Annotated in this window: 53 protein-coding genes, 4 tRNA genes and 1 pseudogene (1 of these 58 cut by a window edge); 28 read left to right on the forward strand and 30 right to left on the reverse strand. The window is 71.1% G+C overall.

Translation table 11 applies throughout. The features are described from left to right. Positions 1-109, forward strand: a pseudogene (locus tag E2L08_RS09055) (IS5/IS1182 family transposase); the annotation flags it as partial. A gap of 310 nt (positions 110-419) precedes the next feature. Here the strand turns inward: E2L08_RS09055 and E2L08_RS09060 are convergent. The 3 genes from E2L08_RS09060 to pyrC all read right to left on the reverse strand — a co-directional run bounded on the left by E2L08_RS09060 (position 420) and on the right by pyrC (position 3,406). Beyond that, positions 420-494 (reverse strand) — tRNA-Glu (locus tag E2L08_RS09060). Positions 495-564: 70 nt separating this feature from the next. After that, positions 565-2,376: a single-stranded-DNA-specific exonuclease RecJ gene (recJ, locus tag E2L08_RS09065; protein WP_133396760.1), complete on the reverse strand. Its 1,812-nt coding sequence runs from the start codon at positions 2,374-2,376 to the stop codon at positions 565-567. Then, entirely contained in the window at positions 2,369-3,406 is a 1,038-nt protein-coding gene (pyrC, locus tag E2L08_RS09070; RefSeq protein ID WP_133396761.1) for a dihydroorotase, read from the reverse strand. The genes recJ and pyrC overlap by 8 nt, the downstream gene beginning before the upstream one ends. Before the next feature lie 156 nt (positions 3,407-3,562). On the opposite strand from pyrC, the gene E2L08_RS17260 reads away from it, so the two are divergent. Genes E2L08_RS17260 through E2L08_RS09085 form a run of 3 tightly spaced genes read left to right on the forward strand, consistent with a single transcriptional unit; the run spans position 3,563 to position 8,818 of the window. Then, the gene (locus E2L08_RS17260) at positions 3,563-5,791 is read left to right on the forward strand and encodes a glycosyltransferase family 2 protein (protein ID WP_240758179.1); all 2,229 of its coding nucleotides are present in this window, start codon (positions 3,563-3,565) and stop codon (positions 5,789-5,791) included. Positions 5,792-5,843: 52 nt separating this feature from the next. Beyond that, positions 5,844-7,418, forward strand: coding sequence for a class I SAM-dependent methyltransferase (locus E2L08_RS09080; protein ID WP_133396762.1), 1,575 nt, complete (start codon positions 5,844-5,846; stop codon positions 7,416-7,418). Continuing rightward, entirely contained in the window at positions 7,415-8,818 is a 1,404-nt protein-coding gene (locus tag E2L08_RS09085; protein ID WP_133396763.1) for a hypothetical protein, read from the forward strand. The genes E2L08_RS09080 and E2L08_RS09085 overlap by 4 nt, the downstream gene beginning before the upstream one ends. 93 nt (positions 8,819-8,911) lie before the next feature. Here E2L08_RS09085 and E2L08_RS09090 read toward each other — a convergent pair whose 3' ends face one another. Then, complete coding sequence (locus E2L08_RS09090) at positions 8,912-9,889, reverse strand: phosphoadenosine phosphosulfate reductase (RefSeq protein ID WP_133396764.1); 978 nt, start codon at positions 9,887-9,889, stop codon at positions 8,912-8,914. Between the two features lie 221 nt (positions 9,890-10,110). Between E2L08_RS09090 and E2L08_RS09095 the strand changes: the two genes are divergently transcribed. The 6 genes from E2L08_RS09095 to E2L08_RS09120 are packed head-to-tail and all read left to right on the forward strand — an operon-like array spanning position 10,111 to position 16,385. Continuing rightward, a complete protein-coding gene (locus E2L08_RS09095; RefSeq protein ID WP_133396765.1) occupies positions 10,111-11,040 on the forward strand; it encodes a hypothetical protein in 930 nt (309 codons plus the stop codon). Next, the gene (locus E2L08_RS09100; RefSeq protein WP_240758180.1) at positions 11,037-12,098 is read left to right on the forward strand and encodes a glycosyltransferase family 2 protein; all 1,062 of its coding nucleotides are present in this window, start codon (positions 11,037-11,039) and stop codon (positions 12,096-12,098) included. Before E2L08_RS09095 ends, E2L08_RS09100 begins: the two co-directional genes overlap by 4 nt. Positions 12,099-12,149: 51 nt before the next feature. Next, positions 12,150-13,061, forward strand: coding sequence for an AAA family ATPase (locus E2L08_RS09105; RefSeq protein WP_133396893.1), 912 nt, complete (start codon positions 12,150-12,152; stop codon positions 13,059-13,061). Positions 13,062-13,104: 43 nt separating this feature from the next. After that, the gene (locus E2L08_RS09110; protein WP_133396766.1) at positions 13,105-14,364 is read left to right on the forward strand and encodes a vWA domain-containing protein; all 1,260 of its coding nucleotides are present in this window, start codon (positions 13,105-13,107) and stop codon (positions 14,362-14,364) included. Between the two features lie 51 nt (positions 14,365-14,415). Beyond that, positions 14,416-15,393, forward strand: coding sequence for an XdhC family protein (locus E2L08_RS09115; protein WP_133396767.1), 978 nt, complete (start codon positions 14,416-14,418; stop codon positions 15,391-15,393). Then, a complete protein-coding gene (locus E2L08_RS09120) occupies positions 15,393-16,385 on the forward strand; it encodes a molybdopterin-binding protein (protein WP_133396768.1) in 993 nt (330 codons plus the stop codon). Before E2L08_RS09115 ends, E2L08_RS09120 begins: the two co-directional genes overlap by 1 nt. Before the next feature lie 412 nt (positions 16,386-16,797). Here E2L08_RS09120 and infC read toward each other — a convergent pair whose 3' ends face one another. Continuing rightward, entirely contained in the window at positions 16,798-17,349 is a 552-nt protein-coding gene (gene infC, locus E2L08_RS09125) for a translation initiation factor IF-3 (RefSeq protein WP_133396769.1), read from the reverse strand. A gap of 134 nt (positions 17,350-17,483) precedes the next feature. Here infC and E2L08_RS09130 point away from each other — a divergent pair, with 134 nt between their 5' ends. Further along, a complete protein-coding gene (locus E2L08_RS09130) occupies positions 17,484-18,296 on the forward strand; it encodes an ICP22 family protein (RefSeq protein ID WP_133396770.1) in 813 nt (270 codons plus the stop codon). Between the two features lie 666 nt (positions 18,297-18,962). On the opposite strand, the gene E2L08_RS09135 is transcribed toward E2L08_RS09130, so the two are convergent. The 6 genes from E2L08_RS09135 to cysG all read right to left on the reverse strand — a co-directional run bounded on the left by E2L08_RS09135 (position 18,963) and on the right by cysG (position 24,486). Beyond that, on the reverse strand, positions 18,963-19,838 hold the full coding sequence (locus tag E2L08_RS09135; RefSeq protein WP_168771104.1) for a ferredoxin--NADP reductase: 876 nt from the start codon (positions 19,836-19,838) through the stop codon (positions 18,963-18,965). Positions 19,839-19,908: 70 nt separating this feature from the next. After that, complete coding sequence (locus tag E2L08_RS09140; protein WP_133396771.1) at positions 19,909-20,325, reverse strand: DUF934 domain-containing protein; 417 nt, start codon at positions 20,323-20,325, stop codon at positions 19,909-19,911. Next, complete coding sequence (locus E2L08_RS09145) at positions 20,322-21,083, reverse strand: phosphoadenylyl-sulfate reductase (RefSeq protein ID WP_133396772.1); 762 nt, start codon at positions 21,081-21,083, stop codon at positions 20,322-20,324. Before E2L08_RS09145 ends, E2L08_RS09140 begins: the two co-directional genes overlap by 4 nt. After that, the gene (locus tag E2L08_RS09150; RefSeq protein WP_133396773.1) at positions 21,073-22,749 is read right to left on the reverse strand and encodes a nitrite/sulfite reductase; all 1,677 of its coding nucleotides are present in this window, start codon (positions 22,747-22,749) and stop codon (positions 21,073-21,075) included. Before E2L08_RS09150 ends, E2L08_RS09145 begins: the two co-directional genes overlap by 11 nt. 22 nt (positions 22,750-22,771) lie before the next feature. Next, the gene (locus E2L08_RS09155; RefSeq protein ID WP_133396774.1) at positions 22,772-23,071 is read right to left on the reverse strand and encodes a DUF2849 domain-containing protein; all 300 of its coding nucleotides are present in this window, start codon (positions 23,069-23,071) and stop codon (positions 22,772-22,774) included. After that, positions 23,071-24,486 carry a siroheme synthase CysG gene (gene cysG, locus E2L08_RS09160; protein ID WP_133396775.1) on the reverse strand — a complete coding sequence of 472 codons (1,416 nt, stop codon included), beginning with the start codon at positions 24,484-24,486 and terminating at the stop codon, positions 23,071-23,073. Before cysG ends, E2L08_RS09155 begins: the two co-directional genes overlap by 1 nt. Positions 24,487-24,624: 138 nt before the next feature. Between cysG and E2L08_RS09165 the strand changes: the two genes are divergently transcribed. Further along, positions 24,625-25,086, forward strand: a complete 462-nt coding sequence (locus tag E2L08_RS09165; protein ID WP_133396776.1) for an Lrp/AsnC family transcriptional regulator — start codon at positions 24,625-24,627, stop codon at positions 25,084-25,086. A gap of 72 nt (positions 25,087-25,158) precedes the next feature. On the opposite strand, the gene E2L08_RS09170 is transcribed toward E2L08_RS09165, so the two are convergent. The 3 genes from E2L08_RS09170 to E2L08_RS09180 are packed head-to-tail and all read right to left on the reverse strand — an operon-like array spanning position 25,159 to position 28,982. Beyond that, the gene (locus E2L08_RS09170; protein ID WP_133396777.1) at positions 25,159-26,283 is read right to left on the reverse strand and encodes a carboxylate-amine ligase; all 1,125 of its coding nucleotides are present in this window, start codon (positions 26,281-26,283) and stop codon (positions 25,159-25,161) included. Between the two features lie 39 nt (positions 26,284-26,322). Further along, the gene (locus E2L08_RS09175) at positions 26,323-27,480 is read right to left on the reverse strand and encodes a glycosyltransferase (RefSeq protein WP_133396895.1); all 1,158 of its coding nucleotides are present in this window, start codon (positions 27,478-27,480) and stop codon (positions 26,323-26,325) included. Beyond that, complete coding sequence (locus tag E2L08_RS09180; RefSeq protein WP_133396778.1) at positions 27,480-28,982, reverse strand: CoA-acylating methylmalonate-semialdehyde dehydrogenase; 1,503 nt, start codon at positions 28,980-28,982, stop codon at positions 27,480-27,482. The genes E2L08_RS09175 and E2L08_RS09180 overlap by 1 nt, the downstream gene beginning before the upstream one ends. Positions 28,983-29,099: 117 nt before the next feature. Between E2L08_RS09180 and E2L08_RS09185 the strand changes: the two genes are divergently transcribed. The 9 genes from E2L08_RS09185 to E2L08_RS09225 all read left to right on the forward strand — a co-directional run bounded on the left by E2L08_RS09185 (position 29,100) and on the right by E2L08_RS09225 (position 33,609). Further along, positions 29,100-29,978, forward strand: coding sequence for a LysR family transcriptional regulator (locus E2L08_RS09185; RefSeq protein ID WP_133396779.1), 879 nt, complete (start codon positions 29,100-29,102; stop codon positions 29,976-29,978). An 81-nt stretch (positions 29,979-30,059) separates the two neighbouring features. Then, the gene (locus tag E2L08_RS09190) at positions 30,060-30,494 is read left to right on the forward strand and encodes a CBS domain-containing protein (protein WP_133396896.1); all 435 of its coding nucleotides are present in this window, start codon (positions 30,060-30,062) and stop codon (positions 30,492-30,494) included. Between the two features lie 85 nt (positions 30,495-30,579). After that, on the forward strand, positions 30,580-31,071 hold the full coding sequence (gene coaD / locus E2L08_RS09195) for a pantetheine-phosphate adenylyltransferase (RefSeq protein WP_133396780.1): 492 nt from the start codon (positions 30,580-30,582) through the stop codon (positions 31,069-31,071). A gap of 69 nt (positions 31,072-31,140) precedes the next feature. Beyond that, positions 31,141-32,067 (forward strand): Gfo/Idh/MocA family protein, encoded by a 927-nt coding sequence (locus tag E2L08_RS09200; protein ID WP_133396781.1) that lies wholly within the window; start codon positions 31,141-31,143, stop codon positions 32,065-32,067. 51 nt (positions 32,068-32,118) lie between these two features. Then, a tRNA-Val gene (locus E2L08_RS09205) sits at positions 32,119-32,194 on the forward strand. 157 nt (positions 32,195-32,351) lie between these two features. Beyond that, positions 32,352-32,428: transfer RNA gene (locus tag E2L08_RS09210), tRNA-Asp, on the forward strand. A 28-nt stretch (positions 32,429-32,456) separates the two neighbouring features. Next, a tRNA-Asp gene (locus E2L08_RS09215) sits at positions 32,457-32,533 on the forward strand. A gap of 124 nt (positions 32,534-32,657) precedes the next feature. After that, positions 32,658-33,071 (forward strand): hypothetical protein, encoded by a 414-nt coding sequence (locus E2L08_RS09220; protein ID WP_133396782.1) that lies wholly within the window; start codon positions 32,658-32,660, stop codon positions 33,069-33,071. A 67-nt stretch (positions 33,072-33,138) separates the two neighbouring features. Beyond that, positions 33,139-33,609, forward strand: a complete 471-nt coding sequence (locus E2L08_RS09225; protein WP_133396783.1) for a Dps family protein — start codon at positions 33,139-33,141, stop codon at positions 33,607-33,609. 3 nt (positions 33,610-33,612) lie between these two features. Here E2L08_RS09225 and E2L08_RS09230 read toward each other — a convergent pair whose 3' ends face one another. From E2L08_RS09230 to mazG, 5 genes are all read right to left on the reverse strand, one after another. Then, the gene (locus tag E2L08_RS09230) at positions 33,613-33,882 is read right to left on the reverse strand and encodes a DUF1289 domain-containing protein (RefSeq protein ID WP_133396784.1); all 270 of its coding nucleotides are present in this window, start codon (positions 33,880-33,882) and stop codon (positions 33,613-33,615) included. After that, positions 33,879-34,064: a hemin uptake protein HemP gene (hemP, locus tag E2L08_RS09235; RefSeq protein WP_133396785.1), complete on the reverse strand. Its 186-nt coding sequence runs from the start codon at positions 34,062-34,064 to the stop codon at positions 33,879-33,881. The genes E2L08_RS09230 and hemP overlap by 4 nt, the downstream gene beginning before the upstream one ends. Then, positions 34,061-34,231, reverse strand: a complete 171-nt coding sequence (locus E2L08_RS17005) for a hypothetical protein (protein WP_168771105.1) — start codon at positions 34,229-34,231, stop codon at positions 34,061-34,063. Before E2L08_RS17005 ends, hemP begins: the two co-directional genes overlap by 4 nt. A gap of 74 nt (positions 34,232-34,305) precedes the next feature. Further along, a complete protein-coding gene (locus E2L08_RS09240) occupies positions 34,306-35,304 on the reverse strand; it encodes a Fe(3+) ABC transporter substrate-binding protein (protein ID WP_133396786.1) in 999 nt (332 codons plus the stop codon). Positions 35,305-35,415: 111 nt separating this feature from the next. Further along, positions 35,416-36,219, reverse strand: a complete 804-nt coding sequence (gene mazG / locus E2L08_RS09245) for a nucleoside triphosphate pyrophosphohydrolase (protein WP_133396787.1) — start codon at positions 36,217-36,219, stop codon at positions 35,416-35,418. A gap of 67 nt (positions 36,220-36,286) precedes the next feature. Here mazG and E2L08_RS09250 point away from each other — a divergent pair, with 67 nt between their 5' ends. The 5 genes from E2L08_RS09250 (at position 36,287) to E2L08_RS09270 (ending at position 40,736) form a co-directional block, all read left to right on the forward strand. After that, positions 36,287-37,450: a M20 aminoacylase family protein gene (locus E2L08_RS09250; protein WP_133396788.1), complete on the forward strand. Its 1,164-nt coding sequence runs from the start codon at positions 36,287-36,289 to the stop codon at positions 37,448-37,450. A gap of 6 nt (positions 37,451-37,456) precedes the next feature. Then, entirely contained in the window at positions 37,457-37,900 is a 444-nt protein-coding gene (locus tag E2L08_RS09255; RefSeq protein WP_133396789.1) for a DUF1499 domain-containing protein, read from the forward strand. A gap of 42 nt (positions 37,901-37,942) precedes the next feature. Beyond that, positions 37,943-38,992: a peptide chain release factor 1 gene (gene prfA / locus E2L08_RS09260; protein WP_133396790.1), complete on the forward strand. Its 1,050-nt coding sequence runs from the start codon at positions 37,943-37,945 to the stop codon at positions 38,990-38,992. After that, on the forward strand, positions 38,989-39,828 hold the full coding sequence (gene prmC, locus E2L08_RS09265; RefSeq protein ID WP_133396791.1) for a peptide chain release factor N(5)-glutamine methyltransferase: 840 nt from the start codon (positions 38,989-38,991) through the stop codon (positions 39,826-39,828). Before prfA ends, prmC begins: the two co-directional genes overlap by 4 nt. Positions 39,829-40,037: 209 nt before the next feature. Next, entirely contained in the window at positions 40,038-40,736 is a 699-nt protein-coding gene (locus tag E2L08_RS09270; protein ID WP_133396792.1) for a DUF4167 domain-containing protein, read from the forward strand. A gap of 3 nt (positions 40,737-40,739) precedes the next feature. Here the strand turns inward: E2L08_RS09270 and rsmA are convergent, their stop codons facing one another. The 6 genes from rsmA to E2L08_RS09300 all read right to left on the reverse strand — a co-directional run bounded on the left by rsmA (position 40,740) and on the right by E2L08_RS09300 (position 48,281). Continuing rightward, the gene (rsmA, locus tag E2L08_RS09275; protein WP_133396793.1) at positions 40,740-41,576 is read right to left on the reverse strand and encodes a 16S rRNA (adenine(1518)-N(6)/adenine(1519)-N(6))-dimethyltransferase RsmA; all 837 of its coding nucleotides are present in this window, start codon (positions 41,574-41,576) and stop codon (positions 40,740-40,742) included. A 43-nt stretch (positions 41,577-41,619) separates the two neighbouring features. Further along, the gene (gene pdxA / locus E2L08_RS09280) at positions 41,620-42,642 is read right to left on the reverse strand and encodes a 4-hydroxythreonine-4-phosphate dehydrogenase PdxA (protein WP_240758181.1); all 1,023 of its coding nucleotides are present in this window, start codon (positions 42,640-42,642) and stop codon (positions 41,620-41,622) included. After that, positions 42,639-43,871 carry a peptidylprolyl isomerase gene (locus E2L08_RS09285; protein WP_168771106.1) on the reverse strand — a complete coding sequence of 411 codons (1,233 nt, stop codon included), beginning with the start codon at positions 43,869-43,871 and terminating at the stop codon, positions 42,639-42,641. Before E2L08_RS09285 ends, pdxA begins: the two co-directional genes overlap by 4 nt. A 71-nt stretch (positions 43,872-43,942) precedes the next feature. Next, positions 43,943-46,057 carry an LPS-assembly protein LptD gene (locus tag E2L08_RS09290; RefSeq protein ID WP_168771107.1) on the reverse strand — a complete coding sequence of 705 codons (2,115 nt, stop codon included), beginning with the start codon at positions 46,055-46,057 and terminating at the stop codon, positions 43,943-43,945. Continuing rightward, on the reverse strand, positions 46,057-47,151 hold the full coding sequence (lptG, locus tag E2L08_RS09295) for an LPS export ABC transporter permease LptG (protein WP_133396796.1): 1,095 nt from the start codon (positions 47,149-47,151) through the stop codon (positions 46,057-46,059). The genes E2L08_RS09290 and lptG overlap by 1 nt, the downstream gene beginning before the upstream one ends. After that, on the reverse strand, positions 47,148-48,281 hold the full coding sequence (locus E2L08_RS09300; RefSeq protein ID WP_133396797.1) for an LptF/LptG family permease: 1,134 nt from the start codon (positions 48,279-48,281) through the stop codon (positions 47,148-47,150). The genes lptG and E2L08_RS09300 overlap by 4 nt, the downstream gene beginning before the upstream one ends. A gap of 154 nt (positions 48,282-48,435) precedes the next feature. Here E2L08_RS09300 and E2L08_RS09305 point away from each other — a divergent pair, with 154 nt between their 5' ends. Both E2L08_RS09305 and E2L08_RS09310 read left to right on the forward strand, forming a co-directional pair. Further along, entirely contained in the window at positions 48,436-49,914 is a 1,479-nt protein-coding gene (locus E2L08_RS09305) for a leucyl aminopeptidase (protein ID WP_133396798.1), read from the forward strand. Between the two features lie 40 nt (positions 49,915-49,954). Then, positions 49,955-50,413 (forward strand): DNA polymerase III subunit chi, encoded by a 459-nt coding sequence (locus tag E2L08_RS09310; protein WP_133396799.1) that lies wholly within the window; start codon positions 49,955-49,957, stop codon positions 50,411-50,413. Between the two features lie 76 nt (positions 50,414-50,489). Here E2L08_RS09310 and E2L08_RS09315 read toward each other — a convergent pair whose 3' ends face one another. The 5 genes from E2L08_RS09315 to E2L08_RS09335 all read right to left on the reverse strand — a co-directional run. Continuing rightward, positions 50,490-51,017 (reverse strand): PRC-barrel domain-containing protein, encoded by a 528-nt coding sequence (locus E2L08_RS09315; protein ID WP_133396800.1) that lies wholly within the window; start codon positions 51,015-51,017, stop codon positions 50,490-50,492. A 115-nt stretch (positions 51,018-51,132) separates the two neighbouring features. Beyond that, entirely contained in the window at positions 51,133-51,714 is a 582-nt protein-coding gene (locus tag E2L08_RS09320) for a retropepsin-like aspartic protease family protein (RefSeq protein WP_133396801.1), read from the reverse strand. 44 nt (positions 51,715-51,758) lie between these two features. Beyond that, positions 51,759-52,379, reverse strand: a complete 621-nt coding sequence (locus tag E2L08_RS09325; protein WP_133396802.1) for a MarC family protein — start codon at positions 52,377-52,379, stop codon at positions 51,759-51,761. Between the two features lie 29 nt (positions 52,380-52,408). Beyond that, positions 52,409-54,316, reverse strand: coding sequence for an ABC-F family ATP-binding cassette domain-containing protein (locus E2L08_RS09330; RefSeq protein ID WP_133396803.1), 1,908 nt, complete (start codon positions 54,314-54,316; stop codon positions 52,409-52,411). A 64-nt stretch (positions 54,317-54,380) separates the two neighbouring features. After that, positions 54,381-54,415, reverse strand: partial view of an alanine/glycine:cation symporter family protein gene (locus tag E2L08_RS09335; protein WP_133396804.1) — the end only. It continues 1,408 nt past the right edge of the window; only the last 35 of its 1,443 coding nucleotides appear in the window; its start codon lies beyond the right edge, outside the window; its stop codon occupies positions 54,381-54,383.

Consider the following 54,415-nt stretch of genomic DNA (forward strand, 5'->3'; position numbering starts at 1 on the left):
GTTCGGCAGGCTCAAGGACTGGCGCCGGGTGGCCACGCGATACGACCGGTGTCCGAAGGTCTTCCTCTCGGCCATCGCTCTCGCCGCCACGGTCATCTACTGGCTATGAGTCCTGACCCTAAGTAAGCACTGCTTTCCTAAGTGGCAGTCTTGATTCGCGGATTACCCAACCGCGATCAATTTCCGCCAAAACCAAAAGCAGTTTGGTCAAACATGACCAAAAGTCAAGTTGCGTGACATACTGCGGTAGCTGCAGGGTCAGCACCGATGTCAGCCGATCCCCATGAAAGGGCAAGGCTAAATAGCCGTCAAGGTCAGGCTGCATCCCGGATAGACGGCGTTGAGGAGGGAAATATGCTGGGGACGAGTTCTTTGGGATTGGGCAATCGGGAGCAAAATTAATCCGTTGCCCAGTGCCATGGCAGCCCGTAGGGGAATCGAACCCCTCTTTCCAGGTTGAAAACCTGGCGTCCTAACCGATAGACGAACGGGCCAGCGTTGGCGTGGGGGCGTCTTAGGAAAAGCCGCGCCGGGGTGCAAGCGGATTTTCGCGTCGACGCGGCGTCAGGCGGGTGCGGCGTCCTCGACGCGGATCTGTGGGATGGCGCGGCCGCGGTAGTGGTTCAGCTCCAGCCGGCCCGCGACGTGAAAGCGGCGCCCGCCATGGCCCTCGAGCGCGTCGCCCAGCGGCGTGCCGCCCACGTTGAAGGCGATGCCGCCCAGCCGCCCGCCCGTCCCGTCGCCAAGGGCCAGGCGCAGGTGGGTCTCGCCCACCCGGCGCGCCTCCAGCACCCGGCAATCGGCCAGCGCGAAACGCGGCGCGGGGGCGTCCTGCCCGAAGGGGCCGGCGCGCTCGATCCGCTCCAGAAGCTCGGGCGTCGCGGCGCCCGGCGTGATCAGCCCCGCGATGCGCAGCCCCCGCGCGGGCCGGTCGCCCGCGCCCTGGCGGGCCAGCAGCTCGGCCAGGCGCTCCATGGCGGGGGCGATGGCGTCCTCGGCGACGGTCAGGCCTGCCGCCATCCGGTGCCCGCCCCCCCTGAGCAGCAGCCCCTCGGCGGCCAGCCGCTGGATTGCGGCGCCCAGATCGACGCCCGCTACCGACCGCCCCGAGCCCTTGCCGATCCCGCCGTCGCAGCCGATCACCACGGCGGGGCGGCCGGTAGCCTCTTTCAGCCGCGCGGCGACGATGCCCACGACGCCGGGATGCCAGCCCGCGCCCGCCGCCCAGACCAGCGGCGCGTCGAGCCCGCGCGCCTCGGCCTGCGCCAGCGCCGCGTCGCGCACCTCGGCCTCGACGGCGCGCCGCTCGCCGTTCAGCCGGTCGAGCTCGGCGGCGATGCGGGCGGCCTCCTGCGGGTCGGTGGCCGACAGCAGCCGCGCGCCCAGGTCGGCCCGCCCGATCCGCCCGCCCGCATTGATGCGCGGCCCCAGCACGTAGCCCAGGTGATAGGCGGCGGGCGCCACCTCGAGCCCGGCGATATCGGCCAGCGCCACCAGCCCCGGCCGGGCGCGCGCGGCCATCACGCCCAGCCCCTGCCGCACGAAGGCCCGGTTGACCCCGTGCAGCGGCGCCACGTCGGCCACGGTGGCCAGCGCCACGAGGTCGAGAAATCCCTTGAGGTCGGGCAGGGCGCCGCCGCGCGGGCGCAGCATCCGCGTGACCTGCACCAGCAGCAGGAACACCACGCCCGCCGCGCAAAGATGGGCCAGCGTCCCGCTTTCGTCCTGCCGGTTGGGGTTCACCACGGCCAGCGCGGGGGGCAGCGTCTCGGCGCCCAGGTGATGGTCGAGCACGATCACATCCGCCCCGGCCGCCGCCGCGATGGGGCCGTGCGACAGCGTCCCGCAATCGACGCAGACGATCAGCCCGTGATCGCGCGCCAGCATCGCCATGGCGGCATCGTTGGGGCCATAGCCCTCGTCGATGCGGTCGGGGATGTAGAGCGTCGCGCCGTGACCCATCTCGCGCAGCCACGCGACCATCATCGCCGCCGACGCGCCCCCGTCGACGTCGTAATCGCCGAAGATCGCGATCCGCTCGCCCCGGTCGAGCGCGTCGATCAGCCGGGCGGCGGCCCGCTCCATGTCGCGCAGCTCCAGCGGGTCGGGCAGCAGGGCGCGCAGCGTGGGCGCAAGGTGATCCTCGGCCGCCTCGGGCGCGACGCCGGCGCGGCACAGGATGCGCGCCACCGCATCGGGCAGGCCGGTGCGCTGGACCATCGCCTCGCACAGGCGCTCCTCCTCGGGGCCCGGCCCCTCCCAGCGCCGCCCCGTCAGCGACGTCTCGACGCCGAGGAACGGGCGCGGATCGCGGGTCGTGGCGGCGGCCTGCGCTTCTCTGTTTCCCGAAATACTCACGATCCCGACATCAGCCATCCACGCGCCAATGCAGGGCCATCTCGGGGTCGAAGACCGTCACCGGCCCGTCCGGTGTCTCGACGGGCGCAAAGGCGGGCAGGGGGGCACCGCGGCGCAGCGTGATGCGGTCGGGATTGGGCGCGAGCTTGTAGAAGGCCGGCCCGTTCAGCGACACGAACCGCTCCAGCCGGTCGAGCGCGCCCTCGGCCTCGAAGATCTCGGCGCAGATGGGCAGGGCGTTGGGCGCGGTGAAACAGCCCGCGCAGCCGCAGGGCTGGAGCTTGGCGCCATCGGTATGGGGGGCGCTGTCGGTGCCGAGGAAAAACGCCTCCGCCCCGCTCGTCGCGGCGGCGACCAGCGCGCGGCGGTGGCTCTCGCGCTTGGCCACGGGCAGGCAGAAATAATGCGGCCGGATACCGCCGCGAAACATGGCGTTGCGGTTGATGACGAGGTGATGCGCGGTGATCGTCGCGGCCAGGTCGGGGCCGCCCTGCCGCACGTACTCCACCGCGTCCGAGGTGGTGATATGCTCCATGACGACGCGCAGCCCCGGCACGTCGCGCCGGATCGGGTCGAGCACGCGGTCGATGAACGCCGCCTCGCGATCGAAGATGTCGATCTCGGGGTCCGTCACCTCGCCATGCACGAGCAGCGGCAGCCCGATCTGCGCCATGTTCTCGAGCACGCGCATCACCTTCGAGAAATCGCGCACCCCCGAGGCCGAGTTCGTCGTCGCCCCCGCGGGGTAGAGCTTGACCGCCGCGATCAGCCCGATCTCGGCAGCCGCGCGCACGTCGCGCGGCTGCGTCTCTTCGGTGAGATAGAGCGTCATCAAGGGCCTGAAGGCCGCCCCGCGCGGCTTGGCCGACAAGATGCGGTCGCGATACTCGGCGGCTTGGGCCGGGGTGACGACGGGCGGCACGAGGTTGGGCATGACGATGGCCCGCCCGTAAAGCGCGGCGGTCGCGGGCAGCACGGCCTCCATCATGGCGCCGTCGCGCAGATGCAGGTGCCAGTCGTCGGGGCGGGTGAGGGTGATCGCGTCCATGAAGCCTCGCGCGGGGTGGGGTGGGCGTGACAGGTCTAGGCCGCGACGCGCCCCATGGCCAGCCCGCCGGGGGCGCCGCTCTTTGGGCGCATTTGCGCCTTTGTGATGGCACCGCGCGCTTGTATCAGGGGTCGAGACCGCAGGACGGGGCCGGGGTTGAAACTGATCCGACGACATATCGCGACCGATTCCCTGCCGCGCGGGCGGCTTTTCGGGGCCGTGCCGCTGGACGGGGGGCGGGTCGCGTTCTCGTTCGCCCAGGGGTTCCCCGACAACGCCATCACCAACGTCCCCGGCTGCGAGGTCGAGGCGATCCGCGTGATCGGCGGCGGCGTCTCGGTGATCGCGCGCGCGGGGGCGGGCGATGACGGCTGCGTGGCCCTGCCGGTCTCGGGCGATGCGCCGCGCGTGCCGCCGCTCGTTCCCATGCGCGACGCCTTTGCCGGGCGCCATGCCGCGCTGACCATGCGCCATCGCGAGGATCCGCGCGCCGTGCGCGAATGGCTCGAATGGCACGCCCGCCATCACGGGTTGCAGGCGGCGGTGATCGTCGACCGCCACCCCGACGGCCCCTCGGACCTGCTCGAGGCGCTGGCCCGGCCCGTCGCGGGCATCGAGGCGGTCGCCGTCATCGAGATCGACGCGCCGCTGGGCCATCCCGGCCAGGGCGACGAGGCGCATCCCTTCCTCGCCCCCGACGCGCCCGGCAAGGACCGGATGGATCCGCCGCCCCCCGACCCGTGGCGCGCGCCCTTCGGCGAGATGGTGCTCTACGAGTTCCTGCGCGCGCTGGCCCTGGGCGATGCGGCCACGGTGATGAATGTCGATTTGTCCGACCTCGTGCAGCCGGGCGGGCAGGGGCTTGCCGCGGCCGCGCTGGCCGCGCCGGGCGGGATGGTGCGGCTGGCGGGGCATCGCGCCTATCCCTGGGGCCTGGGCGACGCCGCCGATATCCGCTTTGCCGACCATATCTGCACCCGGTTCGACGGGGCGCCGGCCAATCCGCGCTGGTGCATCGCGCCCGCCCGCCTGCCCGAGGGCAGCGTCTGGCGCATGATCCGCGTCGGGGGCGCCGAGCCGGATGACCGCGCGGCATGGCCCTATTGGCGCTGCATGGCGCTGCGCAATCCCACCGACAAGGTGGCCGAGATCGTGCCCAAGACGGCGCTGGTCGAGGATGCGGCGCTCTCCGCCGCCATGGCCGAGGCCTTCGATTACACGCCCCAGCGCCCCCCGCCCGAGGTGCTGTCGCCCGCCGCGACCTCGGCCACGAACCGCACCGGCATCGTCACCACCATGAAGAACGAGGGGCCGTTCATCCTCGAATGGCTGGCCTATCACCGCGCCGTCGGCATCGACGAATTCCTCGTCTTCACGAACGATTGCGTCGACGGCACCGACACGATGCTCGACCTGCTCGAACGCAAGGGGCTGCTGCGTCACCGCGACAACCCCTATCGCGACACCGGGCTGAAACCCCAGCATGCCGCCCTCCAGGCCGCCGATGACGATGCGGGCATCCAGGCGCTCGACTGGGTGATCTGCATGGATGTGGACGAGTTCATCAACATCCATACCGGCGACGGCACGCTCGCCGCGCTTTACGCCGCCGTTCCCGAGGCCAACATGATCTCGCTGACGTGGCGGCTGTTCGGCAATGCCGATATCGCCGAGTTCCGCGACGAGCCGATCACCGAACGCTTCACCCTCTGCGCGCCGCGGCTGATCCGCAAGCCGCACCAGGCCTGGGGGTTCAAGACGCTCACCCGCAACGCCGGCATCTTCAAGAAGCTCGGCGTTCACCGCCCCAAGGGGCTCAAGCCGCAGCTCGTCGACCGCATCGCCTGGGTCAACGGATCGGGCCGACCGATGCCGCGCGACGAATACCGCACCGCATGGCGATCGACGCTCGACACCTACGGCTATGACCTCGTGACGCTGAACCACTACGCGCTGCGCTCGGCCGAGAGTTTCCTGGTCAAGCGCGACCGCGGCCGGGTCAACCATGTCGACCGCGACCAGGGGCTGAACTACTGGTTCCGCATGAACCACAACGCCGAAGAGGACCGATCGATCCAGCGGATGCTGCCGGCGATGCGGGCCGAGCTCGACCGCCTCATGGCCGATCCCGAGATCGCCGCGATGCACCGCGCCTGCGTCGCCGCCCACCGCGCCAAGATCGACGAGCTGAAGGCGACCGAGAAATACAGCGCCTTCTACGCCGAGATCACCGGCGAAAGGCTGCGCCGGCTCAGCCGCGTGCTGCGCGCCTTCGGCTCGAACGTGTTCCTGTCCGGCCCCGACGCCATCCCCGACGAGATCGTCGAGCGCGCGCAGGACCCCGAGTTCTTCTTTACCCTTCCCCAGCCCGCGGGGGCGGAATGACGCATCGCGCCCCCGCCCGGCCCCGCCGCCTTGCACCGCACGAGGTTTCGCCATGACACTCCCCGCCATCGGCACGCTCTGGGTCGGGCCGGCCCTGAGCTGGCTCGAACAGCTCTGCCTGCAAAGCTTCGTCGATCACGGCCACGAGATGGTGCTGTTTTCCTACGACCCGGTCGAGAACGTCCCCCCCGGCGTGCGCATGGCGCCCGCCTCGGACCTCTTGCCGGGCGACCGGATCATGCGCCACGCCCGCACCGGCAGCCCCGCCTATCACGCCGATGTTTTCCGGCTGAACATGATGCGCGACACCGACCTGATCTGGGCCGATACCGATGCCTATTGCGTCCGCCCGTGGGAGGTGTCGCCCGACCGCCCCTTTTACGGCTGGATCTCGGACGACGTGCGGCAGGTCAATAACGGCGTGCTGCGCCTGCCCGGAGACAGTGAAACGCTGGCGCGGATGATCGCCTTCGCCGCCGACCCGACCCCGATCCCGCCATGGGCCCCCCCGGCCGAGCAGGAGCGGCTGCGCGACCTGCGCGACCGCGGCGAGGGGGTGCATGTCACCGAACTGCCCTGGGGGGTGCTGGGCCCCGATCTGCTGACGCATATGCTGCTCGAGACGGGCGAGATCGCCCATGCCCAACCCGGCCACGTCCTCTACCCGGTGCCGTTCAGGACCGCGGGCATGACGCTCAACCCCAACCGGGTCGACCGGACCACGGCGCTGATCCGCAACGACACGCTCTCGATCCATTTCTGGGGGCGGCGGTTCCGCAACACCGCCGCCAAGGCCGGCGGCCGCCCCGAACCGGGCTGTTATGTCGAGGGTCTGCTCGCCCGCCACGGCATCGACCCCGCGCCCACGGCGCATCTGATGAAATACCGCCCGCCCTCGAAATCGCGCCGCCGCGCCGACCTGCCCGATCCGGTCGATTTCAGCATGTTCTCCGATCACGACGTGGCAAATCTCGTGCTGCAACGCTCCGAGGTGGTGGCCTCGGGCCCCGCGATCCGCGCGCTGGCCAGGGGCGACAGCGCGCCGCTCCACCAGCTCGCGCGCGACAACCGCGACCGCATCCTGACCGGCGCGCTGAACCGGCTGCGCGACCAGTGCGAGCTGTTTCTCGACCGCACCGACGCCGCCCCCCCGCGCCGCGTCGCCGATGTGGGCTGCGGCTATGCCTTTTCCAGCCTCATCCTGTGGCACCGCTACGACTGCGACCTCGTGCTCATCGACATCGAAGAGAACGGCCGCATGCATTTCGGCTTCGAGGTCGAGGGCGCGGCCTATGCCGATCTCAACACCGCGCGCCGCTTTCTCGAGGCCAACGGCGTGCCGGGCGACCGGATCACCACGCTGAATCCGCGGTTCCAGCCGCTGGACGAGGCCGGGACGGTCGATTTGATGATCTCGCAGATTTCCTGCGGCTTTCACTACCCGGTCGACAGCTATCTCGACTTCATGCGCGACCGCGTGGGCCGTGACGGCGCCATCCTGCTCGATATCCGCAAGGGCTCGAACGGGGTCAAGCCGCTGCGCGCGCTGGGGCGGATCGACGTGCTCGACCGCCAGCCCAAATACGCCACCGTCTTCGTGCGCAAGGATGCCGGGGTGGCCGCATGAGCGGGGTGCTCGACACGCCCCCGCCCATGCCCGAGCCCGAGCTGAGGGCCATTCTCGGCGCGCTCGACCGCGACGAGGTGGCGCGGGTGATCGACCTCAACGGCTCGGCGCCCGAGCTGTCGGCGGCGCTGCACCGCCGTTTCGGCGCGCGGATCGTGGTCCATGCGCTGGGCCCCGACGGCAGCCGGCAGGACATCCCCGCGGCCGAGTACGCCGCCTATCTCGCCCGGCTCGAGGGGCTTGGCGTCGACCCCGAGGCGGTGTCGCCCAAGGGCGCGTCGGACCGGTTCCGCGAGGCCTGCGTGATCGCGACGCTCGACGGCTTCGGCGCGCGCCACAAGATCCGCCACCTCAAGCGCGTGATGAAGAACGCCATCGGCCCGCAATCGCGGCTCGTGCTCGACGTGCGGCGCGGCTCGGGCGCCTATCCGTTCCTCAACGATTACGGCAGTTGCAACACCATCGCCCCCGCCCAGGGCCGCCGCCCCGCACGCGTCGTCTTTTCGGCCGAGCCCCGCGGCGGCGTGGCCGGCGACTGGTCCGAGATCGCCCGCGAACTCGCCGGAGAGGCGGGGTTCTTCACCGATCTGGGCGAGCACTCGCTGCTCTTCGTGCCGCGCTCCGATACGCTGGTCGTGACCTTCGACAATCTCGACATCGCCATGACCAAGCGCGAGGATCGCCGCCCCTGGGGCTTTTCCTTCATCGAGGCGCAGGGCTGGTCGATGCTGGGGGTCATGGCCAATGGCTGGACATGGTTCCGCGACGCCGCCGTCGATGCCGAGTTCGCGCGCCTGGGCGACACGGGGTTCTTCGACCGTTTCGCGCGGGTGGTGTTCTACGGCGCCTCGATGGGCGGCTACGCGGCCGCGGCCTTCGCGGCGGCCTGTCCGGGGGCGACGGTCTTTGTCACCTCGCCGCAATCGACGCTCGACAAGGCGGTTGTCCCCTGGGAGACCCGCTACAAGACCGCGTGGGACCGCGACTTCACCGGCCCCTTCGGCGACGCGGCGCGGGCCTCGCGCGAGGCGGCGGCGGTGCATCTGCTCTACGACCCTTACGTGCCGCTCGACGCGGGCCATGCCGCGCGGTTCGACGCGCCCAACGTGCGCCACTGGCGCTGCCCGCTTCTGGGCCACCGGCTGGGCTCGTCGTTGCAGCAGATGGGCGCGCTCAAGGACATCGCCACCGCCGCGATCGAGGGGCGGCTGGATGACGCGACCTTCTACAGGCTGCTGCGCCGGCGCCGCGACCTGCCGCGCTACCAGCGCGAGCTGGTCTATCACGCGCTCGACCGCAACCACCCGGTTCTCGCGCGCAGGGTCTGCAACTTCGTGCTGGCCCGGCGCGAGGACAAGGCGCTGCGCGGCGTGCTGCGCCAGCTCGACCGCGCGGCCTGACGGGGCCTGCGCCCCCTCTTTCTTCTCTTTTCAAAATACCCGATCGCGCCCCGCGCGGGCTCTGGCGCGGCGCGGGGGCGGGGTGCCCGCCGTTCAGTCGGCGGCGGCGTCGATCACCTCGGCCAGCCAGTCGGGCCGCTCGCCCTTGGTGGCGAGCCGTCGCGCGGCGGCGCGCAACTGGCGGCGGAACAGCGGCGCGCGCTGCGTCTCGAGCACCTTGGCGCAGAGCAGCGCGGTCAGCCGGGGCGAGCCGCGGTCGATCGTGGCCTGCAGCAGCGTGCGCAGATAGGGCCCATGCGCGCGGCGGTTGCGGTAGTAGCCATAGAAATCCTGCGCCCGCATCGTGCCACTGCCCACCTCGGCGATGACGCGGTGCAGGATGTCGAGTTCCTCGAGCGCGAGATCCAGCCGGTCGTCGGTCACGCCCTCGAGCCGGGGCACCTTGAGATGGGTGACATTCTCGCCCCAGAACATCGAGGCATGAACGTGGTCGAGCTGGCGATGCGGGTCGAAGACGATGAAGGCCCGCTCGGCCCCCTCGACCATGTCGGGCGCGTAGCCATAGCGGCGCCGGAACTCCAGCGCGCGCGATTCGCGAAACCGCGTCTCCCAGCCGGTGCGGTCGCGCTCCAGCGTCGCCTGCGGCTCGATGGCCAGCACCCGCGCGGCGGGCGAGGCCACGGAAAACGCGCAGGCCGCGTATCCCCCCATGCCGACGCCGTAGAACAGCACCTGCTCGAAGGTGTCGAACACGCCCTCGTCGGTCATCTCGTCGAAGAAATCGTAGATCGCGTCGCGGCGGAACCATGACGCGTCGTCGGCGGTGACATGCAAAAGCGACCAGTCCTTGTCGTCGACGAGGTCGAGCCCCACGGGCAGCCCGCCGCGCCGCGCGAGGCTGGCGGCGGTATCCTCGAACGACACCATCAGCATGGGCCCGCGCCGGATCAGCGTCGCGGTATGCTCGCCATCCAGCGTGCGGTGAAAGCCCGTGCTGCCGGCCTCGTGCCTGAGGGCCGCGATCACGTCCTCGGTCGAGGCGGGCCGGGTCCGTTCCTGGGTGTCCGTCATCTTGGGGGCGACCTCCGGTCTGGCGAGTGGCGGGGGGCGCGCGCCTCCCGGTCGTTTCCTCTGCGGACCCTATGCGCCATCCGGGGCAAAATTTAAGATGGAATGAAGCGAGATTGCGGCATCTTCCCGCGCATATCCCCCGAAATCGCCGCCTTTTCCTGTCATGACTTGCCGCGGATCGCGCCGATCCGTATTCCGCCCGGAAAAGGAGATCCGCAAAAGTGGACCGACAGACCATCGGCGAGGCAGAACGCCTCTACAGCGATCCCGACACGCGGATCGCGCTGCACCTGGGCTTTCACTGCACCGGCGACGAGGCGCTGATCTATTCGCTGCGCCAGAACAAGCCGCTGCTGGCCGAGCATGGCATCGTCGTGCCGCGGCGGCGGTTCTTCGTCGACGAGATGCGGCGCATGACCACCGAGATCCTGCGCGGCCGCCCCGCCACGATCCCCGAGCAGGAGATCCTGTTCAAGACGCTGATCGACCGCGAACTGGTCGAGACCCTGGTGCTGAGCTTCGACAGTTTTCTCTGCGCGCCCCGCGGGATACTGGGCGAGGGCCGACTTTATCCCAAGGCCGGGCCCAAGCTCGCCGAGCTGCGCGGCGCCTTTCCCGACAACGAGACCGCGCTCTTCTGCGCGATCCGCAATCCCGCCACCTTCCTGCCCGAGGTCTGGTCGCGCTTTGCCGGGCGCGAGGATCCGCGGCTCTTTCTCGCCGGGATCGAGCCGCGCGCGCTGCGCTGGTCGGACGTGATCGCGCGGATGCGCGCGGCCTGCGACGACGAGATCACCGTCTGGTGCCACGAGGACACGCCGCTGATCTGGGCGCGGGTGATGCGCGCGGTGGCGGGCCTGCCCGAGGGCGTCGCGCTGGACGGGACGCTGAATGTCGGCGCGCAGATCATGACCGAAGAGGGCGAGGCGCTGCTCGAGGAATACCTGCGGCTGAACCCGCCCGCCGACGAGCCCGAACGGCACCGCGTGCTCGAGGCGTTCTTCGACAAGTTCGCCGTCGAGGACGAGATCGAGGCGGATGTCGAGATGCCCGGCTGGTCCGACGCGCTGATCTCTGAGCTGACCCTGATCTACGAGGACGACCTGGCGCGGATCGCCGAGATCCCCGGCGTGACGCTGATCGAGCCATGAGCGCGCCGCGCATCGCCATCGTCACCTCGATGCGCGACGAGGGGCCGAACCTGCTGCACTGGATCGCCCATCACCGCGCCGCCGGCGTGACCGATTTCCTCGTCTTCACGAACGATTGCGCCGACGGGACCGAGGCCCTGCTCGACCGGCTCGCCGCGGCGGGCATCCTCACCCATATCCGCAACGCCGTGCCGCAGGGGCGCACGCCGCAATGGGCCGCGCTGCGCCAGGCGCGGGGCCATCCCGCCCTTGCCGGGGCCGAGTGGATCGCCGCGCTCGATTGCGACGAATACGTGAACCTGCGCGCGCCGCTCGGCTCTCTCGGCGATCTCGTGAGGGCGGTCGGGGCGGCCGATGCCATCGTGCTGCCTTGGCGGCTCTTCGGCCATGCGGGCCGTGCGACGCGGGCCGAGGCACCGCCCACCGAGGCGTTCGACCGCGCGATTCCCGCCGATGCGCTCTATCCCGCGCTCTGCCGGTTCTTCAAGACGCTCTACCGCGCCGCGGGGCCTTTCACGGGGCCGGGCGTGCACCGCCCGCGGCAGGTGAAGGGGGCCTCTCCGGCCTGGGTCGACGGCAGCGGCCGCGGCTTGCCGGACGAGTTCGCCCGCTCGGGGCGGATCATGCTCTGGGGCGGGCCGCTCGCCACCGACCTCGTGCAGCTCAACCACTATTCCGTCCGCTCGGCCGAGGAATTCGTCGCCAAATCCGCCCGCGGCCTGCCCAACCACACCGACAAGCCCGTCGATCTCACCTATTGGGTGGAGCGTAATTTCAACACCGTCGCGGATGCCAGCATCGCGCGCATGGCCCCCGCCACCGCCGCCGAACACGCGCGGCTCAAGGCCCTGCCCGGCGTGGCCGAGGCCGAGGCCGCCGCGCGCGACTGGCATGCCCGCGCCTTTGCCGCGGCGATGACCGACCCCGCGGCGGTCAAGCTTTTCGGGCGGCTGATCCTCGCCGGCGGCAGCACCGCGCCCCCCGAGGCCGTGGCGCGCCAACTGGTCGCGCTTTACGGGCGCGCCGCGCAGGGCGGGGGCGGGGCGCTCTCCGGTTGACCCGCGCGCGCGGCCATGCACCCTGTCGATGCCGGAACGGGGGGCGCGGGCATGGGCGGGATACCGAACTCGATCGACGAGGTGCAGGCGCTGCTGGCCCGGCAATCCTATGTCTGCGGGCGGCCGCTGGCGACGGTGGCCTTTCTCGGGCTGCGGCTCGGCCGGCCGCTCTTTCTCGAGGGCGAGGCGGGCACCGGCAAGACCGAGATCGCGCGCGCGCTGGCCGCGGGGCTCGGGCGGCGCCTGATCCGGCTGCAATGCTACGAGGGGCTCGACGCGGCCTCGGCGGTCTACGAATGGAACTTCGCCGCGCAGATGATCGCGATCCGCGCGGCCGAGGCGGGGGCGGGGCAGGGCGCGCCGGGGCGTGACGCGCTCCGCTCCGAGCTTTTCTCCGAAGAGTATCTCGTCGCCCGCCCGCTGCTCGAGGCGATGCGCCCGCAGCCCGGCGGCCCGCCGGTGCTGCTCATCGACGAGATCGACCGCACCGACGCCCCGTTCGAGGCCTTCCTGCTCGAGGCGCTGTCCGATTTCGCCGTGACCATCCCCGAGCTCGGCCGGATCGAGGCGCCCGCGCCGCCCATCGTGGTGCTGACCTCGAACCGCACGCGCGAGGTGCATGACGCGCTCAAGCGGCGCTGCCTCTACCACTGGGTCGACTACCCCGATTTCGACCGCGAACTCGCCATCCTGACCGCCCGCGCGCCCGAGGCCTCCGCGGCGCTAAGCCGCGAGGTCGTGGCCTTCGTGCAGCGGCTGCGCGGCGAGGACCTGTTCAAGAAGCCCGGCGTGGCCGAAACCATCGACTGGGCGAAATGCCTGCTCGCGCTCGACGTGATCGAACTCAGCCCCCAGGTCATCGCCGACACGATCGGCGCGCTTCTGAAATACCAGGACGACATCCAGCGGCTCGAGGGCTCGGGGGCCAAACGCCTGCTCGACGAGCTCAAGGCCGGGGCATGAGCGCGCCGCCCCCGTCTTCTCTTTGACAAATACCCATCCGACAATGGCCAGCCCGCGCGACCTTCCGCTTCCTGAAACCCCCCGCCTCGCGGGCAACATCGTCTGGTTCGCCCGCGCGCTGCGCCGGGCGGGGCTGGTCATCGGGCCCGGGCGGGTGGTGGATGCGGTGCGCGCGGTGCAGGCGGCGGGGTTCACCGCGCGCACCGATTTCTACTGGACGCTGCATGCCTGTTTCGTCTCCCGCCCCGAACAGCGCGCGACCTTCGACCAGGTGTTCCGGCTCTACTGGCGCGATCCGCGCTATCTGGAGCACATGATGGCGATGCTGATGCCCACCGTGCGCGGCGTGCAGGAGGAGCGGCGCGCGCGGCCGGCCGAGACCCGCGCGGCCGAGGCGATCCTCGACGGGGCGCATCGCGACGACCCGCCGCCCGGCGAGGGGTCCGAGGACGCAGACCCGCTGATCGAGATCGACGCCGCGCGCACCATGTCCGACGAGGAACGGCTCAGAACACTCGATTTCGAACAGATGTCGGTCGAAGAGATGGCCCGCGCCAAGCGGATGATCGCGCGGCTGTCGCTGCCGGTGCGGCCCCTGCGCTCGCGCCGCACGGGGCCCGCGCCGCACGGGGGCGCGCGGCCCGACTGGCCGCGCACGATGCGCCGGGCGCTGCGCCAAGGCGGCGAGATCGCGCGGTTCGAGACCCGCAGCCCGCGCCTTCGCTGGCCCAACCTCGTGGCGATCTGCGACATATCGGGGTCGATGTCGTCCTATTCGCGGGCGGTGCTGCATTTCCTGCACGCCGTCGCCAACCGCAAGGGGGCGGGCTGGGCGCAGGTCCATGCTTTCACCTTCGGCACGCGGCTGACCGATATCTCGCGCCACCTGCGGCGCCGCGATGTCGACGCGGCGCTGGCCGCGGCCGGGGCGCAGGCCCAGGATTGGGAGGGCGGCACGCGTATCGGGGACTGCCTGGCGAGCTTCAACCGCGACTGGTCGCGCCGCGTCATGGGCTCGGGCGCGGTCGTTCTGCTCATCACCGACGGGCTCGACCGGGGCGATCCCGCGACGCTCGACGCCGCGATGGAGCGGCTGCATCTCAGCGCCCGGCAGGTCGTCTGGCTGAACCCGCTGCTGCGCTTCGACGCCTTTGCGCCGCGCGCGCAGGGGGTGGCGGTGATGCTGCGCCATGTCGATTCGTTCCGCGCGGGCCACGATATCGCCTCGCTCGAGGGGCTGGCCCGCGCGCTGGCCGATCCCGACGACACGGGCGAGCGGGGGCGGATGCTGGGGATGCTCTAGGCGCGCCGCTTGGCGCTGGCATCCCGCGGCGATCGCGCGCAGATTGCCCCCATGGACCACGGTTTCGACGATATCCCCGAGATCGCGCTGGGCTGGCACCGGGCCGGGGCGGGTGCCGCGCTGGCCACCGTGGTCGAGACATGGGGCTCGGCGCCGCGGCCGGTGGGCAGCCAGCTTGCCATTTCGGGCGGGGGCGAGATCGCGGGCTCGGTCTCGGGCGGCTGCGTCGAGGGCGCGGTGGTGGTCGAGGCGCTCGAGACGCTCGAGACGGGCGGCGCGCGGATGCTCGAGTTCGGCGTCAGCGACGACGAGGCCTTTGCCGTGGGGCTGGCCTGCGGCGGCCGCATCCGCGTCCTGGTCGAGCCGGTGGGCGCGGACGACCTGTCGCCCGATCTGCTGGAGCGGCTCTGCGCCGCCCGCGCCGCGCGGCGGGCCGTGGCCTATGTCGTCGATCTCGAAAGCTGGGCGCGCGGGCTCGAGACGCCGCCCGCCCATCCCGAGCGGTTCCGCCGCGATCTGTCGGGGATCGAGCCGGACGCACGGCGGTTCGTCGCCATCCACAACCCGCCGCTCAGGCTGGTCGTGGTGGGCGGCGTGCATATTGCGCAGCCGCTTCTGGCCATGGCGCGGCTGGCGGGGTTCGATCCGGTGCTGATCGACCCGCGCGAGAGTTTCGCGAGCCCCGCGCGGTTTCCGGGCACGCGGCTGGTGCATGACTGGCCCGATGCGGCCCTCGCGGCCGAGCGGCCCGATGCGCGCACCGCCGTCGTGACGCTGACCCATGATCCCAAGATCGACGACCCGGCGATCCGCGCCGCCCTTGCCGCACCGGTATTCTACCTCGGCGCGCTCGGCTCGACCCGGACCCATGCCAAGCGGCGCGACCGGCTGGGGGCGGCGGGGGTCGCCGAGACCGATCTCGACCGCATCCACGCGCCCGTGGGGCTGGATATCGGCGCACGCAGCCCCGCCGAGATCGCGGTGGCGATCATGGCCGAGATCGTCGCGCGATTGAGGCGGGGCGGCTGATGGAGTTCGGTCGCGTTCCCCTGTCGCAGGCGCTGGGCGCGATCCTCGCCCATTCGCAGCAGGTGGCCGACGGGCGCATCCGCAAGGGCTGCACGCTCGATCGCGGCGATATCGCGCGGCTGGCGGCGGCGGGGATCTCGCACCCGACCGTCGCAAGGCTTTCCCCGGACGACCTGGGCGAGGACGAGGCGGCCGCGCGTCTGGCCGCGGCGCTGGTGCCCGACCCGGACGCGGCGGGGCTGCGCCTGACCGCGGCCGCGACGGGGCGGGTCAACCTGCTGGCAACGGTGCCGGGGGTGCTGACGCTCGACGCGGGTGCGATCCATGCGCTGAACCGTGTCGATCCCGCGATCACGCTGGCGACCCTGCCGGAATTCGCGCGTGTGGCGCCCGGCACGATGGCGGCGACGGTCAAGCTGATCACCTACGCCGTGCCGGGGGAACTGCTGGAGCGGGCCTGTGCGGCCGCGCGCGGCGCGCTGCGCGTGGCGCCCGTGCGCCTCGGCTCGGCGGGGTTGATCGTGACCGACATGGGCGCCGGCCCCGGCAAGGGCGAGGCGGCGGTGGCCATGCGGCTCGAGCGGTTGGGGATGCGGCTGGCCGAGACGCGGATCGTGCCCCATGACGAGGCCCCGCTGGCCGAGGCGCTGGCGGCGATCGCGGGCGACATGGTGCTGGTGCTGACCGCCTCGGCCACGTCGGACGCGCGCGACGTGGCCCCCGCGGCGCTGATCGCGGCGGGCGGGCGGGTCGACCGGTTCGGCATCCCGGTCGATCCGGGCAACCTGCTGTTTTTGGGCGCGCTGGGCGGGCGGCCGGTGATCGGGCTGCCGGGCTGCGCGCGCTCTCCGGCGCTGAACGGCGCCGATTGGGTGCTGGAGCGGGTGGCCTGCGGAATACCGCCGACCGAGGACGCGTTCGCCGCGATGGGGGTGGGCGGGCTGCTCAAGGAAAGCCCCGCGCGGCCGCATCCGCGCGCGCGCGGGCGATAGGCGGCGGGGCCGCGCGGGCGCCACGCCCGAGGCCCCGGACGCCCATGGGGCGCCGGGTCGGCCGGGATCACCGGGGGGCAGCGATGCTGCGCGGCCCCTCTATATCGTCCGTGAGGTCGGCGGCGCCGCCGGGTAAGGGCGCGAGCCATCGGGGACGGGGCGTCACCCCCGGCCGGTCATCCCACCGGTGAGACATCGCGGACGACACGCCCGATTGCCAGGCCGGGCGGGCCTTCCCCTGTCTCGCTGTACTTCACGTTGCGCGCGCCATGCCCTTATGCCGCAAAATCCTTGCGAAAGGGTTGAGAGCGCGCGCGGGCATCGGCGGATTGTCGCCGGGCCGCGGCCCCCCGCGTATGAAAAAGGCGCCCGGTCCGCGACCGGGCGCCCTGTCGTCGAGCCATGGCGAGGATCAGCGCGTCGGGCCGATCATCATCACCATCTGGCGGCCTTCCATGCGGGGGAAGTTCTCGACCTTGCCGATTTCCTTGGTGTCGTCGGCCACGCGTTCGAGCAGTTCGCGGCCGAGATTCTGGTGCGCCATCTCGCGGCCACGGAAGCGCAGCGTGATCTTTACCTTGTCCCCGTTCTCGAGGAATTTCACGACGTTGCGCATCTTGACGTCGTAATCGTGGGTATCGGTGTTGGGGCGGAACTTCACCTCCTTCACCTCGATCGTCTTCTGCTTCTTGCGGGCCTCGGCCTCGCGCTTCTGGGTTTCGTACTTGAACTTGCCGAAATCCATGATCTTGCAGACCGGAGGAGCGGCGTTGGGCGAGATCTCGACAAGGTCGAGACCGGCCTCCTCGGCCATCTCCAGGGCGCGCTGCGGCGTGACCACGCCGACATTCTCGCCCTCGGCGCCGATCAGGCGGACCTCGGGGGCGCGGATGCGGTCGTTGACGCGGGGGCCGGTATCTCGGGTCGGGGGCGCATTATGCGGTCTGCGGGCGATGGGGGTCATCCTTTCAATGGAACCAACAGGGCGAAAATAGCGCTGGAAACCCGATGCTTCAAGCACCACCGCTTGCCTTTGCGGAAACCCGGCGCATATCGCGCTTGAAACGAGATCGCATCGAGAACCTGAAGGAGATCGACATGACCCCCCGCATCACATCGCTCGCCCTTGCCGTCGCGATGGGCATGACCCTCGCCGCCTGCCAGGAAGAGGAAGCGCCCGCCGAAGAGGCGGCCGAGCAGAATATCGAGGAAGAGGTCGACCCCGGCGTGCCCGACAGCACCGGCGGCGAGACCGACCGCCTGTCCGAGATCACCGAGAACGAGAATGCCGGTGCCGGCGGGTCGGTCGCGGTGACGGGCGGCGGCGGCCCCGAGGCCGACGCGACGAGCGGCCCCGAATCGGATATCGACGTCGCCGATCCCGATGCCGGCGAGAACGTCACCGATATCGAGGATACCGATGCGGCCGAGGATGACAGCGCGGCCGAGATGGTCGAGCCCGGTACCGATCCGGCCGTCGAGGGCGACACCGCCGCCGAGATGACCGACGGGCAGGCCGCCGCGACCGTGGCCGGCGGGGACGGCGCATCCTCGGAACTCGAGAACGCGGCGACCGATGTGGGCGACGCCTCGGAGGACGCGACCGACGCGGCCGTCGACGCGGCGCAATCGGGCGAGGCGCCCGTCGCCAATGCGCAGGATACCGCCGAGAACCTCGCCGAAGAGGAGGGCGTCGTCGGCGCCGAGGGCGGATCGCTCGAAGAGATCCTGACGCTCGAGGATTTTGACGAGGATCGCATCATCGCCGCCATCGAGAACTCGGAGATGAACGACACCCTCAAGCAGACGCTCACCACCGCGGTGGACGAGGTGCGCGGCGGCAACGATGTCGCCAAGGCCGCGCTGATCGAGCGGCTGCGCACGGCCTTCGACCTGCCCCCGGCGCAGTGAACCGGCCGCCCGACCGGTCCGCGGCGAGGGTCGCGGGCCGGTCGTCCCACGGCCCGTGCGGCGCGCCCGCGGCGGGCCGTGCGACGTGAGTATTTAGGGAAACAGAGAAGGGCCGGGAGTGGCCGGGCGGCTTGGTCCGGTGGTGCCTGGGTTGCGGGGGGCTCGGCCCTGCGCTCCGCGCGTTCAGGCCTGAAACCGTCCGCTGGACGGTTTCCGGGATGGCCCTTGTCCCGGCGCTCCGCGCGTTCGCCGCTGAAAGGCCCCACCGGGGCCTTTCCGGGACGCGGCTCGGCCCTGTGCTCCGCGCGTTCGGGCCTGAAACCGTCCACTGGACGGTTTCCGGGACGGCCCTTGCCCCGGCGCTCCGCGCGTTCGCCGCTGAAAGGCCCCACCGGGGCCTTTCCAAGACGCGGCTCTGCCCTGCGCTCCGCGCGTTCGGGCCTGAAACCGTCCACCGGACGGTTTCCGAGACGGCCCTTGTCCCGGCGCTCCGCGCGTTCGCCGCTGAAAGGCCCCACTGGGGCCTTTCCAGGACGCGGCTCTGCCCTGCGCTCCGCGCGTTCGGGCCTGAAACCGTCCACCGGACGGTTTCCGAGACGGCCCTTGTCCCGGCGCTCCGCGCGTTCGCCGCTGAAAGGCCCCACTGGGGCCTTTCCAGGACGCGGCTTACCCCACAAAAGCCTTTTCTACGACGTATTCGGCGGGGTCGCTGTTGGCGCCTTCGCGCAGGCCGAAGCCTTCGAGGATGGCCTTGAGGTCGGTGTTGAGCCCGATCGAGCCGCAAACCATCGCACGGTCGGTCTCGGGCGTGATGCCCTCGATGCCGAGATCGCGGAAGATCTCGCCCGAGCGCAAAAGGTCGGTGATCCGGCCCGTCCTGGCGCTCGGCTCGCGGGTGGTGGTGGGGTAGTAGACCAGCTTGTCGATGCCGCCCTCGGTCAGTTCGCGCAGCATCTCGTCTGAGCGGACCTGTTCGACCAATTGCCGGCCGTATTCCAGATCGGCGACCTCGCGGCAGGTATGGGTGAGGATGACCTGTTCGTAATCCTCATAGGTCTGCGGCTCGCGGATCAGGCTCGCGAAGGGGGCGATGCCGGTGCCGGTCGAGAAGAACCACAGCCGTTTGCCCGGCAGCAGCGCGTCATGGACGAGCGTGCCCACGGGTTTGGGGCGCAGGATGATCTGGTCGCCCGGCTGGATATGCTGGAGTTTCGAGGTGAGCGGCCCGTCCTGCACCTTGATCGAGTAGAACTCGAGCTCGTCGTCCCAGGCGGGCGAGGCGATGGAATAGGCCCGCAAAAGCGGCTTTTGCTTGCCCGTGGCCGGGTCCGGGTCGCCCATCAGGCCGATCATCACGAACTCGCCCGAGCGGAACCGCAGGCTGGCCGGGCGGGTGCAGCGAAAGCTGAAGAGCCGGTCGGTCCAGTGCCGCACCTCGGTCACGGTCTGCGCGTCGGGCAGGGCCTTGGGCGCGGGCGGGGTGTCGGGGCGGGCGGCGGAGCGGGGGGCAGGATTGGCGGTCACGGCGGTCATCTCGGTCATGGGCACACACGCGGACGCGATGCGCCCGGCCTTCTGTCTAGTATGGGTGGCGGCGGGACGAAAGGGCGGCTCAACCGCGCAGCCGCGCGCGGTAGTCGCCCGCCCGCCAATCGGCGCGGGCGCGCCATTGCGGTTCGGGCTGGCGGGCGGCCAGGTCCGCGTCGATCTCGACCTCGTCGAAGCCCGAGCGGCGCGCCATCGCGTATTGATCCGCGATGACATGGCCCGCGGCGCGCAGCCGCCCCGCGAAGCCCATGCGCCTGAGCGCGCGGGCGATGGTGAACCCGCGCCCGTCGGCGAAACCGGGAAAGCGCACGCGGATGAGCACCACGTCGTCGAGCCTGTCGCGCAGCGTCTCGGGATCGGTGTCGGGCCCGAGGTCGAGCGCGACCGCGATGCCGGGTCCGGCGCCCGGTTCTTCGGGCCGCTTGAACCCGCCGCGCCAGTGGTCGGGGCCGAAGCCGCGGTCGGTGACGATGACGCTCATGGCGTGGTCTCCTGCGGGGGGCGGGGCGCGCGGGCGACGCGCCCGCCCGTGACATGGATGCCGCATTCGGTCTTGGCCTGTCCGCGCCAGCGGCCCGCGCGGGGGTCTTCGCCCGCCGCCACGCGCCCGGTGCAGGGCATGCAGCCGACCGACGGGTAGCCCTGCGCCACCAGCGGGTGCCGCGGCAGGCGGTTGTTGTCGATATAGTCCTGCAGATCGCCCGGCCGCCAATGAGCGAGCGGGTTTACCTTGATCCGGCCGGTGCCCGGCTCGACCTCGAAGAACTCGAGCGCGGCGCGGGCGCCGCCCTGGTAGCGTTTGCGCCCCGTGATCCACGCGTCGAAAGGCGCCAGCGCGCGGGCGAGCGGCCGGGTCTTGCGCCGCGCGCAGCAGGCGTCGGGATCGTCGAGATGCAGCCGCCCCTCGGGGTCGGCGCGGGCCAGCTCGGCCGGGTCGGGGGTCAGGCGGCGCAGGTCGCGCAGCCCCAGCCGCGCCACCAGCATCTCGCGATAGGCCAACGTCTCGGGGAAAAGCATCCCCGTGTCGAGAAACAGCACGGGCGTCTCGGGCGCGGCGCGCGCCACCATGTGCAGCAGCACCACCGATTCGGCCCCGAAGGACGAGACCAGCGCGGTGCGCCCCAGCGCCGGGTCGCGCAGCGCATGGGCCAGCACATCGGCGGCGGCGTGATGGGCATAGCGGCGATTGAGCTCGGCCACGCGGTCGGCCGCCGGGCGGATCAAGGGATCATGCCGCATCGGCGCGCTCCGCGGTGTCGTGGGGGCCGTAGAGCGCCGCCTTGAACGGCGCGAGCCCGACGCGGCGCCACGCCATGAGGAACGTCTCGTCCGGGCCCTCGCGCAGGGCGAGATAGGCCAGCAGGAGGCGCTCGATCGCGGGCACGATCTCGTCATAGGCGAAACCCGGCCCGCTGCGCGTGCCGATCACCGCATCCTCGGCGCCCGAGCCGCCCAGCGTGATCTGGTAGTTCTCGACCCCCGCGCGGTCGAGCCCGAGGATCCCGATATGGCCGACATGGTGATGGCCGCAGGCATTGATGCAGCCCGATATCTTGATCTTGAGCGGCCCGATCTCGTGCTCGAGCCTGAGCGCCTCGAAGCGGGTCGCGATCTCTTGCGCGACGGGGATCGAGCGCGCCGTGGCCAGCGCGCAGTAATCCATGCCGGGGCAGGCGATGATGTCCGAAACCAGCCCGATATTGGCCGCCCCGAGCCCGGCCGCCTTGAGCGCCGCGTGAAGCTTGGGCAGGGCCGCGCGGGGCACATGGGGCAGCACGACGTTCTGTTCGTGGCTGATGCGCAGCTCGTCATAGGCATGCGCCGCGGCGAGATCGGCCAGGATCTCCATCTGGGCGGCGGTGGCGTCGCCCGGCGTGGCTCCCGGCGTCTTGAGCGAGACCGACACGATGGCGTGATCGTCGCGGCGATGCGGCGCGACATTGGTATCGGCCCAGGCGCGGAACACCGGGTCGGCCGCGCGGGCGGCGTGGAACGGCGCGGGATCGCGCGCGACCCAGTCGGGCGGGGCGAACTGCGCCGCGATCCCCGCGAGGATCTCGCGGTCGATCCCGGTGAACTCGGGGCGGATCTCGGCGAACCGCGCCTCGATCCGGCGACGCATCTCGTCGATGCCGGTCTCGTGGACGGTGATCTTGATGCGGGCCTTGTACTTGTTGTCGCGCCGCCCCAGCAGGTTGTAGACGCTGACGATGGCCTCGACATAGGGCAGCAGGTCGGCCTCGGGCAGGAACGCGCGCACCACCTTGCCGATCATGGGCGTGCGCCCCAGGCCGCCGCCGATCAGCACGCGAAAGCCGCGCGCGCCGTCGCGTTCGACCAGTTGCAGGCCGATATCGTGAGCGCGGATCACCGCGCGGTCGGCCTCGGCGCCGGTCACGGCGATCTTGAACTTGCGCGGCAGGAACTGGAACTCGGGGTGGTCGGTCGACCATTGCCGCAAGAGCTCGGCATAGGGGCGCGGGTCGGCGATCTCGTCGGCGGCCGCGCCCGCGAAATGATCGGCGGTGACGTTACGGATCGTGTTGCCGCTGGTCTGGATGGCATGCATCCCGACATCGGCCAGCGCGCCGAGCATGTCGGGCACGTCCTCGAGCCGGGGCCAGTTGAACTGGACGTTCTGGCGCGTGGTGAAATGGCCATAGCCCTTGTCCCAGCGCCGCGCGATCATGGCAAGCTGCCGCATCTGCGCGCCCGACAGCGTGCCATAGGGGATCGCCACGCGCAGCATGTAGGCGTGAAGCTGGAGGTAGAGCCCGTTCATCAGGCGCAGCGGCTTGAACTCGTCCTCGGTCAGCGACCCGTCGAGCCGGCGCGCGACCTGCGCGCGGAACTGCGCGGCACGTTCGCGCACGAAGGCGGTGTCGAACTCGGAATAGCGGTACATGGGGTCGGTCCTTTCGGGCGGATCAGCGGCGGGCCTGCTTGCCATGCGCCCGGTTCGATGGGCCGCGGGTACGGAAGGCCTCGCGGAAATGGACGGGTTCGGGGCCGTCGGGGCCGGGGGCGGCCTCGGCGAGATAGACGCCGACCACGCGATCGGCCTGCGCCTGCGCGAATAGCAGCCGGTCCTGCGCCACGGCCTCGTCCTCGATCAGCTCGGCGCGGGCGATATCGCGGGACCAGTCGTCCTCGGGGGTGAGCCAGACGGCATCGCCCTCGCGCAGGGCGTTGGCGGTGACGACCTTGGGGGTAAAGGCGCGGGGCATCAGTAGGCCTCTTTCAGGGGGCGGATCTCGGGGGCGGCGGGGGTGTCGCGCAGGGCCGCCGCGCCGCGCGGCGCGAGGCCGAAGAGCACCAGCGCCGGGCCGTCGAGCGCGGCCTCGCCCAGCGCGGGCTCGAGCCGGGCGAGGGTGGTGGCCAGCACCCGCTCGCCGTCGCGCGCGGCGTTCTCGACCACGGTCACGGGCGTGTCGGGCGCCGCGCCGTGCATGAGCAGACGGCCCTGCAGGAACCGCGCGGCGCGCTTGCCCATGTAGATCGCCGCGACCTCGCCCGGACGCGCCAGCGCCGCCCAGTCGTGATCGGCAAAGCCCTGCATGTCATGGCCGGTCAGCAGCCGCACCGAGGCGTTGCGCCCGCGCCGCGTCAGGCTTTGCCCGATGGAGGCGACGGCGGCCGAGGCGGCGGTGATGCCCGGCACGATGGTATAGGCGATGCCCGCGGCCTCGAGCGCCTCGATCTCTTCGTCGAGCCGGCCGAACACCGTGGCATCCCCGCCCTTGAGCCGCACCACCTGCGCGCCCTGCGCGGCGTGATGCACGATCAGGCGGTCGATCTCGGCCTGGGGCGTCGACGGGCCGAAGCCGGTCTTGCCCACGTCGACGATCTCGGCCTCGCGCCGGGCCAGTTCGAGGATGGCGGGCGTCACGAGCCGGTCGTGGATGACCACGTCCGCCGCATCGAGAAGCCGGCGCGCCCTGAGCGTCAGAAGCTCGGGGTCGCCCGGACCCGCACCGACGAAAGCGACGTGTCCGGCGGCGGGCGCGGGGTCGAGCCGATCGGCCAGCAACGCGTCGAGCGCCGGGCGCAGCGCCGCCGCGCCGCCCTGCGACAGGGCGCGGGGACCGGCGCGGTCGTACCACGCCGCCCAGAACTCGCGCCGCGCCCGCCCCATGGGCAGCGCCTCGGCCGCACGGCGGAACGCCTTGCCCGCGCGCGCCAGCACCCCCAGCCCCACCGGCAGCCGCGCCTCGAGGTCGCGCTTGATCGCGCGGGCGAGCACGGGGGCCGCGCCCTCGGTGCCGATGGCCACGGTCACGGGATCGCGGTCGACGATGGCGGGGGTGATGAATTGCGAGCCGTCGAGATTGTCGACCATGTTCACCAGCGCCCCGTCCGCGCGCGCCAGCCGCGCGACGCGGGCATCCTCGGCCGCGTCGTCATTGGCCGCGTAGAACAGCGCGGCGCATAGCGCGTCGCCCGGCCCGGCCGCGCGGCGCACCAGCCGCAAGCGCGCCGCCTCGGCCCAATCCGCGATCTCGGGGGCGGGATCGGCGGCGAAGACGGTGATATGTCCCCGGGTCTTGAGCAGCAGGCGCAGCTTGGCCATCGCGGCCGCCCCGCCGCCCGAGACGACGATGCGCCGGCCCTCGACGGCGAGGAAGATCGGGAAATGCTTCATCTGGGGTGCCCCTTGGTGCCTTTCGGTAAAGCTAGAACATTATTCCGCTTTCGTGCAGGTCTTGGGCGATATAAGGAACGCGTGTTTCCAGCTTCGGCCGGCAAGGGCCGGGCGTTTCGCGAATGAGGAGTTTCGCGCATGGCTGTCCGTATCGACGATCTCGACCGGAAAATCCTTCGCGAGGTGCAGCGCGATGCCGGGCAGTCGCTCGACGAGATCGCGCGCGCGGTGGGCTCGTCCAAGACGCCGGTGTGGAATCGCATCCGCAAGATGCGCGAGGCCGGGGTGATGGGCACGCAGACCGTGGTGCTCGACCCCGAGGCGCTGGGCTTCGACGCCTGTTTCTTCGTGCTGATCCGCACGTCGGAGCACGACGCGGCATGGCAGCAGCGGTTCCTCGAGGCGCTGCGCGCCCGCGACGAGGTGCAGGAGGCGCACCGCCTCGCCGGCGATATCGACTATATCCTCAAGGTGCGGGTGCCCAATGCGCGGGCCTATGACCAGTTCTACCAGGCGCTGATCGCCGAGGTGCGCATCCACAACGTCACCGCGCTCTTGTCGATGGAAGAGCTGAAATTCACCACCGCGCTGCCGGTCTGACGGCGCGCGGGCGGCAAGACGGCCCTGCGGGGCGGGTATTTCGAAAAGAGAAGAAAGCGGGCGAGGGGCGGCTCAGCCCGGCGCGAACTCGGCCACGAGGCTGCGGGTCACGGCGCGGAACGCCTCGGCCTCGTCCCCGCCCGCGTCGCGCGCCGAGGCAAAGACCGCGCGTTGCCGCGCGGCCGAGGTGCCGTCCGCGACCATGCCGGGCAGGCGGGCGAGGGCCGGGCCCGCACCCAGCGCCTCGGCATCGGCGGAGAGAAGCTCGACCAGTTCGGCGGCCAGCTCGATCATGGGCACGACCTCGCCCCGGCCGAAATCGATCAGCCCCTCGGTGCCGCCGTAGCGCTGCGCGCGCCAGCGGTTCTCCTGGATGAGGAACAGGTCGTAGATGCGCCAGCGGCGGTTCGCGACCCGCAGACGCCAGAGAAAGCGGTAGAGCGCCTGGATCGTCGCGGCCAGCGTCAGCACGTCGTCGAGCCGGGGGCAGGCGTCGCAGATCCGCGTCTCGAGCGTGGGAAAGGCGGCCGAGGGGCGCAAATCCCACCAGACCTCTGAGGCATCCTCGATCAGGCCGGTCCCGACGATGGCGCCCACCGCGCGCATATAGGCACGCCAACTGTCGAAACGCGGCGGCAGGCCGGTGCGCGGCAGGTTGTCGAACACGCCCACCCGGTAGGAGGCGAGCCCCGTATCGCGCCCCTGCCAGAAGGGCGAGGAGGCCGAGAGCGCCAGCAGATGCGGCAGGAAATAGCTCGCCTGGTTCATCAGGTCGATGCGCAGGTCGTCATCGGGCAGGCCGACATGCACATGCATCCCGCAGCACAGCATCCGTTCGCCCACCGCGGCGAGGTCGCGTTGCAGCGCGAGATAGCGGTCGCGGTCGCGCACGGTCTGCTCGGACCAGCGCGCGGCCGGGTGGCAGCCCGCCGCGATCGGGGCGAGGCCGAAATCGGCGGCGATCTCGGCGATGGTGGCGCGCAGCTCGGCCAGCTCGGCCCCGGCGGCGGCGATATCGGTGCAGACCGAGGTGCCGATCTCGATCTGGCAGCGCAGGAACTCGGGCGAGACGCGGTCGCCGAGCCGTGCCGCGCAGGCCGCAATCAGCGCCTCGGGCGCATCGGCGAGGTCGAAGGTCCCGGCATCGACGAGAAGGTATTCCTCTTCGATGCCGATGGTGAAATCGGGCATGTCCATGGGGCGAGATAAGCAGGGCGCGGGCGCGCCGTCCACCGCTCAGAGCGCGCGGGCGATCACCGCCTCGCAGGCCGCGAGCAGGCGGTCGTTGTCGAACCGCGCGCAGGCGACGGCGCGGGCGCGCGCGCCCATCGCCGCGAGATCGGCGTGCGACGCCTCTCGGATGCGGGCGGCCATCGCGGCGCCGTCTTGTTCGGCGACGAGCCAGCCGGTCGCGCCATGCTCGATCGCCTCGGGGATGCCGGCGTGGCGCGTCGAGACGGTGACGCAGCCCGAGGCCATCGCCTCCTGGATCGAGGTGGGCAGCCCCTCGGTATTGCCGGCTGCGTCGGTGACGGAATGCTGCACGAACACCTCGGCCCCGGCCAGCGCGTCGCGCACCGCGTCATGGGGCAGGGCGCCCGGAAAGGACACGCGATCCGCGATCCCGAGCGCAGTCGCCCGCGTGCGGGCGGGCGCCAGAAGCGGACCGTCGCCGATGAAGGTGAGCCGGGCGTTCGTGCCGCGGGTGCCCTGCGCGAAGGCGTCGAGCGTGACGAGCGGCGCCTTCTTGTCGACGAAGCGGCCGACGGCGAGGAAACTGCCCGGCCGTTTCGCGCCGGGGGCAAAGCGGCGCGTGTCGACGCCCGAGGGGATGACATGGGCGTTGTCATGCGCGAACCCCGCCGCGGCGAGCGCGTCGAGCAGCGCCTGCGACACCGCGAACACCCCGGCGAGCCGCGGAAACAGCCGCCCGTAGCCGCGCCGCACCCGCGGGTCGCGCAGCGCGGCGCTGGCATCGGTGCCGCGGAAATAGGTGAAGAGCGGCAGGCCCGTTCGCGCGGCGAGGCTGGGATAGAGCATCGCGGTAGTGCCGAACTCGGCCAGGATGGCGCGGCAGCCGGCATCGCGCAGAAACGCCTCGATGGCGCGGGCCCGTGCGCCCCACGGCACGCGCGAGCTGCCGTGGCCCATCCGCATCGCGGGCGCCATGACGGGCGCGGCCAGCCGGTCGGCGAACGAGGGGGCGAGGCCGCGGCGCGCCAGCACCGGCACGCCCGCCGGGTTCTCGCCCGAGAAACGGTCGCAAAGCACCGCCGTGCGCCCGCCCCACATATGCGCGACGTGCCGGTTCACGAAGGTCTCGCCGGGGCGGAGGTAGTCGCGCGTGGCGATGCAGATGCGCCCGGTCGCGGGGGAGGGCGGCGCGGCCCCCATCACTCCATCTGCTTGAAGGCGAATTCGCCGCCTTCCTTGATGCCCGAGAACCAGCGCGCGGTCACGGTCTTGGTGCGGGTGTAGAACCTGAAGGCGTCGGGGCCGTACTGGTTGAGATCGCCGAAGGCCGATTTCTTCCAGCCGCCGAAGGTGTGGTAGCTGAGCGGCACGGGGATGGGAAAGTTGATGCCCACCATGCCGACATTGACGTTATGGGCGAAATCGCGCGCCACGTCGCCATCGGCGGTGAAGATCGCGCAGCCGTTGCCATAGGGGTTGTCGCAGACGAGGTTCAGCGCCTCGTCATAGCTCTCGGCGCGGACCTGGGAGAGGACGGGGCCGAAGATCTCCTCGCGATAGATCTCCATCTCGGGGCGGACCCGGTCGAAGAACGAGGGGCCGACGAAAAAGCCGTTCTCGTAGCCTTGCAAGCTGAAATCGCGCCCGTCGACGACAAGCTCGGCGCCCGCGTCCACCCCCGATTGCACGAGGCGCGCGATGCGGTCGCGCGCGGCGGCGGTGATGACGGGGCCGTAATCGACATCGGCGCCGGCGGTATAGGGGCCGACCTTGAGCCGCTCGATCCGGGGGACGAGCTTTTCCACCAGCCTGTCGGCGGTCTCGGCGCCCACGGGCACCGCGACCGAGATGGCCATGCAGCGTTCCCCGGCGGCGCCGAAGCCCGCGCCGACCAGCGCGTCGGCGGCCTTGTCGAGATCGGCGTCGGGCATGACGATCATGTGGTTCTTGGCGCCGCCGAAACATTGCGCGCGCTTGCCCGCCGCCGCCGCGCGGCCGTAGATGTATTGCGCGATGGGGGTGGAGCCGACGAAGCCCACCGCCTGCACGGTGTCATTGTCGAGGATGGCGTCCACCGCCTCCTTGTCGCCGTTGACGACCTGCAGCACCCCGTCGGGCAGCCCCGCCTCTTGCAGAAGCTCGGCCAGCCGCAGCGCGGTCGAGGGGCAGCGCTCGGACGGCTTGAGCACCATCGCGTTGCCCGCCGAAAGCGCGGGCGCCAGTTTCCACAGCGGGATCATGGCGGGGAAGTTGAAGGGCGTGATGCCCGCCACCACGCCCAGCGGCTGGCGCATCGACCACAGGTCGATGCCGGGGCCGCCGTCATCGGTGAACTCGCCCTTGAGCATGTGCGGCGCGCCCATGCAGAACTCGACCACCTCGAGCCCGCGCTGCACGTCGCCGCGCGCGTCGGGCAGGGTCTTGCCGTGCTCGCGGCTGACCAGCTCGGCCAGCGCGTCCATGTCGCGCTCGATCAGGGCGGCAAAGCGCATCATCACCCGCGCCCGGCGCTGCGGGTTGGTCGCGGCCCAGCCGGTCTGGGCGCGGGCAGCGCGGGCGATGGCGTCGTCGATCTCGGCCCCAGTGGCCAGCGGCGTCAGCGCCTGCACCTCGCCCGTGGCGGGGTTGAACACCTCGCTCGTGCGGCCCGAGCGGCCCGTGACGCGGGCGCCGTCGATCCAGTGGTGCAGCTCGTCGGTCATGGGGGTCTCCCTCGGGGTGCGTGGCGTGTCAGGCAGGCACGATAGGGCGCGGGTCTTGACCGGCCAAGCCGCGATTTGCCAAAGCGGTCTTGCGAAATTGCAAGGATGGGGCGCGCGATGCACTGGGACGACATGCGGATTTTCCTGTCCGTGGCGCGCGCCGAGGGGCTCAGCCGCGCCGCCGACCGGGTGCGGATGGACCCCGCGACGCTGGGCCGCCGCATCGCCCGGCTCGAGACGGACCTGGGCGCCGCGCTGTTTTCCAAGGGTCCGGCGGGCTACAGGCTGACGGCGGCGGGCGCGCGGCTGATGGATCACGCCGAGCGGGCCGAGCGCGCGATGCTGGGCGCCGAGGCCGAGGTCAAGGGCGCGCTGACCGGCGCGCTGCGCATCGGCGCGCCCGATGGCTGCGCGACCTTTCTGCTGCCGCAGGTCTGCGCCTCGCTCGTGCGCGACCATCCCGGCCTCGAGATCGAGATCGTGGCCCTGCCGCGCATCTTCGATCTCGGGCGGCGCGAGGCCGACATGGCCATCGCCGTCTCGCGCCCGGTGGCGGGGCGGCTGACGGTGCAGAAGATCGCCGACTACCGCCTAAGCCTCGCCGCGCACCGCGACTACCTCGCCGCCGCGCCCCGGCTGGACGGACTCGACGATCTCGCCCGGCACCGCATCGTGGGATACGTGCCCGACATGATCTTTGACCGCGAACTCGACTACCTGGGCGAGATCGGGGTCGAGACGGCGCATCTGGCCTCGTCCTCGGTGGCGGTCCAGGCGCAATGGATCGCGCAGGGCGCGGGGGTCGGCATCGTGCATGATTTCACCCTGCCGCGCAGCCCCGGCGTGGTGCGCGTCCTGCCGGACAAGGTGCGGCTGACCCGCGCCTTCTGGCTGGTGCGCCATGCCGAGGACGCGCGCAGCGCCCGGCACGACGCGCTGGCCGCCGCACTGGTCGAGCGGCTGGCCCGCGAGATCGCGCGCGCCGAAAGCGCCTGACGCGCGGCATCACCGAGGTTGACAAGCCGCCGCCCGCCCGCGTTCGCTGGAGACGTGGCACAACAGGGAAAGGAACGGGCGATGCGGATCGAACGGTTGATGCAGGACAAGGGCCACGAGGTCGTGACCATCGGACCCGAGGCGAGCGTGGCCGACGCCGCGCGGCTTTTGTCCGAACGGCGCATCGGCGCGGTGCTGATCGTCGACGAGGCCGGCCGCCCCGCCGGCATCCTGTCGGAGCGCGACATCGTGCGCGAACTGGGCCGGCGCGGCCCCGCCTGCCTCGATAACCCGGTAAAGGACATGATGACCGCGACGCTGCAAAGCTGTCGCGCGGCCGACACGCTCGACGAGGTGCTGGCGCGCATGACCGAGGGGCGGTTCCGTCACATGCCGGTCGTCGACGCCGAGGGCGTGATGACGGGGGTGATCTCGATCGGCGACGTGGTCAAGGCGCGGCTGGGCGAGCTTGCGCATGAGCGCGACGCGCTCGAGGGCATGGTGATGGGCTACTGACACGGTCGCACCGCGCGTTGATATCTCGGGGGTTGCGCATCGCCGCGCAGTAATGTTGCGTGGCGCGGTCACGCGAGGGGGCGTCATGCGCACGGCTTTGTATCCCGGCACGTTCGATCCGGTCACGAACGGCCATCTCGACATCATCCTGCGCGCCACCGCGCTTGTCGACCGGCTGGTGATCGGGGTGGCGATCAACCGCGACAAGGGGCCGTTGTTCTCGCTCGAGGAACGGGTCGCGCTGATCGAATCGCAATGCGCCGCCATCTCGGCCGAGACCGGCTGCGACATCGTCGCCCACCCGTTCGAGAACCTTCTGATCGACTGCGCCCGCGACGTGGGCGCGCGCATCATCGTGCGCGGCCTGCGCGCCGTGGCCGATTTCGAATACGAGTTCCAGATGGTCGGCATGAACCGCGTGCTCGACGACCAGATCGAGACGGTGTTCCTCATGGCCGAGGCCGAGCATCAGGCGGTCGCCTCGAAACTGGTCAAGGAAATCGCGCGGCTGGGCGGCGACATCACGCATTTCGTCCCGCCCGCCGTGGCCGAGGCGCTGCGCGACAAGTTCGGCTGAGCGCGCGCGCCGCTGGCGGGGGCGCCGGCGCGGCCTATCATGGCAGGGATCACAACCCGGAAGGCCCCCATGACCAGACGCAAGATCGCCCTTGCAGGCATCGGCAAGATCGCCCGCGACGCCCATGTGCCCGCGCTCTCGGACAGTCCCGACTGGGAGCTCGCGGCCACCATCAGCCGGCACAATTCGCTCGACGGGATCGACGCCTACGAGGGGATCGACGCCTTTCTCGAGGCGCGTCCCGATATCGACACCGTGTCGCTGGCGCTGCCGCCCGGTCCGCGGCTCGACTACGCGTTTAAGGCGCTGCGCGCGGGGCGCCATGTCATGCTCGAAAAGCCGCCCGGCCGCACCGTCACCGAGGCGCGCGCGCTGCTGGAGGCCGCGCGCGAGGCGGGCGTCACGCTTTATGCAAGCTGGCACAGCCGGCAGGGCGGCGCGGTGGCGCGCGCGGCCGAGATCGTGGCCGAACACGGCGCAAGGCATATCGAAATCGACTGGCGCGAGGACGTGCGCGCCCATCACCCCGATCAGGACTGGGTATGGGACGCGGGCAATCTGGGCGTGTTCGACCCCGGCATCAACGCCTTCTCGATCGTGGCGCGGATGCTGGGCCGGGCGCCCTGGCCGGTCTCGGCCGTCCTGACCTACCCGCAGGGGCGCGAGACGCCCATCACGGCCGAGATCGCGCTCGCGGAGGCGGGCGGCGCGCGGATCGACTGCCGGCTCGACTGGCGCTGGACGGGCGAGGATGTCTGGACCGTCGAGGCGCAGACCGGCGCGGGGCTCTTGCGCCTGACCGACAGCGGCGGGCGGCTGTTTCTCGACGGGACCGAGCAGGAGGTGGGCGAGACCGCCGAATATCCGCTGGTCTATGAAACCCTCGCGCGGCTGGTCGCCGAAGGCGAAAGCGAGGTCGATCTCGCCCCGCTCCAGATCGCGGCCGATTGCTTCTTGCTGGCGCGTCACGAAAGGGGCGAACCCTTCGAGTGGTAGGCGCGCTTGGCGATTGCCACGCGCCGCGCTTTGCGGCTAAGCAGCCGCCGGGGGCGATTAGCTCAGTTGGTAGAGCGTCTCGTTTACACCGAGAATGTCGGCGGTTCGAGCCCGTCATCGCCCACCATCCCCCGCCGCCCCGGATCGCCTTGCCCGCGCGCGACCCCCCGCACCGGGGCGCGCCGCAAAAAGCCCCGCGCGCGGGGAAACATGCTTGACGCCCCCGCACCCCCTGCATAGAACGCGCCTCACGTTCGGGGTCGCTGGCCTCGGGCGGGCAATGGGCGGTTGTAGCTCAGTTGGTTAGAGTACCGGCCTGTCACGCCGGGGGTCGCGGGTTCGAGCCCCGTCAACCGCGCCACATTGCCCACCCCGTGAACGTGAGATGCGCGGTTGTAGCTCAGTTGGTTAGAGTACCGGCCTGTCACGCCGGGGGTCGCGGGTTCGAGCCCCGTCAACCGCGCCATTCCTTCCCCCGATTACCCGGTCGCACCGCCCCCGCGCGGTGCGTTTCGCGTTGCGCATCTTTCGCTTGCGGGGAGAGTCCGACCGTTTTAATAAACTACCGTAACCCGTCGAAAGGGAGTGCCATGGGCGCCCTGTCATTCGCCCCGGTCGACAGACCGACCCCCGCCGCTCAGCCCGGCCTCGTCTCTTTCCTCCGCCTTGCCGCGCTGGGCTGCCGCACCGCCCCGCGCGCCTCGGTCCCGGCCTGCCTGACGCTCTGCCCCGAGGCCGATGCGGGCACCTGCGCCACGATCCTCGCCCATGCGCTGCCCGAATTGCTGGCACGCCGGCCGGTGCTGCACGCGCCGGGCACCGCGGTCCGGTCCTTTGACGAGGAATGGCTGCTGGCGCTCGCGCGGGCGCGGGCGCGGGGCGATACGGCCTCGGTCCGGTTTCTGGCCGGGCGGCGCGTGCGGCCGCACCGGCGCGCGGCGCTGATGGTCCTGCTGGGCGCGCTGCTCGACCGATTGGAATCGAACGGCAAAGAGATTATCTAGAGAAAAGGGCTTAGCCAGCGCAGCAGTAGCGAGCCGGCCCGGACCCAACCCCGAAAGGATTGCCCCCATGGCCGAAACCGCCTCCGACCTGTCGCCCGACGCCAGTGCCGAAATCGCCCGCGCGCTGAACCAGGCGCTTGCCGAAACCGTGGTCACGACGATGCTGGCCCAGAACTTCCACTGGAACGTGACGGGCATGTCGTTCGGGCCGCTGCACGACCTGTTCCAGCAGATCTACGAGGATCATTTCACCGGGCAGGACGACCTGGCCGAGCGGGTGCGCGCCATCGGCGAGACCGCCGAGGGCAAGCTCGCCGTTCACCTGGAACGCTCGAAAGTGACCGAGGGCGACGAATCGGCCGAGGATCGCGAGATGATCCGCCACCTGCTCGAGGCCGAGGAAACCATCGGCGCGACGTTGGCCGGCCTGTCCGAGACCGCCGCCGCCCATGGCGATGTCCGTACCGAGGATCTCGCGATCGAGCGTGGCCGCATCCACGACAAGTTCGCCTGGATGCTGCGCGCGCATCTGCGCTGACGCTCACGAGGCGTCGCGGACTTCGTCGGGAACGCGGCGCCCCTTTTTCAGGCAGCGCTTGAGATAGGCCGCGCGCCAGTGGCCGTATTTCCCCATGACCTGCTGCTGCGCCATGACCAGCGCAAGAAAGGCCCGCATGGCCTTGGGTTTCTTGAGGGATTTCGAAATCTTCTTTTGATCCTCGGTCATCGAGCAGCCGATGCAGTGCTGCCCCGCGGGGCCGCTGCGCTTGAACTTGCACACGCCCACGCAGGGGCTCTGGATCTTGCTCATTCCGGCGTCCTTTCCGGGGTCGCGGGATCCTTGGTCAGGATCAGTTTTCCCGCGCGGGTCAGGCTGAGGATATAGGTCTTTTCGCCAAGGACGATCTGGGCCGCGCCGCGCGATTTCAAGATCTCCTCGGCCCGCCACAGGGGCAGCGCGTCATCGCGCCGCGCGGGGTGGGTCTGCGTCATCGGGCCGGTCCTCGTCTCGCGCCACGGTCGAGCATGTCCTCGATCGGGGCCTCGGGGGCGTCGTCGCCGCGCAGCATCAGATCCTCGATCTCGCGCCGGCAGGTCGCGCGCTCGGCCGGCCCCGGCGGGGCGGGGCGGGGGCTGCGGGTCGGTGGGTCGCCGGGCATCGCGGGACTCCCTAGATCTGGCGGCGCTGGCGCGCGGGGGTGGACGGGCCCCGCGGGGCCCGTCCGAAAGGCGGTCAGCCGTCGAAGTTCACTTCCTCGACGAGGCGCAGCGCATCGGCGCGGTGCTCGGCGATGGCGGCGAGGTCGGTCTCGTCGGGCGTGATCTCGCCCCAGCCCTTGACCACGTCCGAGGCCTCGGTCTCGGGGTCGGCGGGATACTCGAAATTCGCCTCGGCATAGATCTGCTGCGCCTCGGGCGAGGCGAGGTATTCCATGAACGCCCTGGCATCCTCGGGATGGGGGGCGTTGGCGGCCATGGCGACGCCCGAGATGTTCACATGCGTGCCCGCGTTCTCGAAGGTGGGGAAGGTCACGTTGACCGCGTTCGCCCATTCCTGCTGCTCGGGATCCTCGAGCATCTTGCCCATGTAATAGGTGTTGCCGAGGCTGATGTCGCACTCGCCCGCCCAGATCGCCTTGACCTGCGCGCGGTCGTTGCCCTCGGGGGCGCGGGCGAGGTTGTCCTTCACGCCTTGCAGCCACTCCCTCGTGTAGTCCTCGCCGTGATGCTCGATCATCGCCGAAACGAGGCCCAGCGTGTAGACATGCGTGCCCGAACGGGTGCAGATCCGGCCCTGCCACTTGTCGTCGGCGAGATCCTCGTAGGTCGTCACCTCGCCCTCGGCGACGCGGTCCTTGCTGGCATAGACGATGCGGCCGCGGGTGGTCAGGCCGAACCAGTGGCCCTCGGGGTCGCGCAGCGCGGCGGGGATGTTGTCGGTCAGCACGTCGCTTTCGACGGCCTGCGTCACGCCGGCATCCTTGGCATTGGTCAGGCGGCTGATATCGACCGTCAGGATGATGTCGGCGGGCGAGCGTTCGCCCTCGGCCTGAAGCCGCTCGACGATGCCCTTGTCGATATAGGCCGAGTTCGCCTCGATCCCGGTCTTTTCGGTGAACCCGTCGAGCAGCGGCTGGATCAGCTCGGGCTGGCGGTACGAGTAGATGTTGACCTCGGCCAGGGCGGGCAGGGCGGTGCCTGCGGCAAGAACGGCAAGAAGGGCAGTACGCATGGATTCACCTTTTCAGGGTTGATATCGGACGCGCCCACCTAAACCCGACCTCTTTTGTCGGGTCAATACCTGATTATTAAACTCCGGCTTTCGGCCGGCCCCCGCCCGCACTCACAGCCCGCGTGCCTTGGCCTCGCGCCAGAGCGCCTCCATCTCGGGCAGATCCGCCTCGGCCGGGCTGCGCCCGCGTGCGGCGAGACCGGCCTCGACCGCCTCGAAACGGCGGGTGAACCGCGCATTCGCGCCCCGCAGCGCCGTTTCGGGCTCGACGCCAAGGTGCCGGGCGAGGTTGACGAGCGTGAACAGCAAATCCCCGATCTCGTGCTCGAGCCGTTCGGGCCCCTCGTTCCGGGCCGCCGCGACCTCGGCGGCCTCTTCGGCGATCTTGTCCAGAACGCCCGCGGTATCGGCCCAGTCGAACCCGACCCGTGCCGCGCGCCGTTGCAGCTTGGCCGCGCGCAGCAGCGCGGGCAGGCCCAGCGCCACGCCGTCGAGCGTGCCGCGCGCGCCGCGCTCGGCCGCCTTGCGCGCCTCCCAGTCGGCGGTCTGCTGCGCGGCCGACTTGTCGCGGCTGTCAGCGCCGAAGACATGGGGGTGGCGGTCGATCATCTTGTCGGTGATGGCGGCGATCACGTCGGACAGCTCGAACGCGCCGGCCTCGGCGGCCATCTGCGCGTGATAGACGGGCTGGAACAGCAGATCGCCCAGTTCGGACTTGAGATCCTCCATGTCGCCGCGCTCGATCGCGTCGGCGACCTCGTAGGCCTCTTCGATGGTGTAGGGCGCGATCGAGGCGAAATCCTGTTCCAGATCCCAGGGGCATCCGCCCTCGGGGTCGCGCAGCCGCGCCATCACCGCGCGCAGCCGGTCGAGCCCGGCGGGCACCTCGAAGATCGGATCGGTCGGATCGGCCATTGCAGGAGCCTCGCTTTCGGGACATTCGAAAGGCCTGTGTTGCCCGCCCCCCGACGGAGTGTCCACCATGCCTATCCCGAACTCCATCGCGGCGCTGTCGGACGAGATGCGCGCCTGGCGCCGCGACCTGCACCGCCATCCCGAGATCGGGTTCGACTGCCACCGCACGGCCCGATTCGTCGCCGACTGCCTGCGCAAGATCGGTGTGGACGTGCTGCACGAGGGGGTGGCGCAAACCGGAGTCGTCGCCGTGATCGAGGGCCGCGCGTCGGGCCGCTGCATCGGGCTGCGCGCCGACATGGACGCCCTGCCCATGGACGAGACCGGCGGCGCGGATCACGCCAGCACCGTGCCCGGCGCCATGCATGCCTGCGGCCATGACGGCCATACCGCGATGCTGCTGGGCGCCGCCACCTACCTCGCCGCGACGCGCAACTTCGCCGGGCGCGTGGTGCTGATGTTCCAGCCCGCCGAAGAGGCCGGCGGCGGCGGGCGCGTCATGGTCGAGGAGGGGGTGCTCGACCGCTTCGACATCGACGAGGTCTATGCCCTGCACAACGCGCCCAACCAGCCCTTTGGCAGCTTTCACACCGCGCCCGGACCGATCATGGCCGCGGTGGACGAGTTCGACATCACCCTGCGCGGCGTCGGCGGCCATGCCGCGCGGCCGCATGACTGCGTCGACCCGATCCCGGCGGCGCTGCGGCTGGGGCAGGCGCTCGACACGGTGGTGTCGCGCAACGCCGACCCCATCGGCACGCTGGTCGTGTCGGTGACGCAGATCCATGCGGGCAGCGCGATGAACGTCATCCCCGACACCGCACGCATCGCCGGCACCGTGCGCAGCTTTGCCCCCGAGATGCGCGACATGGCCGAACGCCGCATCCGCGAGATCGCCCAAGGGATCGCCGCGGGTTTCGGCGTCGCGGCGCAGATCGACTATGTGCGCGACTACCCGGCGACGGTGAACCACGCGCGCGAGGCCGGGTTCGCCGCCGATGTCGCGGCCGAGCTGGTCGGCGAGGATCTCGTGCGCCGCGATTGCCCGCCCTCTATGGGGGCCGAGGATTTCGGCTACATGCTGGCCGCGCGCCCCGGCGCCTACCTGCTGCTGGGGCAGGGCGAGGGGCCGGGCTGTCACCACCCGGCCTATGATTTCAACGACGATATCGCGCCGCTCGGCGCGGCCTTCTTCGCAAGGCTGGCCGAACGCCGGCTTCGGCTTACCTGAGGGACCATGAAACTCCTGACCATCATTCTCATCGCCCTTGTCGTCGTCATCGCCGCCGGTGCGCTGTGGGTGCGGCTCATGCCGCTGCCCGCCGAGCAGGCGCAGCCGCAGACCGTCGGCGACATGCCCGAGCCCGGCGACTATCCCGCGCCGCGCGCCTTTACCGCCGTGCGCGAGGTGGCCGAGCCCGAGGCGGCGCTGCGGCGCCTGTCGGACGTGGCGCTGGCCACGCGCCGGACGCGGCTGCTGTCCGGCTCGGTCGAGGAGGGGCGGCTGCGTTTCGTCACCCGTTCGCTCGTCTTCGGCTTTCCCGACATCACGACCGTCTGGACGGCGCCCGGCCGCGTCGCGCTTCATGGCGGCGCGGTGATGGGCGCGCGTGACATGGGCGTGAACGCCAAGCGGCTGCGCGGCTGGCTCGACGCGGCGGGGCTGCCCCCCGAGGCGTGAGCGGCGCTTGACGCCCCGCGCGCGCCGGGCGACACCGCGCGCATGGTGCCCCGCGACAGATTGCGACAGATCACGGACCGCTTCGGCTATGTCGAGGCGCGGCTGGCCGAGGGCAGCGGCGACATGGCCGCGCTCGGCCGCGAATATGCCGAGCTCAAGCCCGTGGCCGATCTCGCCGCGGAATACGACGCGCTCGACGCGGCCGAGGCCGAGGCGCGGGCGATGCTCTCGGACCCCGAAATGCGCGCCCTGGCCGAGGACGAGCTGGCGGCGCTGGCCGCCCGCCGCCCCCCGCTCGAGGAGGCGCTGCGCCTGGCGCTCCTGCCGAGGGACGCGGCCGATGCCCGCCCCGCCATCCTCGAGATCCGCCCCGGCACCGGCGGCGAGGAGGCGGCGCTTTTCGCCGCAGATCTCATGCGAATGTACCAGCGCCACGCCGAAGCGTCTGGCTGGCGTTTCGAGATCATCGAGGAAACCGCGACCGAGCTCGGCGGCCTGCGCGAGCTGGTGGCCTCGGTGCGGGGCGCGGGCGTCTTCGCGCGGCTCAAGTTCGAATCGGGCGTGCACCGGGTGCAGCGCGTGCCCGTCACCGAATCGGGCGGCCGCATCCATACCTCGGCCGCGACCGTCGCCGTCCTGCCCGAGGCCGAAGAGGTCGATCTCAGGATCGACCCCGCCGACCTGCGCATCGACACGATGCGCGCCAGCGGCGCGGGCGGCCAGCATGTCAACACCACCGACAGCGCCGTGCGCATCACCCACCTGCCCACCGGCCTCGTCGTCACCAGCTCGGAAAAGTCGCAGCATCGCAACCGCGAGATCGCGCTCGAGGTGCTGCGCGCGCGGCTCTACGACATGGAACGCCAGCGCGCCGCCGACGAACGGGCCGATGCGCGCAAGCTCCAGGTGGGCAGCGGCGACCGCTCGGAACGGATCCGCACCTATAATTTCCCGCAGGGCCGCGTCACCGATCACCGCATAAACCTCACGCTTTACCGGCTTGATCAGGTGATGCAGGGCGATCTCGACGAGATCATCGACGCGCTCACGGCCGAGGATCGCGCGGCGCGCCTTGCCGCCATGGGGTCGTGACCGCGACCACGGTTGCTGCCGCGCTGGCCCGCGCCGTGCGCGCGCTCGACGCCGCCGGGATCGACGGCGCCCCGCGCGACGCGCGGCTGCTCGCGGCCGAGGCGCTGGGGATCGCGCCCGACCGGCTGACGCTGGCGCTGCCCGACCCGATGCCGCGGGCGGCGGCGGACCGGCTCTGCGTCCTGACCGACCGGCGCGCGGGGGGGATGCCCGTGGCGCGCATCCTCGGGCGGCGCGATTTCTGGGGCCGCACGTTCCGCGTGACCCCCGACGTGCTCGACCCCCGCCCCGAGACCGAGACGCTGGTGGCGCTGGCGCTTGCCGGTCCGGCGGGGCGGGTGCTCGATCTGGGCACCGGGTCGGGCTGCATCCTCGTGTCGATCCTGGCCGAGCGGGCAAAGGCGCGCGGCACCGGCAGCGACCTGTCCGAGGCGGCGCTTGCCGTCGCGCGCGACAATGCCGGGCGCCACGGGGTCGCGGATCGCGCCGATTTCGTTCGTGCGGACTGGTGGTCGGGGATCGCGGGGCGCTTCGATCTCATCGTGTCGAACCCGCCCTATATCGCCGCCGCCGAGATGGCGGGGCTCGCGCCCGAGGTCGTGGCGCATGACCCGGCGATGGCGCTCAGCCCCGGCGGCGACGGGCTCGACGCCTATCGCGCCATCGCTTCGGGCGCCGCCGCCCATGCCGCGCCGGGCGCGCGGCTTCTGCTCGAGACCGGGCGCGGGCAGGGCGCGGATGTGGCGGCCATCCTCGCGCGGGCGGGCCTTGGCGATATCGCCATCCACCCCGATCTGAACGGGCACGACCGCGTCGTTTCGGCGAAATTCGCCTGAGACGACGGAAATCCGCGGTCAAACCCCGATCCGGGCTTGCAAAACCGGGTGCGACATGATCTTTCGATCCCACAGAGGGCGCAACGCCGCTTATCGCGTGCGCCTCTGGCACAGCCAGACTCACCCCAGGTTCCGCTTGTCGCGTGCGCGCGATACGTGCCTTGGACGGGGTGACACCATGCCGAAGCAAGGCCGGAAGCCAAACCAGCATGAGATCATCGAAGTCACGTTCGCGGACGAAGAACAACCGCAACCGCCCCTCGGGCGGAAACATCGTCAACCGGGTGTTCGATTCGTCGGGCCCCGAGGGCAAGGTCCGCGGCACACCGCAGCAGATCATCGACAAGTACAACCAGCTCACCCGCGACGCGACCTTGTCGGGCGACCGGGTCGCGGCCGAGAACTTCGCCCAGCATGCCGAGCACTATCTCAGGATGCTGGCCGAGGCGCAGCGCGAGATGGACCAGCGCCGCGACCAGTCCGACCAGAACCAGCCACGCGATCGCCAGAATGACGGCCGCGGCGAGGATGGGCGCGGCGAGGGCGAACGCCAGAACGACACCCGCGACGACCGCGACCGGCGCGACACCCGCGGCGAGGGCGACACCCGCGGCGAGGGCGCGCAGGACAAGCCGCAGGACAAGCCCGAACAGGCCCCCGACGCGGCCGCGCCCGATGCCGCCGCGGAAAGCGCGCCGCGCCCCCGCAGCCGCCGCCCGCGCCGCGACGATGCCGCCGCCGCGGCGGCGCCCGCCCCGCAGGCCGACGCGCCCGAGGGCAGCGACCTTGTCGAGACGCCCGAAAGCAAGCCGCGCCGCAGCCGCCGCAAGCCCAAGCCCGAGGCCCAGCCCGACCAGCCCGCTTCGGCCGATAGCGACGGGAAACGCGGCGAGACCGCCGATAGCTGACGCTCAGCCCGCCAGTTCGCGGGCCAGCGCGCAGATCTCCTCGAGCGACAGCTCCTCCGCACGGCGGGTGGGCGCGATGCCCGCCGCCTCGAGCCGGGCCTCGATATCGGGGGCCAGCCCCCTGAGTGCCGCGCGCAGCATCTTGCGCCGCTGCCCGAACCCCGCCGCCGTGACGCGCGACAACATCCGCGCATCGGCCGGATAGCGCGGGCCGGGCAGGGCGGTCAGATGCACCACCGCCGAGCGGATCTTGGGCGGCGGGGTAAAGGCCTCGGGCGGCAGGTCCATGACGATCCGCGCGTCGCAGCGCCACTGCGCCAGCACCCCCAGCCGCCCCCAGGCGCGGGTGCCGGGCCGCGCGACGATGCGCTCGGCCACCTCGCGCTGGAACATCAGCGTGAGCGAGCTCCAGAAGGGCGGCCAGTCGAGCGACAGCCACCGCGTCAAGAGTTCGGTCCCCACGTTATAGGGCAGGTTCGACACGATGCGGATGGGCGGCGTCAGCCGCCCGCTCGGGTCGAGCGTCAGCGCATCGGCATTGATGACCTCGAGCCGACCGGGCCAGGCATCGGCGATCTCGGCCAGCGCCGCCATGCAGCGCGGGTCCTTCTCGACGGCCAGCACGCGGCGCGCGCCCTCGGCCAGCAGACCGCGGGTCAGCCCGCCCGGCCCCGGCCCGATCTCGAGCACGTCCGAGCCCGAGAGGTCGCCCGCCTGCCGCGCGATCTTGGCCGTCAGGTTCAGATCGAGCAGGAAATTCTGCCCGAGCGCCTTTTTCGCCGTCAGCCCATGCGCGGCGATGACCTCGCGCAGCGGGGGCAGGGAATCGATGGCGCTCATGGTCTTCTCTTTCCAAATACCCTCGCCGAAGGCGAACGCGCCCTCACCGCGCCGCGCCGGCGGCATCCGAGGCGGCGCGCATCCGCACCATCCGCGCCGCCATCCGCAGCGCGGCCAGCGTCGAGGTCGGATCGGCGCGGCCGCTCCCGGCGATGTCGAAGGCCGTGCCGTGATCGGGCGAGGTGCGGATGAAGGGCAGGCCCAGCGTCACGTTGACCCCGCCCGCGAAATCGATCGTCTTGATCGGGATCAGCGCCTGGTCGTGATACATGGCCACGGCGGCGTCGTATTGCGCGCGCGCGGCGGCGTGGAAAATCGTGTCGGCCGAGGCGGGGCCGCGCAGCGCCATGCCCTCGGCCCCGAGCCGGTCGATCACCGGCGCGATCAGCGCGGCATCCTCGTGCCCCATCGCGCCGCCCTCGCCCGCATGGGGGTTCAGCCCCGCCACCGCGATGCGTGGGTTCGCGATGCCGAAATCGCGGACGAGCGCGGCATGGGTGATGCGCAGCACGCGCTCGAGCCCCTCCGAGGTCAGGGCGTGGGGCACCTCCGACAGCGGGATATGGATGGTCGCGGGCACGACGCGCAGCGCGTCGCAGGCCAGCATCATCACGACCGTGTCGACGCCGGCCAGCGCGGCGAGATACTCGGTATGGCCGGGATAGGCGAAATTGGCCCCGTCGATCAGCGCCTTTTTATGGATGGGCAGCGTGCAGAGCGCCGCGGCCTCGCCCGCGCGCACCATCCCAACCGCCCGCGCGATGACCTCGATCACGCCGGGGGCATTGGCCGGGTCGGGACGGCCGGGCGTCGCGGGGGCGGGAAAGTTATGGCGCAGCACGGGCACGCCGTGCCGCGCGGCCTGCGCGGTTTCCGAGGGGTGCGCGATCTCGGCTATCGGGGCGCCTTCGGGCAGGTGGCGCGGATCGCCGAGATAGAAGAACGGTAGCGCCGTTCCGAGGGCCGCATGGGCGCCCACCGCGATCTCGGGGCCGATGCCCGCGGGCTCGCCGCAGGTCAGGGCGATGGGGCCGATGCCCGCCGGGCTGTCCTCGGGGCCGCTCACTTGACGACGATCGTCGCGTTCGCCGCCAGCTCGTCGAGATAGTTCCCCGCCAGGTCCGACACGCGGGCATTGGTCAGCTCGCGCGCGATCTCGCTCAGGTCGGGCTCGGGCGCGTCGACGGGGCGATAGGAGCGGTCGCACAGCATCAGGAACACCAGCGTCTGCCCGCCCGCGCGCGTCAGCCCCACCGACGCCTCGCCGGGATCGAGCTTTGCCAGTTCCAGCGCGACATCCGCGGGCACCTGCGCGGGGGGCAGGGTGTCGCGCTGCAACCGCTCGGGCGGCAGGCCCTTTGCGATGCCGTAAAGGTCGTCGCAGGTATCGGCGGCGGCATCGACGCGCGCGGCCTCGGCCAATGCGGCGGGGGACCGGCCGCCGGGGATGTAGAGCGCGGCATATTCCAGCGCCGTGACCTCGGGGCGGGCGGCGATCTCGCCCACTTCGCGAAGCTGGAAGAACGCCACCGCGTTGGGGATCGAGATGGGCTGCGTCACCTCGCCCGGCGCCAGCGACAGGATCTGTTCACGGATCGGCGCGGGCAGGTTGGCGGCCGGCAGCCAGTCGATGGCCCCGCCCCGCGCGCGCGAGGTCGAGGCCGAATAGCTGCGCGCGGCCTGCCGGAACGCGCCCTCGTCGGTGATGGCCGCGATCTCTTCGGACAGGCCTTCGGCGCGGGCCAGCGCCTGGGGGGTGTTGGCGGGCAGGATGATCTCGTTGAGCAGGAATTGCAGCTCGGGCCTGGGTGGCGCGTCGGCGGCGCGCTCGATCTCGTCGGGCGCGATCTCGACCCGGCCCTCGCCGAACCGGGCGCGGATCACCTTGCGCCAGGCGATGCCCGCGCGGATGAAATCGGTATAGGTCGCCGGATCGACGCCGGCCTGTTCGATGACGTCCAGGAACGCCTCGAGCGTGAGTTCCGCCCGGCCCGCGAACTCGGTCATGCCCTCGACGAGTTCCTCGTCGGTGATCGCGATGCCCTCGCGCTTGGCCGCCTCGAGTTGCAGCCTTTCGCGGATCAGCGCGTCGAGCGCGGTCTCGCGGTCGCGGTCGGGGGCGTTGAAAAGCTCCAGCAAGCCGATGCGCTGCTGAAGCTCGAACTCGGTCACGACGCGTTCGTCGATGGTCGCGGCGGGCGCGAAAAGCGATTGCGCCGCGGCGGGCAGAAGCGGCGCCGCGGCAAGGGCCAGGGCAAGGCAGGCGGTGCGCAGGGGCGGGCAAAAGGCTGTCATCTGGCGGGTCGTCCTTGGCGTGGGGCGCAACATCTGGCGCGGGTGCGGGCCCCGCGTCGGGGCCGGGTCTATCATCCCTTGCAGGTGCTGCGATAGGTGTCGTCGAACCGGTCCGAGCCAAAGCCCGCAAGCTCGAGCCCCAGCGAAAAGCTGGTCGAGGGCTCGACCCCGGCCGTGCCGGTAAAGCGGCGCGTGAGTCCCGCGGCGATCGAGATGCATTCGGTGCGGTATTCCAGCCCGAGCCCGGCCTCGGCGGCGCGGTCGGCCTCGAGGTCGTAGCGCGCCCCGAGCGAGCCGATGACATGGCGCGACAGCCGCATCGAGGTATCGGCCACGAACTCGTTGAGATCGAGCGTGCGGTTCTCGCGCGGGTCGGCGTCGAGCCAGACATAGGCCCCTTCGAAGGTCACGCCCTCGCCGCGCACGGCCAGCCGGCTTTCGTTCTTGCGGATGTCGAGGCTGTCGTCGAACAGCGCGCGGGCGGTGAACTCGTAGGTCTCGCCGAGCGAGATGCGCCCCGCGGCAAGCCAGTCGCTTTCGGTGCCCGACAGGCCCGATCCGGGCGAAAACCCTTCGACCGGCTCGGCGCGAAAGATCCGCCCCCCCGAGGCCCCGACCGTCAGGCCGCCATCGGCGACGGCCGTGAAGGCGAGCCCGAGATTGGCGCGCAGCCCGGTCTCGATCCGGTCCTGCCCCGGAAAGCGCGACATGGCCAGCAGGTTGCCCTCGTCGAACTCGACGAGGCGGCTGTCCTCGTTGGGCACGCGGTCGCCCCACGAGGGCGCATAGGCCACCTGCGCCACCGGCTCGAGCAGGTAGGACGTGCCGTCGGCGCCGCTGCGTTGCAGCGGCAGGCGCAACTCGCTGCTGATGCCCGGCGTGAAGCGGTCGCGCGTGCCGGCAAAGCGGCGATCCTCGGTCACTTCGTAGGCGGCGATCTCGGCCCCGACCGTGTTGGTCAGGACCAGCCCAGAGGCAAGAACGCGCCGGTCGATATAGCGCAGGTCGATATTGGCCGAGGTCGTGTCGCGCCCCGTGCCGTCGGCGCCCGAAGGGCGATAGATCGAGGTCGCTTCGAGCCCCAGCCGCAGCTCGCCTCGTCCCAGCCGCAGGCGTTGTTCATAGCCGTAATCGGCCACGGTCGAGGGGAGCTGGTCCTCGATCGCCATTTCCTCGGGGCGCAGCGTCTCGTAGCCCGCGATCGAGGCGGTCACGAGCTCGTCGCGGCGGGCACGGCTGATCCGCACCTCCTTCTCGAGCCGGTCGGCATCGTCATAGCCGTAATCGACGAGATAGGCCTCGTCGGACACCTCCTCGATGTCGATCTCGAGCCGGTAGCCCGCGGGCAGGCGGAACGCGGCATCGGCCGACAAGAAATAGCGCAGGTCGTCGGGGCGCAGCGTGTCGTCGCTGACGCTGGCGGTCAGGTCGATCTCGCCGAACCGCAGCGCCTGCCGATAGCGCGTCTCGAGGGTGCGCGTCTCTTCCGAGAGATAGGGGGTGAAGGTCACGTCGGCGCTGGGCCCGAGCGTGACGAAAAGCGGCTGCTTGAACCCCAGCCCGAGCTGGGTGGTCGAGCGCAGCCGCGGGATCAGGAACCCGGTGGCGCGCGGCCGCGTGCTGTCGGGCAGGCGCAGCGTCGGGAAATAGGCGACCGGCATCCCGAACAGGCGGAACTGCGCGCGGTCGAACCAGATCATGCTTTCCTGTTCGTCGTGGATCACGCGGCGGGCGCGGATCTCCCATGTGGGGGTGCCGCGGGCGGCGCAGATGTTGCAGGACGAGGCGACGGTATTGGCCATCTCGGTATAGCGGCCGTCGATGCGCGCAAGCTCGGTCGCGGCAAGCTGCAATTCGCGGTCGAGCACCAGCCGCGCCGAGGTCAGGATGCCGTTGCGCAGATCGGCGTCGAGCCGCCCCTGGTCGGCCACGATCACCACGTCGTCGCCATCGTCGAGCCGGATCGGCCCCTCGATGGTCAGCCGCTTGGCGCCGCGGTCGTAGGTGATGCGCGTGGCCCGCAGCCGCGTGCCGTCGTAGAACACCTCGACCGCGCCCTCGGCTACCAGCACCGACCCGCCCTCGAGCCGCACGGTATCGGCCAGCAACGTGGCCGGCCCCGCCTCCTGCGATTGCAGGGCGGGGGGCGCGAAGGCCAGCAGGGCCGCAAGGAGGATCGCGCGCATCAGCCGTCTTCCCAGTGCAGAATCAGCCCCAGCGGCAAGAGCGCCGCGGCGACCGGCGGACCCCATGCCGCCAGAAGGACCGGCAGGCGCCCGCTTTCTCCCAGGATCTGCGCGAAATTTCGGATGAAGAAAAGGGCGAAGGCCAGGGTGAGGGCCATCAGCACCATGCTGCCCGTCCGGGCAAAGCGGGTGTGGCGCATGGTAAAGGCCGCGCCGACCAGCATCATCGCGGCCAGGAGCAGCGGTTGCGCCAGCTCCATGTGCAGCCAGACGCGGTGGCGCCGGGCCGAGAACCCGGCCGCTTCGAGCTGCGCGATGAAGCGGGGCAGATCCCAGACGGGAATGGCGGCGGGGTTGGCGAAACTGTCGAGGATCTGGTTCGCCGTCAGGCTCGAGGGCAGGCGCAGCGCCTCGTGCGTCAGCGCACCCGCCTCGGGGTTGGGCGCGTCGAAACGCCATTCCTTGGCGTCGCGGATCGCCCAGGCGCCGTCGATCAGCGCGGCACGGGCGGCCTCTATGCGAAAGGTCGGGCTGCCCGCCCCGTCGAAGCCGAGAAACGTCACCGCCGCAAGCTCGGTCCCGTCGGCATTGGCGCGCGCGGCGTTGATGACGGTCTGCCCCCGCCCGTCGCCCTGCCGCAGCCAGAGCCCCTGCGAGCTGAGCGACAGCGCCGAGACCGCGCGCCCCGCCAGCCGCTCGGCGGCGGCGTCGTAGCGGGTCGAGGTCGCCGCGACGATGGGGTTGAGCACCGTCACCGCCAGCGCGCCGAAGACCAGCGTGACGACGAGGGGCGCGCCCAGCACCCGCAGCGCCGACCGCCCCGAGGCGCGCGCGGCCACCAGCTCGGAACTGCGCGCCAGCGACAGAAACAGCGTGAGCGTGGCGATGATGACGAGCAGCGGCAGGATGGTATAGAGCGTCTCGGGCACGCTCAGCGCCGTCAGCCCGACGATGGCGGCAAAGGCCACGTCGTCCCCCTCGAAACGGCGCACCTGGTCGACCAGCTCGATCAGCAGCAGCAGCCCGAAGAACACGGCCACCGTCAGCCCAAGCGCCACCGCGAAGCGGCGCGCGAAATAGCGTTGCAGGATCATGCCGCGGCCCCCGCCATGCCGCGCGCGCGCGGACGGCGGTGCGACCGTCCCGCCAGCCACAGGCAGGCGCCCGAGACGGCGAGCCCCGCGGCGGGCGGCAGGTAGACCAGCGCCCACATCCGCGGATCGGTGCGCGCCGCGTCCGAAGCGAGGTTGCGCGACAGCTCCAGCACGATGAGCGCGAGCGCGGCGCCGCCCACCTGCCGCCATGTGCCGAACCGCGAAAATCCCCCCAGCATCATCACCGAAAATCCCAGGACCGCCGCGGCCAGCACCTGCGCGCCCTGCTCGACGCGCATGTGCAGCGCCAGCCACAGCTCGGCGCCGCTCGCGCCCAGCTCGTCCGCAAGCTCGGGCCCCGCGGCCCAAAGCTCGGCCGTGGGCACGGCGTCGATATCGCGCGGGCCGCGCGCGGTCAGGTCGATCAGACCCGAGATGTCAAAGGCGAAATCGTCGAAACGCGTCGTCGAGAGCCGCCCCGTCGCGGCCGTAAGATCCTGCACCAGACCGTCGAACATCAGCAGCCGCGGCCCCTGCGCAGTGGGCACCAGCAACGCGCGCTCGGCGGTATAGGTCGTCTCGACCCCCGGTTCGCGGTCGTCGGACAGGAACACGCCCAAAAGCTCGGTCTCGGGGGTGATCTCGCGGATATAGACGGTCAGCCCGGGGGCGGGATGCAGGAACTCGCCATCGGTCAGCAGCCCCGAGGTCACGTCCTCGGCGATCTCGGCGCTGCGCTCGTCCAGCCGCGCCTTGGCGAGCGGCCCGACCGCCAGCGTCAGCGCCAGCGCAACCGAGGCCCCGAGCAGCCCGAACAGCGCGACCGGGCGGGCCAGCCGCAAGGGCGAGATGCCCGACGAATGGGCGACGACAAGCTCGCGCTCGGCCCGCATCCGGTTGGCCACCTGCACCCCGGCGGCAAAGGCCGAGACCGGCAGCACGAGGCGGATGACGTTGGGCAGGGTCAACACCGTCAGCTCGAGAAACACCGCGCCCGCCTGTCCGCTGCCGATCAGGCGGTCGAACAGCCCCACCGCCTGGTTCACCCAGTAGATGGCCACCAGCAACAGGCTGAAAAAGCCGAACAGCCGTACGAGCTGAGCCAGCAGGTATCTGTCGAATGTCCTCACCTGCCGGCCGCCCCCCCGTCATGCCCCGCGCCCGGCCCAGCCTAGCGCAGCGCGCCGCGGCCCGAAACTGCCTTCTGGCCATCGGCGGGGACCGGGCCTAGACATGGGCCGCGCGCGCCCGCCGCGCGACCTGCCACATCCCCGGAGACGCCAGATGACCACCCCCCTCGCCATCCATACCGCATCGTCGGATATCGAAACCCTGGCCTCGGTGCAGGGGGCGCTTGCCGTTTTCGCGGGCGGGGATGGCAAGCTCGACCGGCTGGCGCGGCGGGTGAACCGCCTGACCGGCGGCGCGATCGAGCGCGCGGTGGCCGACAAGTCCTTTGCCGAGGGCAAGCCCGGCCATGTCACCGTGCTGAACTTCCCGCAAAAGATGGAGGCCCGCGCCGTGCTGGTCGTGCGGCTCGAGCCGCGCGCGCCCGAGGACGAGGCGCGCCGGGCGGGCGTGGCCGTGGCCCGCGCGATGCCCGGCCGGACGGTGACGCTGGCGCTGGGCAACCGCCGCCACGCGGCCGCCGTGGCGATGGGCACGGTTCTGCGCGCCTATGACTACCGCGACCAGCGCAGCCCCGGCGACAAGGACGACGCCGAAGAGGGCGCCGTCACGCTCATGCTCGACGATCCCGAGGCCGCGCGCGACGCGGTCGCCGATATCGCGGCCATGGCCGAAGGGGTGTTTCTTGCGCGCGACCTCGTGAACGACCCGGCCAACGTGTTGACGACGACGAGCTATGCGGAACGGCTCCGGGCGCTTTCCGAACACGGGCTCGAGGTCGAGGTGCTGGAGGAGGACCGCCTGGCCGAGCTCGGGATGGGCGCGCTTCTGTCGGTGGGGCAGGGCTCGGACAGCCCGTCCAAGGTCGTGGTGATGAAATGGATGGGCGGCGAGACCGATGCCGCACCGCTGGCGCTGGTGGGCAAGGGCGTCGTCTTCGACACCGGGGGGATCTCGCTCAAGCCCGCCGCCGGCATGGAAGAGATGACGATGGACATGGGCGGCTCGGCCGTGGTCGCGGGTGTCATGTCGGCGCTCGCCCGGCGCAAGGCCCGCGCCAATGTCGTGGGGCTGGTGGGCCTTGTCGAGAACATGCCCTCGGGCCGCGCGACGCGCCCCGGCGACGTGGTGCGCGCGATGAAGGGCGACACGATCGAGGTCATCAACACCGACGCCGAGGGGCGGCTCGTGCTGGCCGACGTGATGTGGTACGCGCAGGAAACCTTCAAGCCGGCCGCGATGATCGATTTCGCCACGCTGACCGGGGCCATCGTGATCGGGCTCGGCCATCACAATGCGGGCGTGTTCTGCAACGACGACGCGCTGGCCGCGGGCATCCTCGGCGCGGCGGGCGCGGCGGGCGAGGGCGCGTGGCGGATGCCGCTGGGCGAGGAATACGCCGAACAGCTCAAGTCGCGCATCGCCGATGTCAAGAACGTGGGCGGCCGTCCCGGCGGCGCCGTCACCGCGGCGGAGTTCCTGCGCCGTTTCGTGCAAAAGGACATGCCCTGGGCGCATGTCGACATCGCCGGCGTGGCCGCGACGAGCTTTGACAGCCCCTATGCGCCCAAGGGTGCGACGGGCTGGGGCGTGCGCGCCATCGACCGGCTGATCCGCGACCGGTTCGAGGGCTGAGCGGTCCGCGCCCGCGCGGATCGGGAAAGGACGGGCGGGGATGGGCGCGGTCTATTTCTACCACCTCACGCGCCGCCCGCTCGAGGCGGTGCTGCCGCAGCTGCTCGAACGGGCGCTGGCGCAGGGCTGGCGCGTGTCGCTGCGCGCGCGGACGGACGCGATGCTCGACCGGCTCGATGACGCGCTCTGGACCGATCCGCCCGACGGGTTCCTGCCCCATGCGCGCGACGGCGGGCCGCAGGACGCGGCGCAGCCGATCCTCCTGACGCTCGGGGAGACGGTGCCCGAGGGGCGCGATTGCCTGATCTGTGTCGAGGGCGCGCCCATGGCCGCGGCCGAGGTCGCGGCGCTGGCGCGGGGCTGCGTGATCTTCGACGGGGGCGACGCGGCGGCGCTGGCGCAGGCGCGCGACCAGTGGCGCGCGCTGACAGGCGCGGGCGTGGCGGCGCAATACTGGTCCGAGGAATCGGGCCAGTGGCAGAAAAAGGCCGAACGCTGAGGCCGCGCCGCACCCCGCGCACGAAAAAGGAGGCCGCGCGGGCCTCCTTCAGCGTCAGTCCGTGGCGTGGGCAGGCTTACTGCCAGAAGCCTTCGTCGACGCCTTCCATGGACTCGAGCTCTTCCTCGTTCATGCGGGTGACATAGGCATAGCTGTCCGCGGCCACGAGGTTGAGGTCGTCGACCGAGATCATCACGTGCTTGTCGCCGATATCGAGGAAGCCGCCGACTTCGGCCACGATGCCCTTGAGATCGCCGTTATGGTCGAGCACGAGATCCTCGATCTCGCCGATCTGGTTCCAGTCGGCGCCCACGGTGTCATAGGTCAGTTCGGGGTCCCAGCCTTCGTCATCGGCCTCGTTGATCGTGTAGATCGGGCTGCCGGTCAGGTCGCGCGAGCGGATGAGCTGATCGCGCATCCCCATCATGTCCGCGCTGGCGGTCATGCTGGCGGCGCTGTCGTTCATCATGTCTCCGTCGGTCATCTGCTCGTCGGCCATCATGTCGCCGTCGGTCATCTGGGTGTCGTCGGTGGCGTCCTGCGCGAAGGCGGCGGTGCCGGTGGCAAGGACGAGGGCGAGTGCGGTGGACGTGATGCGTTGCATGTGCAAGCTCCTCTGAATTCATCGAGTTATGCGCCTACAACCAGCCGCGCCCGCAGCGGTTCCCGGCCCGCCCCCCCGATTTTTCCAGAAAAATCGCCCCGCCGAAGCGGAACCCTCACCGCGTGAGGGTCAGGCGGCCATCCGCGATCTCGATGCGCCCGAAATGCTGGAGATAGCTCATCCCCATGAGCGACCCGGACATGTCGCCGCCATTGACCATGGCCGGCACGCCGCGCTCGACCATGTCGCCCAGCCGCACCTCGCCCAGGCTGACGCGGGCCAGCGGCACCACGCCGTTCGCGGTCTGGGCCCGGCCGAGATAGGCCAGCCGGTCGGGGTCGATGCCGATGCGCTGCGCGTCGCGCCGGCTCAGCACGAGATCCGAGGCGCCGGTGTCGACGATGAACTCGACCGGCGTGCCCTCGATGCCGAGGATGACGCGGAAATGCCCGTCATAGCTTTGCGGGACGACGAGGCTGCCCTCGACGCTCATCGCCTGGCGCGGCGGCAGGACCTCGTCGCGGATATCCGACCACAGCGCCGCGCCCGCGATCACGCCGACAAAGATCAGCCCCCACAGCGCGAGCTGTTGCAACGTCCGCGACAGCGACTGGCGGTTCTGCACGATGAAAAAGCCAAACACCGCCGCGCCCAGCAGCGCGAGATAGAGGAAGGATGCGATGGAATCTCCGGCCATGGTCGAGAGATAGGGCCGGGGGCGCGGAACGCCAAGAGGCGCGCTCAGCCCGCCAGCACACCCGAATTCACGATCCCGTCCAGCACGAACTGCACCGACAGCGCGGCCAGCAGCATCCCCAGAAGACGCGTGGTGACGAGGATGCCGGTCTCGCCCAGCGCGCGCTCGATCGCCTCGGCCGAGAGAAAGAACAGAAAGCAGATGAGAAAGATGAACAGCACCACCGCCAGCACCCCGGCCATGGTCAGCGGATCGCCGCTTTGCCCGGCGAGCAGGATCACCGAGGCGATGCTGCCCGGCCCCGCCAGCAGCGGGATGGCGATGGGAAAGACCGACGGATCCTCGCCCGGCTCGTCGGGCGCCTGGTCCTGCCGCCGCTTGTTGCGCCGCCCGAACAGCATCTCGAGCGCGGTGAGAAACAGCAGGATGCCGCCCGCGATGCGAAAGGCGGCCAGCGAGATGCCGATGGATTGCAGCAGCGCCTCGCCCGCGACGGTAAAGGCCGCGAGCACCGCGATGGCCGTGGCGCAGGCGCGGATGGCCACCCCGCGCCGCGCGCGCCGGTCCATGCCCTGCGTCAGCGCGACGAAGATCGGCGTGGTGCCGATGGGGTCGATCACCACGATCAGCGTGACGAAGACGGTGACGAGGAACTCGACCGGCATCGGCTAGACGCGCGCCCCCGCGGCGCGGCTCACGATCCGGCCCCCGCGGCGGCGCGATCTTTCTGCGAAAGATCGGGGGCTTCGGCGGCCTCGAGCCGTTCGAGCGCGGTCATCCACAGCGTTTCGGCCTTGGCGGTGGCATCCATCACCTCGGCATATTTGCGGTTCCACGTCTCGAGCTCCCCGCCCCGCGCGGCGTCGTAGAGCGCCGGATCGGCCAGTTTCGTCGCCAGTTTCTCGCGCATCTCGGCCAGCTTGCCGACGCGGGCCTCGCAGCTGCGCACCTCGGCGCGCAGGGCCATCACCGCCTCGCGCGAGGGGCGGGGGGCTTTCGGCGCCTCGGCGCGGGGGCGGGCGGGCTTGGCCGGCCGGTCGTCGTCGCGCGCGAGCAGCATATTGCGATAGGCGTCGAGATCGTCGTCATAGGGCGCCACGCGGCCGCCCTTGACCAGCCAGAGCCGGTCGGCGACGAGGCCCAGCAGGTGCATGTCGTGGCTGACCAGCACGACCGCGCCGGAATAGGCGGTCAGCGCCTCGACCAGCGCCTCGCGGCTTTCGATGTCGAGATGGTTCGTCGGCTCGTCCAGCACCAGCATGTGCGGCGCGTCGATCGTCGCGATCAGCAGCGACAGCCGCGCCTTCTGCCCGCCCGAAAGCGCGCCCACGGTCATGTCGGCCTGTTCCGCGCCCAGCCCGAACCCCGCGAGCCGCGCGCGCAGCCGCGCGGGCGCCTCGTCCGGGCGCAGCCTGCGGACATGGTCGAGCGCGGTCTCCTCCACGCGCAGCTCGTCCACCTGGTGCTGCGCGAAATAGCCCACGCGCAGCTTCGAGGCGCGGGTGATGCGCCCGCCCATGGTCTCGAGCCGCCCCGAGAGCAGCTTGGACAGGGTCGACTTGCCCTCGCCGTTGCGGCCCAAAAGCGCGATGCGGTCGTCCTGGTCGATGCGCAGGTCGAGCCGGTCGAGCACGACGCGTTCGCCATAGCCCACGCGCGCGCCCTCCATGGTCAGGATCGGGGGCGGCAGCTCTTCGGGTTCGGGAAAGGTGAAGGCGCGCAGCGCGGCCTCCTGCGGTGTCTGGATGGTCTCCATCCGCTCGATCATCTTGAGCCGGCTCTGCGCCTGCCGGGCCTTGGTCGCCTTGGCGCGGAACCGGTCGACGAAGGATTGCAGATGCGCGCGCCGCGTATCCTGTTTCTTGATCTCGGCCTCGCGCGCGGCCAGCCTTGCGGCGCGGGTCCGCGCGAATGTGTCGTAGCCGCCCTGATACAGCGTCAGCTTGCGGTCCTCGAGATGCAGGATCGCGCCGACCGAGCGGTTCAGGAGCCCGCGGTCGTGGCTGATGACGATGACCGTGTGCGGATATTTCGCGAGATACGCCTCGAGCCAGAGCGCGCCCTCGAGGTCGAGATAGTTCGTCGGCTCGTCGAGCAGAAGCACGTCGGGCTGGGCGAACAGCACGCCGGCCAGCGCCACGCGCATCCGCCAGCCCCCCGAGAAGGCCGAGCAGGGCATCGCGATCTCGGCCTGTGTAAAGCCCAGGCCCCGCAGGATCTGGGTCGCGCGCCCCTCGGCCGACCATGCGTCGATATCGGCGAGGCGGGTCTGGATCTCGGCGATGCGGCCCGGATCGCGCGCCGTCTCGGCCTCGGCCATCAGCGCGGCGCGCTCGGTATCGGCGGCCAGCACCGTGTCGAGCAGCGACACCTCCGAGGACGGCACCTCCTGCCGGACGCCGCCGATGCGCGCGCGGCGGGGCAGCTCGATCGTGCCCCCGTCGAGCGGCAATTCCCCCCGGATCAGGCGGAACAGCGTCGTCTTGCCGGTGCCGTTGCGCCCGACCACCCCGACCTTGTGGCCTTCGGGGATGTCGGCCGAGGCGGCCTCGAAAAGCGGCTTGCCGGCGACGGCATAAGAGATATCGCGGAAACTGAGCATGGGCGGGGGTTAGCAGAGCTTGGCCGCGGGGTGAAGCGGTGGCGGGGCCGCGCGCGCGCGGGCCTCAGCCCTGCGCCCGCTCGGCCGTCTCGCGGTTCC

This window comes from Palleronia sediminis, assembly GCF_004358695.1.
GTDB classification, from domain to species: Bacteria; Pseudomonadota; Alphaproteobacteria; order Rhodobacterales; family Rhodobacteraceae; genus Palleronia; species Palleronia sediminis.

What these genes read in the sequence shown, in the direction of transcription:
- recJ (WP_133396760.1), bottom strand. Translation starts at nt 2,376, where the DNA reads ATGGCTGATGTCGGGATCGTGAGTATTTCGGGAAACAGAGAAGCGCAG.
- pyrC (WP_133396761.1), bottom strand. Translation starts at nt 3,406, where the DNA reads ATGGACGCGATCACCCTCACCCGCCCCGACGACTGGCACCTGCATCTG.
- E2L08_RS09080 (WP_133396762.1), top strand. Translation starts at nt 5,844, where the DNA reads ATGACACTCCCCGCCATCGGCACGCTCTGGGTCGGGCCGGCCCTGAGC.
- E2L08_RS09085 (WP_133396763.1), top strand. Translation starts at nt 7,415, where the DNA reads ATGAGCGGGGTGCTCGACACGCCCCCGCCCATGCCCGAGCCCGAGCTG.
- E2L08_RS09090 (WP_133396764.1), bottom strand. Translation starts at nt 9,889, where the DNA reads ATGACGGACACCCAGGAACGGACCCGGCCCGCCTCGACCGAGGACGTG.
- E2L08_RS09100 (WP_240758180.1), top strand. Translation starts at nt 11,037, where the DNA reads ATGAGCGCGCCGCGCATCGCCATCGTCACCTCGATGCGCGACGAGGGG.
- E2L08_RS09105 (WP_133396893.1), top strand. Translation starts at nt 12,150, where the DNA reads ATGGGCGGGATACCGAACTCGATCGACGAGGTGCAGGCGCTGCTGGCC.
- E2L08_RS09110 (WP_133396766.1), top strand. Translation starts at nt 13,105, where the DNA reads ATGGCCAGCCCGCGCGACCTTCCGCTTCCTGAAACCCCCCGCCTCGCG.
- E2L08_RS09115 (WP_133396767.1), top strand. Translation starts at nt 14,416, where the DNA reads ATGGACCACGGTTTCGACGATATCCCCGAGATCGCGCTGGGCTGGCAC.
- E2L08_RS09120 (WP_133396768.1), top strand. Translation starts at nt 15,393, where the DNA reads ATGGAGTTCGGTCGCGTTCCCCTGTCGCAGGCGCTGGGCGCGATCCTC.
- infC (WP_133396769.1), bottom strand. Translation starts at nt 17,349, where the DNA reads ATGACCCCCATCGCCCGCAGACCGCATAATGCGCCCCCGACCCGAGAT.
- E2L08_RS09130 (WP_133396770.1), top strand. Translation starts at nt 17,484, where the DNA reads ATGACCCCCCGCATCACATCGCTCGCCCTTGCCGTCGCGATGGGCATG.
- E2L08_RS09135 (WP_168771104.1), bottom strand. Translation starts at nt 19,838, where the DNA reads ATGACCGAGATGACCGCCGTGACCGCCAATCCTGCCCCCCGCTCCGCC.
- E2L08_RS09140 (WP_133396771.1), bottom strand. Translation starts at nt 20,325, where the DNA reads ATGAGCGTCATCGTCACCGACCGCGGCTTCGGCCCCGACCACTGGCGC.
- E2L08_RS09145 (WP_133396772.1), bottom strand. Translation starts at nt 21,083, where the DNA reads ATGCGGCATGATCCCTTGATCCGCCCGGCGGCCGACCGCGTGGCCGAG.
- E2L08_RS09150 (WP_133396773.1), bottom strand. Translation starts at nt 22,749, where the DNA reads ATGTACCGCTATTCCGAGTTCGACACCGCCTTCGTGCGCGAACGTGCC.
- E2L08_RS09155 (WP_133396774.1), bottom strand. Translation starts at nt 23,071, where the DNA reads ATGCCCCGCGCCTTTACCCCCAAGGTCGTCACCGCCAACGCCCTGCGC.
- cysG (WP_133396775.1), bottom strand. Translation starts at nt 24,486, where the DNA reads ATGAAGCATTTCCCGATCTTCCTCGCCGTCGAGGGCCGGCGCATCGTC.
- E2L08_RS09165 (WP_133396776.1), top strand. Translation starts at nt 24,625, where the DNA reads ATGGCTGTCCGTATCGACGATCTCGACCGGAAAATCCTTCGCGAGGTG.
- E2L08_RS09170 (WP_133396777.1), bottom strand. Translation starts at nt 26,283, where the DNA reads ATGGACATGCCCGATTTCACCATCGGCATCGAAGAGGAATACCTTCTC.
- E2L08_RS09175 (WP_133396895.1), bottom strand. Translation starts at nt 27,480, where the DNA reads ATGGGGGCCGCGCCGCCCTCCCCCGCGACCGGGCGCATCTGCATCGCC.
- E2L08_RS09180 (WP_133396778.1), bottom strand. Translation starts at nt 28,982, where the DNA reads ATGACCGACGAGCTGCACCACTGGATCGACGGCGCCCGCGTCACGGGC.
- E2L08_RS09185 (WP_133396779.1), top strand. Translation starts at nt 29,100, where the DNA reads ATGCACTGGGACGACATGCGGATTTTCCTGTCCGTGGCGCGCGCCGAG.
- E2L08_RS09190 (WP_133396896.1), top strand. Translation starts at nt 30,060, where the DNA reads ATGCGGATCGAACGGTTGATGCAGGACAAGGGCCACGAGGTCGTGACC.
- coaD (WP_133396780.1), top strand. Translation starts at nt 30,580, where the DNA reads ATGCGCACGGCTTTGTATCCCGGCACGTTCGATCCGGTCACGAACGGC.
- E2L08_RS09200 (WP_133396781.1), top strand. Translation starts at nt 31,141, where the DNA reads ATGACCAGACGCAAGATCGCCCTTGCAGGCATCGGCAAGATCGCCCGC.
- E2L08_RS09220 (WP_133396782.1), top strand. Translation starts at nt 32,658, where the DNA reads ATGGGCGCCCTGTCATTCGCCCCGGTCGACAGACCGACCCCCGCCGCT.
- E2L08_RS09225 (WP_133396783.1), top strand. Translation starts at nt 33,139, where the DNA reads ATGGCCGAAACCGCCTCCGACCTGTCGCCCGACGCCAGTGCCGAAATC.
- E2L08_RS09230 (WP_133396784.1), bottom strand. Translation starts at nt 33,882, where the DNA reads ATGAGCAAGATCCAGAGCCCCTGCGTGGGCGTGTGCAAGTTCAAGCGC.
- hemP (WP_133396785.1), bottom strand. Translation starts at nt 34,064, where the DNA reads ATGACGCAGACCCACCCCGCGCGGCGCGATGACGCGCTGCCCCTGTGG.
- E2L08_RS17005 (WP_168771105.1), bottom strand. Translation starts at nt 34,231, where the DNA reads ATGCCCGGCGACCCACCGACCCGCAGCCCCCGCCCCGCCCCGCCGGGG.
- E2L08_RS09240 (WP_133396786.1), bottom strand. Translation starts at nt 35,304, where the DNA reads ATGCGTACTGCCCTTCTTGCCGTTCTTGCCGCAGGCACCGCCCTGCCC.
- mazG (WP_133396787.1), bottom strand. Translation starts at nt 36,219, where the DNA reads ATGGCCGATCCGACCGATCCGATCTTCGAGGTGCCCGCCGGGCTCGAC.
- E2L08_RS09250 (WP_133396788.1), top strand. Translation starts at nt 36,287, where the DNA reads ATGCCTATCCCGAACTCCATCGCGGCGCTGTCGGACGAGATGCGCGCC.
- E2L08_RS09255 (WP_133396789.1), top strand. Translation starts at nt 37,457, where the DNA reads ATGAAACTCCTGACCATCATTCTCATCGCCCTTGTCGTCGTCATCGCC.
- prfA (WP_133396790.1), top strand. Translation starts at nt 37,943, where the DNA reads ATGGTGCCCCGCGACAGATTGCGACAGATCACGGACCGCTTCGGCTAT.
- E2L08_RS09270 (WP_133396792.1), top strand. Translation starts at nt 40,038, where the DNA reads ATGAGATCATCGAAGTCACGTTCGCGGACGAAGAACAACCGCAACCGC.
- rsmA (WP_133396793.1), bottom strand. Translation starts at nt 41,576, where the DNA reads ATGAGCGCCATCGATTCCCTGCCCCCGCTGCGCGAGGTCATCGCCGCG.
- E2L08_RS09285 (WP_168771106.1), bottom strand. Translation starts at nt 43,871, where the DNA reads ATGACAGCCTTTTGCCCGCCCCTGCGCACCGCCTGCCTTGCCCTGGCC.
- E2L08_RS09290 (WP_168771107.1), bottom strand. Translation starts at nt 46,057, where the DNA reads ATGCGCGCGATCCTCCTTGCGGCCCTGCTGGCCTTCGCGCCCCCCGCC.
- lptG (WP_133396796.1), bottom strand. Translation starts at nt 47,151, where the DNA reads ATGATCCTGCAACGCTATTTCGCGCGCCGCTTCGCGGTGGCGCTTGGG.
- E2L08_RS09305 (WP_133396798.1), top strand. Translation starts at nt 48,436, where the DNA reads ATGACCACCCCCCTCGCCATCCATACCGCATCGTCGGATATCGAAACC.
- E2L08_RS09310 (WP_133396799.1), top strand. Translation starts at nt 49,955, where the DNA reads ATGGGCGCGGTCTATTTCTACCACCTCACGCGCCGCCCGCTCGAGGCG.
- E2L08_RS09315 (WP_133396800.1), bottom strand. Translation starts at nt 51,017, where the DNA reads ATGCAACGCATCACGTCCACCGCACTCGCCCTCGTCCTTGCCACCGGC.
- E2L08_RS09320 (WP_133396801.1), bottom strand. Translation starts at nt 51,714, where the DNA reads ATGGCCGGAGATTCCATCGCATCCTTCCTCTATCTCGCGCTGCTGGGC.
- E2L08_RS09325 (WP_133396802.1), bottom strand. Translation starts at nt 52,379, where the DNA reads ATGCCGGTCGAGTTCCTCGTCACCGTCTTCGTCACGCTGATCGTGGTG.
- E2L08_RS09330 (WP_133396803.1), bottom strand. Translation starts at nt 54,316, where the DNA reads ATGCTCAGTTTCCGCGATATCTCTTATGCCGTCGCCGGCAAGCCGCTT.